The sequence below is a fragment of the Nocardia sp. NPDC019395 genome, assembly GCF_040632335.1.
In the GTDB taxonomy this organism is placed as follows: domain Bacteria; phylum Actinomycetota; class Actinomycetes; order Mycobacteriales; family Mycobacteriaceae; genus Nocardia.
Window position 1 is genome coordinate 57,458 of sequence record NZ_JBEYBT010000002.1, and the last position, 56,803, is coordinate 114,260.

The window sequence follows — 56,803 nt, forward strand, 5'->3', positions numbered from 1 at the left end:
TTGCGCAGATCCTGAGAGGGTTCGCAATCGGTTCGGCCGGTACCGGCGCCGACCGGGAATGGATGAGAAGGGTATTCATGCGTAACAACGTGGCAAGGCTGCTGGCGGCTGCGGCGGTGATCGTCGCACCGATCGGATTCAGCGTCGGGGCCGCTACCCCGGCCTCGGCCGATGACGCTCACGAGGGGAGTGCGGGATGTGTCAACTACAAGTACTTCAACGGCAACTTCTCCGACACGGTCTACTACAACGCGCACTGCGAGGTATCGCAGAGCCTGATCATCCTGCGTGATGACAGCAGCAGGGAGGGCTGTCGCGAGAAGATCGAAGTAGTTATCGGCGCGAGTGAGAAGGGCAGCAAGGAAGTCGATTGCGGGACGGTCACCGGCGTCCGGCTGAACAACTGATCGCGAACCGCGATCGCGGCTTCCGATCGGGAGCCCTCGACCCGGCGGGATTCGCCGGGTCGAGGGTCGCGGGGTTCAGCCCGCGCCGGTGATGATCGGCGGAATTCCGGGTCCCGATCGCGGTGATTCGAGCGGTGCTTCGCGAAGCTGGCTCGGGGTCGCGTCGAAGCGGCGGCGAAAGGCCTTGTTGAAGCTGCTGGCGGAGCCGAAACCGAGGTCCGAGGCGATATCGGCGATGCTGGATCGCTGGTAGGCGGGGCTGCGGAGGCGGTCGCGGGCCAGTTGGAGGCGTTCTTCGCGGATGATTTCGCTCGGGGTGGTTCCTGTTGCACGCAACGCCAGTTGGATTTGACGCAGTGACCAGCCGAGGGCCGCGGCTACGCGGGTGCCGGTGAGGTCAGGGTCGGCGGCATGGTTCTGGATGTAACGGCGTGCGGCCGTCGCGATGGCGGTGAGCTGGGTGGGGGAGGTCGGCGGTTCGCCGAGAATCTGCATGCACAGCAGATCCACCAGCCGCTCCGAGACGCTGTCGAACTGGCGGTCGGTGAGTTCGGCGGATTCGGTATACATACCGCCGATCAGCCCGGCCGTCACGCGCCCGAGCCCCTTCGTGAGATCGAGCGGGCCGGTGGGTGGCGCGGCTCGGTTGAGACGATGCCGCAGCTCCGCCCGCGGAATGGTGATGATCACCCCGCGCGAGCTGTCCGACATCGAAACCGAGAACGGCTGGTCGATGGCCATCAGGCACATCGTGCCGGTGAGCAACTCGCCTCGAGCTTCCTCGGAGCCGAACGTCAGCCGCCCGGCGAACGGGACGATCAGCCGATAGTCGTCGTCGGGGTCGGCGCGGATGAGCTTCTGGTCGCGCAGGTAGGTTACGGCGTCCGATTCCCAGCTGACCAGCTGGTATGCGTTCGTCCGTCGTAGTCGTGTGTGCCCGCGGAAATCGGTGCGATCGGCGAACCGGTAGCCCAGCCGGCAGTGGTACATGTTGATCAGATGGGTCCAGTAGTCGGCGCGCTCGCGTGGAGCCACCGCGTTTGTCGTGGCCGAATCGGCAGCAGCTGGTTGGTCCATGAATACCGTCTCCCGGCTCGGCGATCTTCGGTGGCCTGGGGCACCATCTCGAGTTCAGCAGTCTACGGCGCGAACGCCGCCGATCACACCCCGTTGCGCACCGCGGCCTCGCGAGTTCTGCGCGCTCGGACAAGGCTCGTGCGTTTCGAGACAAGTGAGTGCGCGAGCACGGTGGTTACAGTCCGAACATCGGGTGCCCGGATCGGCGAGTTGCGGTCGGTGCCGACCCGAATTGGCTGGTTGTGGACGTAATGAGGAGTCACATGCGCAGAATCGTGGTCGGCGACGACGGGAACGGACATGGGCGGGTACTGGCGGAGGAGGACATAGAGCCGCTCACCATGGCGTTGCTGCCCGGTGCCGAGATGCATCGGGTGTGGGAGCTCGATGCGTTACCCGATCTGCCGGTCGACAAGATGCCGCCACGAACCGATACGAGCTATTTCCCCGGACCCGGCGGGGTGCGTTTCGGATTCATCTCCGTACCTCCCGGGTTGACCTACGAGCCCGACGGTGATCTGAGCGAGGAAGAGATGGCCGTCGTCGCCGAGGAAGCGGAGGCGAAGCTGCCCGGGATGATGGCGGCGTTCGACCCCGCGGCCCCCGGCATGCACCGCACCGACAGCGTCGATTTCGTCTTCGTGGTCAGCGGTCGAGGCCGAATGCGCCTCGGTGACGGGGTCGATGTCGCGCTGCGGGCGGGCGATTGTGTGATCCAGAACGGCACACCCCACGCGTGGTTCAACGACGGTTCGGAGGAGCCGTTCGTCTTCGGGTACACCCTCTGCGGCGTCGCCGCCCGCGACGCGTCGGCGAAACAATGATTCGACCCCGGTAGCGGAGGTACCTGGATGAGGCTCACCGGAAGTTGTTGGCCCTGCTTCGAATACATGCTGGTGTCCCCCGGCCCGTGCGCCGTTGTTGACGAACCCGTGGCCGTGGGGACGTGGTCGACGTTCGTCGATTGCATGGTGTTGCGGATGGTCGTCGAGCCGGGCGACCAGCCGTTGACCGACGAAGCCGTGCACGCGATCCGGTACCTGCGTGTGGCGAGTGATGCGGCCGATATCGTTCTCGTCGGCACCCCGCACTTCCTCACCCCGGGTGTGCGGGACACGCCGGCCCCCGATGAGCTGGACATCCTCACCCACGTCGCGGACACCCTCGACGTGCTGTCGAATTTCGCCGAGCGACTGGAGGAATACGGGGAACGCGTCCACCTGATTCCGTTCGGCTGGAATGTCGCCATATCCGCGATCGGTGAACCGCACCGCACGCCGTATTCGCCGTTGCCCGGCCTCCGTTCGGCCGGCGTGACGCTCGCGGAGTCGGTTCACGAGCAGGAGGCAATACCGGTGGCGTCCGGTCTGGCCGGACGCTAGCTCGAGTTTTCACCTCTGAGCTGCTGTTTTGTGCCTCGGGTGTCATGGGTGAAGCCCTTGGTCGATCATGTCCTCTTGCACCGCCCGCCCGGCTCGGTCCTACCGGCTACCGCCTGCGCGTGACGCCCCGTTCTGGCCTCCCTCGAATTATTTGCGGGATTCTCAGCTGCTCGCCCGTAGCATGCGGCTGGCACGCAGTGCCTGGAGTGGTTCGCCCTCGAATTCCGCGGATCCGTCGAGATACCCGGTGATGAGGTCCGTGGCTGGAAGGTCCTCGATGTCGGTGAAGCCGAGTGCGCGCAACTGTGCGGCGATCTCGTCAGGAGTGAAGAAGCTGAACCAGGGTTCGCCGACAGCCGCCCCTCGGGTCGCGCGCGCCCGCAGCCGTGCACGATCCTCGTCGGTGTCACCCGTTTGCAGGTAGTCGAAGACCACCTCGACTGGCTCGGATTGGCCGGCGATGTATTCGAGGGTGTTGCGAACGGCGTCCTGAGTCAGGTAGAAGACGACACCGAGCCACACGAATACGGCCGGTTCGGACCGGTCGAATCCGGCGGCCGCCAAGCGTGTGGCCAGTGTGTCGGTTTCGAAGTCGACCGGCACGAAAGTCAATCGATCGGGCAGGTCGATACCGGATGCGGTGAGGCGTTGGTGTTTCCACGCTTGGGTCGCGGGATGGTCGACCTCGAATACACGCAGGTCAGGATATGGGTTGCGGTAGGCGAAAGTGTCCAGGCCGGCGCCGAGGATCACGACCTGGCGCACGCCGGCGGCGACGGCCTCGGCCACACGATCCTCGGCGAAACGGGCACGAGCGGCGAAGAACAGGCGGCGCGGCCGATCACCGACAGCCAGCCGCAGGATTCCCGGGCCGGCATCGCTACCGGGAGGATCCGCCGCGGGCCGGCCCAATTCGGCCAGCTCATCCGCTGTGACACCCAGTAGACGTGCCGCCAGCGGATCGGTGAGAATCCTCGGCCGATCGGCGATTTGATGATAGGCACGGGCGTAGGCAGTCGCGAGCGCTGTCCGGCTGGGCCCCTCATTGTCCATACCCGAGACGCTACTCATGAACGCGACGCGAGAACCGAGAGTTCGGACACATCAGCTGTGAGTACCGGGGCACCGAACCGGCGCTCGTCACCTGTCGTTCAACCCGGCTCGGTCACGATCGGTGGGCCTCGGGGCCGGTCGCAGTGATTCGAGGAACAGCACGATCATCGCGGCGACGGAGCGGTACGCCGCACCCCAGGGCGGCCCCGGCGATCACCTACACCTGGACCGGTTCCGGTGTCGTGATGAGCGAGCCGCTCCCGCCGGAGGTCACCCAGCAGCACCGCTAGTTCACATACCCGCGGCGGGACCGCCCTGCCCAGGTGGTCTACATCGGCGACCTACTGCTCACCGACCTGCGCGAGGACTCGGCGTGCCGCGACGGCGACCGCTTCGTCGAGCATCTGCCCATCCAGTTGGACAGCCCCGGTGCCGTGTGCGTGGGCCTCGGCGAGTGCGTCGAGGACCCGCCTGGCCTCTTGTACCGCGCTTTCGGTGGGAGTGAAGGCCTGCATCGTCATTTCGACCTGCCCGGGGTGGATCACCCATTTGCCGTCGAAGCCGAGCGTGGCCGTCCACTCACACGCCTGCCGGAACTGTTCGTCGGCGGCGATACCGAGATGCGGGCCGTCGATCGCGGCGATACCCGCCGCGCGGGCAGCGATGAGCACGCGGTCCTGGATTGCCAGCCAATGCTCCGGTCTCGCGGATCGTGACCGGCCCAGTGCCGCACCGAGGTCGGCGTAACCGATGATCACGGCCTCGAGCCGGGAAGCGGTGGCGATCTCGTCGAGATTCTGTATCCCGAGCGGAGTTTCGACGAGTGCCTGCACGCCGATTCCGGTTCCGGCCAGAGCGCGATCGACACGTATCAGGTCCTGGGCCGATTCGGTTTTGGGCAGCACGATGCTCGCGAGTGCGGGTAGCCCGGCGCAGGCGGCGAGGTCGTCACGCGCCCAGGGGGTGGTCAGCCCGTTGACGCGCACCGATACGAGACCGTTCGCCCGCGGCGTCTCGCGCAGCAGTCGCCGCACCAGATCTCGCGCCGGTTTCTTGTCCGCAGGGGTCACCGCGTCCTCGAGGTCGAGGATTACCTCGTCCGCGGCCGATGCCAGCGCCTTGCGTGCCTTCCGTTCATCGGAGCCGGGCGCGACGAGAACCGTGCGTCGCCGCCGGGGGGAGTGCTGGTGCACTGCGGATCTCCTTCGTTGTCAGCAGCTGTGGGGCACGAATTGTTCATCCGCCGTCCGGCCATACTTCGCGGGTGACCGAGTGGGTCAGCAGTCCGGACGAGATCAGCAGCAGACCGCTGGCATGGAAGATGGCGCCGACCCCGATCAAGCCGGAGAGGCTACCGGCGACCACCGGCACCGTGACCTGGCCGATCCGGTTGCCGGCCAGCCGGACGGCGAGCGCGGCGGCCCGGTTGCGGGAATCGGCGATCAGGGTCACCCAGGACATGGTGAGCGGCTGGCCGACACCCCAGAAGAACCCCATCAGCAGCATGGCGAGCATGAGCGGGACCACTGCCGAAGTGAACGGGACGAGCGCCATCGGCACCCCCGAGGCGAGGGTGGCGGATACGAGCAGCCACCGTCGCGGCACGCGCCGGAGCAGTATCGGCATGGTCGCGCGGGAGAGGACGGAGGTGACGGTCCGTGCGGTGAGCAGGGCGGTGACCGTGGCGACGCTGAGCCCCATTTCCTCACCCAGGACGGGCATATACGCCATCAGGAGATCCATGGCCGTGAGCACGGTCAGGCTGGAGTAGATCGCCGGTTTCATCCCCGGCGTGGCGAGCAGCCGGAAGGTGGACTGCTGCCCGCCGGCCGCGTCGGAGCGGCTGACCCGGGTGGAGTCGCCGGGCGCGAACAGAAACGCGAAGGGTACGGCCGCGAGGGCGATCGCGGCCATCACCAGCAGCGCGGGGCCGGTACTGACGGAACCCGAGTCGGGTGTGGTCAGGGTGGCCACCAGACCGGCGATCGGGAAGCCGAGGAGCTGCCCGACGGAGACGCTAAGGGTGAGATGGCCGAAGCGCGGGTCCATCTCCTCGGGTGCGGACCAGAGCGCCACCATGCTCTGGCAGGCCACGGTGTGCAGCATCTGGGCGAGTCCCAGCAGTGCACTGGCCACCCCGAGCATGAACACCTCGGAGCTCACGGCCGCGAGTGCGACAGCGGCCACGGTGAGGGTCAGGCCCAGTCGGAGAGCCGGTACTGCCAGGCCGCGGTCGACGGCGCGTCCGATCCGCAGCGCGACGAGCAGCGGCAGGAGGGCGAACGCCGCGGTGACGATGCCCACGGCGAGTCCGTCTCCGCCCAGTGCCAGGACCCGGTAGGAGATCAGCGTGCGGACGCCACTGAGGACGGTATGGGACAGGAGCGAGGCGGCCGTGACGGCAAGGAACCAGGTCGGGCGTAACAAGACAGGGTCAGCGTTCGGACTCGGTGGCCGCCGAAGCGCCTTCGGCTCCTTCGGCTCGGAGGTCCGTATCGGTCTGGCGCAGTTCCCAGGCGTGCAGGACGTGGTCGCGCATGGCGGAGCGGGCAGCGGGCCCGTCGCGTCGCTCGAGCGCCGCCAGGATCAGGTCGTGATCCTGGTCCAGCGCGTGGCAGAAGGATTTGACGCCCCACAGAGTGACCGACGGGGTGAACCGCTCCCACAGGTGCCGGACCGAATCGACCACCGCGGCCGAGGTGGAGGCGTAGATGGAGAAGTGCAGCTCGCGGTTGAGTATGGAGAGCCGGGCGGGATCCTCCCCGGCGGCCGTCGCGCTCACCAGGGCCTCGTTGGCTCGCAGGACCGCCTGAAAGCCTTCGTCGGTCATCCGTTCGGCGGCGATCTCGCAGGCGAGACCCTCGAGTTCGGCACGCATCCGGTAGAGATCCTGGGCCATCTGTGGTGTGAAATCGCGGACGGTGGCGCCCCGGTGGCTCGTGTAGTCGACGGCGCCGTCGGCGGCGAGGATCCGGAGCGCCTCACGTACGGGGGTGGGGCTCACGCCGTATCGCTTGGCGATGGCGGTCTGGCGGAGCTGATCGCCCGGGTTGATGACGCCTGAATCCATATCGGCCCGCAGGCGTTCCAGCACGTAGGCCGTGCGGCTCTGCGGCAGGGGTGCGTTGGTCTGGGTCAATGCGGTCGGCTCCTGATCGGACTCGGTCGTCTCGCGCCCAGCGCGCGGCGTATCGCCGGCCGGCTGGGGCCTCAGATTAGCACGAAATATTCGATAGATCAGAAAAAAGATTCTATAGAACATATTGACCAACATCCGTTCCTCTGTCAGGGTTATGACCTGGCTCACGTGACTGAGCTCACGTGACACAGATCGCAACGCTTCAGGAGGTACCGGTGGCCGAAGTCCGCAACCGGCGATGGACAGAGCTGGCCGAACGCGACCGCGAACAGCTTCGGCTGCTGCTCGTCGACGCTCTCGCACTCGCCGCGGCGGGTACGGCGTCGCGGGACGCCCGGCGCGTCCTCGCCGGCCTCCGCGCGGTGGGCGGTGGCGAGGTCCGGGTCCCGTGGACCGACCTGCGGCTTTCCGCCCCGACGGCTGTGGCGGCGACCTCCACACTCATCCACGCCTGGGATTTCGACGACACGCACGACGAAGCGGTGGTGCATACCGCGAGCGTCGTGGTGCCCACCGTGCTGGCGGCCGCGGCCACCGCCGGCGCGACCGGTGCGACCGTCGCGGACGGACTGGTCACCGGCGTCCACCTTCTCTCCCGGCTGGCCCGGGTGACCGGCCCCCGGCCCGGCGTGATCCGCACCGCGGGTCTCGGCTCCCTCGCGGCCGCGGCGGCCGCCGCCACCGTCTGGGGGCTTCCCGACGACCGGGTGGAGCACGCTGTCGCGCTCTCGCTGGGTGCGGCGCTGGCGCCCGGCACCCGTCAGGCCGTGGTCGACGGTTCGGTCGCCAAGCGGATCCAGCCCGGACTCTCGGCGCAGTTCGGTATCACCGCCGCCGCCCTGGCCGCCCAGGGCGTAGAGGGACCGGGCGGGTGGCTCTCGGGTGAGTACGGGATCGCACCGGGCTCCGGTGTGTGCTGGGACGACCTCTTCTCGGGCGACTTCGAAGGCCGCTGGGTCGCGCTGAAGCCCTACCCCGCGTGCCGCTACACCCATGCCGCACTCGCCGCCGCGGAGAACCTGCGTGAGCGGCATCCGCGCTGGAACGAGGTGGAGCAGGTGCGGGTGCATGTACCGGAAGGGCCGGCGTATTCGCTGGTCGCCCGGCCTTACCGGGACCGCGGCACACCACTGGTGGACGCGCAATTCTCCATCCCGTGGCAGCTCGCGGCGCTCTGGGTCACCGGACGCTACGACCTGACCACCCTGCACGGCGACGACCTCGGTAGCCCCGATATCGCTGCCGCGACCGCCCGGATCACCGTCGAACAGGACCTACCGGAGAGCTCGGTGATGTCCGGCGCGCGCGTCGAGCTCCGGACGACCGACGGCTCCCTCGCCGTCGCCGAGGCGCCGATGCCCGGCGCCGAAGGCACGACCTGGCAGGTAGTCGCGCGCAAGGCCGACTCCTGCCTGCGGGTCGCCTCGCACGACGACCCCGCCCGCGCGGCCGCCGAGATCCGGCAGCTGGCCGACCGGTTGCCCGAACTCGACACCACTTCTCTGGCGGCCGCCCTCGACCGCTGCACTGCCGCACTCCGACCGTAACGAGAGAGACGATAGGAACCCCCTAGATGGATTTCAGCCTCACCCCCGAACAGAACGCCCTCGTGGAGTCGGTGACCAAACTCGCCCAGCGCGAGTTCGGCGAACGCGCTTTCACCCGCACCGAGTTCGCCTGGGACAGCCTCGAAGTACTGGCCGAGAACGATCTCACCGGCCTCACGCTGCCCGTCGAACTCGGGGGACAGGGTGCGTCACTGCTGGATGCCGTCCTTGTGATGATGGCGATCACCAAGGTCTGCCCGCACAGCGCCGACGCGCTGCAGGCGAGCAATTTCGGTGCCATCCGCCAGGTGGCCAATTTCGGGTCCGACTACGTGAAGGCCGAGGTGCTCCCACAATTCCTCGCCGGGAAAGCACTGGTGACGGCTGGGATGAGCGAACCGGAGGCCGGGAGCGCGCTGACCGATCTGCGTACCAGCGCGCGGTTCGAGGGCGACCACGTCGTGCTCAACGGCCAGAAATGCTGGAACTCGCACGGGCCGGATGCCACGCATTCGGTGGTCTGGTGCCGCTTCGGCCCGAGCTCCCGGGATATCGGGGCGGTGCTGGTCCCGTTCGATTCGCCGGGGTTCAGCCGGGGCAAGCGGGAGTACCACATGTCGGGGGAATCGCACTGCCAGCTGTTCTTCGACGAGTGCAAGGTGCCCAAGGAATACGTCCTGGCCGACAGCGGGGCGCTGAAGAAGATGCTCTCCGTCTTCGGGGTGGAGCGGATGGGTAACGCGTCGCGGGCGCTCGCACTCGCCGAGAAGGCGTACGACATGGCGGTCGAGCACGCGTCGGTACGTACCCAGTTCGGGAAGAACCTCTGCGAGTTCCAGGGTCTGCAGTGGAAATTCGCCGATATGAAGGTCGAGCTGGACGCCGCGAAGATGCTGCTGATGCGCGCCGTGGCCAATGCCGACGCCGGTACCCCGGATTCGACCGAGGCGGCGATCGCGAAACTGCACGCCAACCGCACCGCCTTCGCCGTCGCCAATGACGCCGTGCAGGTTTTCGGTGCGAGCGGCTACTCCCAGGAGTTCCCGCTGGAGTACATCGTCCGGCGTACGCGCGGCTGGATGATCGCGGGCGGCTCGGTCGAGGTCCTGAAGAACACCATCGCCCAGTCGATCTTCGGGCGTCGCTTCGATCAGCGCGCCGGTGCGGCGGTGGCCCGATGAGCACAACCGAACGGGCACGGACAGTGACCCCCTTGGACGGGGCCACCGATGCCCTCGTCGCCTGGGTGGTAGATTCCGCCACCGCCGAACTGCCCGCGGCTGTCGAACATCATGTCCGGCGCCTGCTGGTCGACTATATGGCGGCCGTGGTGCCCGGATCGGCCACCGGCGTCGCGCGCGCGGTCGCCGGTCACGTCGCGGCGACCTACGGCGGGGACCGGGCCACCGCGGTCGGACTGGGCCGGGTCTCCGCGCCGGGCGCCGCACTGCTCAACGGGACCAGCTGCCACAGCCTCGAGGTGGACGACGGCTACACACCGGGTTCCGTACACCCCAGCAGCGTCGGTTTCCCGGCGGTGCTCGCGGCGGCGCAGGCGCTGGGCAGCGATACCGCGACCACCACGCGGGCCCTGGCAGTGGCGCTCGAGGCGATATCGCGACTCGCCGCCGCCGGCCATCCGACGACCTGGCGCAACCATTTCCACAACACGCCGCTGGCGGGTGTCATCGGAGCCACCTGCGGGGTCGCCGTGCTGCACGGGCTGGACGCCGGCCGCGTCCACGACGCCCTCGGTATCGCCGCCTCGCACGCCGGCGGCCTCTTCGCCTTCCTCGGCAAATCGGCCGAGGTGAAGCGGGTGCACCCGGGAAAGGCCGCCCGTGACGCCATCGCCTCGGTAGAGCTCGCGGCGGCCGGGGTCACCGGTCCGCGCTCCATCCTGGAGACGCCGCACGGTTATGTGGACGCGTTCGCCGCCGGTGGTTTCGACGCCGGCGTCCTGCTCGACGGGCTGGGTCGCGACTGGGTGGTCCTGAATTCCTACGTCAAGCCCTACCCGTCGTGCCGGCACCTGCACGGTCCGCTCGACGCGGTGCTGGCGTTGCGCACCGAGCACGGGATCGGCCTCGACGACGTCGCCGGAGCGACCGTGCGGACCTATACGGTCGCTTCCCACCACGCGGCGACCGTCGTGGACTCCCTCCTCGACGCCCAGATGAGCATCCCGTTCGCGCTCGCCACCGCGCTGGCCCACGACGAGGTCGGCCTCACCGAGTTCGGCGACCAGGCACGCCGGGATCCCCGGATTCGCGATTTCGCCACCCGCGTCGAGGTGCTGGCCGACGAGCAGTCGGACCGGGAGTACCCGCGGTTGCGTCCGGCCTCGGTGGAGCTGCGGCTGAACGACGGACGGGTCGTATCGCACCGGGTGGATCTGCCCTACGGCGAACCCGGCAACCCGGTGACCGACGACGAGATGACGGCCAAATTCGTCCGCCTCGCCGCGCCCGTGCTCGGGGCCGAGGCCGCCGAGGAGCTGGCCGCCGACCTGTGGGCGTTCGAGTCCCTCGATGTCATCGCCCGTGTCGACCAGTACGTGAGGAAGCAGTCATGACTCAGCTGACCGACCAGCCGGTCGCGGCGCGATTGCCGGAGGGGGCGGACCTCGGCCGGGCCATGCTGGCCCCGCGCTCCGTGGCGATCATCGGCGCGTCCGACGACATCCGCAAAACCACCGCACGACCCCTGCGGTTCCTGCGCCGGCAGGGCTTCACCGGCAACGTCTACCCGGTCAACCCGCGCCGGGAGACAGTGCTCGGCGAGCGGGCCTGGGCCGATATCGCCTCCCTCCCGGAGGTGCCCGACCACGTTTTCATCGTGGCCGACACCCGGCTGGTCGTGCCGGCGGTCCGGGACTGTGGCCGGGCGGGCGTCCCGCTCGTCACCGTGCTGTCCGGCGGCTTCGGCGAATCCGCCGAGGGCGCCGAGCGACTGCGTGAACTGCTGGCGGTGGCCGCGGAATACGGCGTGCGCGTGATCGGTCCCAACAGCATCGGCGTGGTCAACCCGCGCAACGGGTTGATGCTCACGGCCAACGCGGCCTTCGCCGAGGAAGGTATTCCGGCCGGGTCGTCTTTCGTGGCCTCCCAGTCCGGCAGTGTCATCGGCGCGCTGATGACCCGGGCAAAGGCCCGCGGCCTGGGTTTCTCCGGGTTCGTCTCCACCGGTTCCGAGGTCGACCTGACGCTCGGGGAGATCTGTGCGGCGACCCTCGACGATCCCGAGGTCGGCTCGTACACCCTCTTCATGGAGTCGCTGGAGAACGCGGCGGCCCTCGGCGCCTTCGCGGTCGAGGCCGCAGCCCGCCGGAAACCCGTCACCGTCTACAAACTCGGGCGCAGCGACGCCGCCGCCGCACTCGCGGTCTCCCATACGGGTGCTCTCTCCGGCGAGGACGACGAGGCCGACGCGTTCTTCCGGGCCTGCGGGTTCGCCCGGGTCGACAACTTCGAGGCGCTGTTCGAGACCGAGGCGCTCCAGCGTCGGGTGGGCCCGCCCACCGCGGCGGACGGGCACCGCGTCGCCGTCATCACCTCCACCGGGGGTGGCGCGGCGATCCTGGTGGACCAGCTGGAGACCCTGGGCGTCACGGTCACCCGGCCGAGTCGCACGGTTTTCGACCGGCTCGCCGAACTGGGACTCGACGTGGCCGAGAACCTGATCGTCGACCTCACACTCGCCGGCACCCGGCACGATCTGGTCGACGGATCGCTGCAGGTGCTGCGGGCCAGTGGCGAGTTCGACCTCGTGCTCTTCGTCATCGGCTCCTCGGCGCGGCTCAACCCCGAGCTCGCGGTGAGCGCGATCGCCGAACACGCCGAGGGCCCGGTCCCGGTCGCGGCCTGGGCTCTTCCGGACGCGCTGGAATCGGTCCGGCGTCTGCACGAGGCGGGTGTTCCGGCGTTCCGTACCGCGGAGGCGTGCGCGCAGGCCGTGGCTGCGACCCTGGGCCGCCGACCGGTGGACCCGGCGATCCTTCGTGGCCGGCGGACCGAACTCCCGGCGGGTGGTCGTGCCCTCGACGAGGCATCCTCGGCCGAGGTCCTCGCATCCCTCGGTGTGCGTTTCCCGATGACGACTACGTGCGGTACGGACGGTGTACCCGAGACCGAACCGCGATTCCCGGTGGTGGTCAAGGCGCTCTCCGAGCGGTTGCCGCACAAGTCCGAGGCCGGGGCGGTGGTTCTGGGGGTCCGGGATCGGGCGGGGTTGCGGGACGCGATTTCGGCCATTGTGGCCGGTGTCGAGGCCTACGACGCTACGGTGACCCTCGACCGGTTCCTCGTGCAGGAGATGGTCGAGGAGACGGTGTTCGAAGCGCTGGTCGGCTACCGGGTGAGTCCGGCCGTCGGACCTCTGGTCCTGCTGGCCGCGGGCGGCGTCTACACCGAGATCTACGAGGATTCGTCGCTGCGATTGGCGCCGGTCACCGTGGAGCAGGCGCGCGAGATGGTCGAGGAGGTCAAGGCGACGGCGATCGCTCGTGGTTTCCGTGGCGGCCCCGAAGGCGATCTCGACGCCCTGGTGGAGGCCGTGGTGCGCGTTTCCCAGTTGGCGCGGGAACGACCCGATGTGGTCGAGGCGGAGATCAACCCCGTCGCGGTGCAGCCGCGCGGCCGGGGCGTGGTCGCCCTCGACGCGCTCGTCCGTCTGTCCCAGGAGAAGTGAGACCGATCGTGCTCGAACCCAGCTTCCGCCCCCGGCCCGCCGCCGGCCGGCGATTCTGCCCCAGATTCCATCCCCGCAGGAGCCAGTGATCACCATGGACGTGCGCATCGACGACCTCTCGCTCACCTTCGGCGAGTTCACCGCCGTCAGTCATCTCGACCTACACATCCAGGACGGTGAGTCCCTGGTGCTGCTCGGGCAGTCCGGGTGCGGCAAAACCAGCACCATGCGCTGCGTCGCGGGCCTGGAAGATCCCAGCGGCGGCACGATCACCATCGGCGGCACGAAGGTCTTCGACGCCGGGCGCAAGGTCAATCTCGCCCCGAACAAGCGCAATGTCGGCCTGGTTTTCCAGTCCTACGCCGTATGGCCCCATATGACCGTGCTCGACAATGTGGCCTTCCCACTCGAGATGAAGAAGCGTCCGAAGGCCGAACGGCGGGCCAAGGCACTGGAGACCCTCGAGCTGGTCGGACTGGCGCATCTCGCCGAGCGCGGCGCGAGCATGCTGTCCGGCGGGCAGATGCAGCGGGTCGCGCTGGCCCGCAGTCTCGCGATGGAGCCGGCGGTGATGCTGCTCGACGAACCCCTCTCCAACCTGGACGCCCGGTTGCGTGAGGACCTGCGGGTCGAACTGCGCCGGCTCCAGCTGGAACTCGGCCTCACCTGTATCTATGTCACCCATGACCAGGGTGAGGCGCTGGCGCTGGCGGATCGGATCGCGATCATGCAGGACGGCCGGATCTCCCAGCTGGCCGACCCGTGGGACACCTACCGGGCGCCCGCGTCGGCTTCCATCGCCGCATTTCTCGGTGTCTCCAATATCTTCCCGGTCCGGCCGCCTGCGCAGCGGTCCGACCGGCTCCGGCTCCGGGAGCACGATCTGGAGATCGCCTTCGGTACCGAGCTACCGGACGATACCGGCGACCTGAGCGTGTGCCTGCGCCCCGAGCATGTGCGCCTCGACTCGGCCGACGGCCGGGAGCCGGGGCAGCGGCCGAACACCTGGCTCGGGAAGGTCGAGATCAGCGTCTTCCAGGGGTCGTTCGCCCGGTGCTCGGTCCGGCTCGACGCCGGTCCGGTGATCGAGGTACAGAGCCATGAGGAGGCGGCCGGTCTGCTCCGCAAGGACGACCGCGTCATGGTCGAGGTCGATCCCAAACATGTCCGGGTGCTGCCCGGTGAGGTGCGCACTCCCGGAGAGGAATCCTGATATGGCCCTCATGACCTCCGCGCCCGAGGCGCCGGTGCCTCCGGCGCGCAAGCCTTCGCCTTCCGGCCGCTCGACCCTGCCGTGGCGGAAGCGGTGGCTGCCCTCGGGCACGCTGCTGGTGGTGCTCGCGGTACTGATTCTGCTGCCCGCCGCGCTGGTCCTGCTCGCCGCTCTGAGTACGAGTGTGCCGCGGCCGGGGAACATCAGCTTCGACCTGACGCTGGACAATTTCGGTATCTTCTCCGCACCGCAGGTGCAGGAGGCCTTCGTCAACTCGATCGTCCTGGCGGTGAGTGCCACCGTGCTCGCCTGCCTGATCGGGGGCGGCCTGGCCTTCCTCGCGGCCCGCTCGGATATTCCGATGCCGAAGTTCGTTTATCTGATCGGCCTGATGCCGCTGTTCCTGCCGTCCTATGTGGGTGCCCTGGCCTGGTCGATTCTGGGGAGCCCGGTCGCCGGTCTCCTCAATATCACCCAGCGCGATATCGGATGGTCGGTGCCGTTCGATATCTACTCGCTGCCCGGGATGATCTTCGTCTTCGCCATGTACTACTCGCCGTACACCTTCCTGCTGGTCCACGGCGCGATGTCGATGATGAGCCCGGACCTCGAGGAGGCCGCCCGTATCCACGGCGCGACACCACGCCGGATGCTGAGCCGGGTCTCCTTCCCGCTCGCGCTGCCGGCGCTGATCGGTTCGGCGATCCTCACCTTCACGCTGATCTTCGAGAATTTCCCGGTCGCCCAGGTGCTGGGGACGCCCGGCGGGGTCGACACCTTGCCCACCTTCATCTTCCGGCTGCTCAACGCGACTCCGTCACGGGGTAACGAGAGTGCCGCGATCGCGGTGGTGCTGGTAACGATCGTCGTCCTGGTGACCTGGCTGCAGAACCGGGCGCTGCGCAAACGCTCCTTCACCACCGTCACCGGTAAAGGTGTGCGGCAGAAGAAGTTCGCTCTGGGCCGGGCACGTATCCCGCTGTTCCTGCTGACCCTCGGTTTCTTCGGTCTCTCGATCGTCCTGCCGATCCTGGCGCTGCTGGTCGCCGCCGGCCAGACCTCGCCCTATCTGACATCCATGAGCCAGCTGACCGCGTCCGGCGGGCTGGATTTCAGCTCCTTCGGTGAGGTCCTGGGATCGTCCGGGTTCCGGTCGGCGGCGTTCAACAGCGCGGTCGTCAGTGTTTTCGCCGCTGTCGCGGGCACGGTCCTGGCATTCCTCTGCGGCTACGTGGTCTATCGGTCGAAGGCGTCCGGGCGGACCCTGGTCGAGACGGTTTCGATGATGCCGCTGGCCATTCCCGCGGTGGTTCTCGGCATGGGGCTGCTGTGGACCTGGCTGGTGCTGCCGGTACCGCTCTACGGGACACTCGCGGTGCTGGTCGTGGCGTTCCTGGCGGTCCAGGCGCCGCAGGGCTTCCGCGGTGTGGCGTCATCCATCATGGCCACCGATCGCGACCTCGAGGACAGCGCGGTCATGCTCGGTGCGGGCCGTGCCCGGGCGGTCACCCGGATCACGGTGCCGCTGATGAAAGTGGGCCTGCTGTCCACATTCCTGTTGCTCCTGATGCTCAGCATGCGAGAGCTCACCGTGCCGCTGTTCCTCTACACCAGCCAGACCGAGATCCTCTCGATCGCCATCTACGACGCGTTCGAAAACGGTGGTGCCCTGCGGCAGGCAGCCGCGATGAGCGTGATCTACACGGCCTTCATGTTCGTCCTGTCCTATATTCCCCGCCGCCTGGCCCGTCAGTGACGAACCGGCGACATCGTTTCGAGAAGGAACCAGAACAATGAAGTTCACCCGATGGGGCGCCGCGGCAATCACTGTGCTCCTCAGTGCCTCGCTCGCCGCCTGCGGCGGTGGCGCGGGCCGGCCCGACGATGTGGCCGTCGCCGCGGCGATGCTGCCGATGCCTCAGATCGACGACCGCGACGGGCTCGTCATCCACGGCGAGAAGATCGCCGACGCCGAACTCCTGGCGGCGGCCCGCGGACAGTCGCTCAACTGGTATACGGCGTCGGGGGCGGAGAGTGCCGGGCTCACCGCGGCCCGGTTCGAGGCCGAGACCGGAGTGCATGTGAACATGACGCGGCTGCCGTCGGGCAAGCTCAACGAGCGGGTACTCAGCGAACACGGCGCCGGCCGCCTGTCGGCCGGGGTGGTCACCATCACCGATCCAATTCTCGCCGAAGGCTTCTCCGCGGCGGGCGTCTTCGCTCCCTACCGGACTCCCACCTACGACAAGCTGCTCGATATGGGCGACGTGGTCTGGAACCAGGGCCAGTACTACACCGTCTACTACTCGGCCTACGCGTTCGCCTACAACGACCTGGCGGTCGACGCGGCCGACGCCCCCGCCCGCTGGGAGGACCTGCTCGACTCGAAATGGGAGGGCAAGCTGGGTGTGGTGAACGCCGGTGCCGGTGGCACCGTGCAGGGCCTCGCGGATTTCCAGGAGCGTGTTCTGGGCGCTGACTACTGGGACGGTTTGGCAAGTCAGGAGCCGCGGGTCTTCGATACCACCTCGGTCCAGCTCGAGGCGCTGGCCCGGGGCGAGATCGAGGTGGCCACGGTCGGTTTCAACAGCACCTACGGTGCCGAGGAGGCAGGAGCCCCCATCGAGCTGGTGGTTCCGGAGAAGGGGGTCTCGGGCACCTTCAACATGCAGGGACTGACTCGGGCGGGTGCGGACAACCCGGCGGCGCGGCTCTTCATGAACTGGACCATGTCCCGCTCCGGCCAGGAGTTCGCGGCGGCACAGGGTTTCGTGGACGCCCGCACCGATATCGATCAGGTTCCGACCGGTCACTACCAGCTGCCGAAGGCCGACGACCCGGGCTTCGTGGTCTACACCCCGGAGGACGCCCGGAGCCGTGGCCGCGACATCGTGGCCCGGTGGAACGAGAAGTTCGCCTTCAGCGGCTGAGATCGGCGCCCGGCAGGACGAAAGCCGACCCGCCGCCGCACACGGTCGCCGCAACCTCGATGAGGGAGGTTACGGCGACCGTGTCTCGTTCCGGGTCGTGGAGCGGTTCGGCGTTTGTCGTGGCCGGACGTCCCGGGGGTCACGTGAGCAGGACCAGCGACATCTTGCGGGCCACGCAGGCCGGTCGCTCGCTTCCGGCCAGGTCCACGGTGAAATCGATGGGCACCAGGAGGGCGTCCTTCCGGGGGATCACCTCGGCGATGGTGCAGCGCAACCGCACCCGGCTGCCGACCGGGACGGGCGCGGGAAAGCACACTTTGTCCAGGCCGTAATTGAGACGTGCCGTCCCGAGCCGGAATTCGTACAGGTCCGGGGCGAGGCCGGAGATGAGGGAGAGCGTCAGATAGCCGTGCGCGATCGTCCGGCCGTACGGGCCCCGGGCGGCACACTCGGTGTCGACGTGGATCCACTGGTGATCACCCGTTGCGCGGGCGAAGAGGTCGATGCGCTCCTGGTCGACGGTCAGCCACGGCCCCGGGCCGAGCTCGACGCCCACGAGCGCCTCCAGCTCCACCCGGGTCCGCGCGACGGCGGGGCCGGCAGCGCTCAACTCCCGACCCGCTCGACCACCGCCGCCAGTCCCTGCCCGCCGCCGATGCACAGGGTGGCCAGGCCGTACCGTCCGTCGATCCGGGTGAGCTGACGTGCCAGGGTGCCGACCAGCCGGGCGCCGGTGGCGCCCACCGGATGGCCGAGGGAGATACCGGAGCCGTGCGCGTTCACGCGTTCGAGGTCGCTGCCGCTCAGCTTCCATTCCTGCAGTACCGCGAGGGCCTGGGCCGCGAAGGCTTCGTTGAGCTCGATCAGATCCATATCGGCGAGCGTGAGCCCGGCCCGTTCCAGCGCGGCGGCAGTGGCCGGCACCGGACCCATGCCCATGGTCCGCGGGGGGACACCCGCCACGGCCCAGGACACGAGCCGGACCAACGGCCGCAGACCCAGTTCGGCCGCCCGCTCCGGTGTGGTGACCACGCACATCGCCGCGGCATCGTTCTGCCCGCTGGCATTACCGGCGGTGACGGTCGCGTCGTCGAGGGTTCGTCCCATGATGGGCCGGAGGGCCGCCAGCGATTCGAGGCTGGTGTCCGCGCGCGGGTGCTCATCGGTATCGACGACCGTCTCACCGCGCCGCGCGGGCACCGTCACGGGCACGATCTCCTCCGCGAACGCCCCGGACGCCTGAGCGGCCACGGCACGGCGGTGCGATTCCAGTGCCAGCGTGTCCTGTGCCTCGCGGGTGATGCCGTGGTCGCGGCGGACGTTCTCCGCCGTCTCGATCATCCCGCCGGGCACCGGGTAGCCAGGCCCGCCGGCCGTGGTGCGGGCCCGGGCCAGCCCGTCGTGCATCGTCATACCGGTGCGGGCCGCGCCCCAGCGGGCGTCGGTGGTGTAGAACGGCACATTGCTCATACTCTCGGTACCGCCCGCGACCACTACCCGGGCCGCTCCCGTCTGCACCGCCATCGCCGCGTTGAGAATCGCTTGCAGGCCGGAACCGCACCGGCGGTCGATCTGCTGGCCCGGTACCTCCACCGGGAGGCCGGCGGTGAGGGAGACCACCCGGCCGATCGCCGGTGCCTCGCTGTTCGGGTTGCAATTCCCCAGGATCACATCGTCGACGGCGTCGGCGGGCAGCCCGCGTGCGAGCAACTCACGCAGCACCGTGACCCCGAGGTCCACCGCTGTCAACGGCCGGAAGACGCCGCCGTATCCGCCGATCGGTGTGCGCAGGGGTTCGCAGATGACAGCCTCGTTCATGATTCTCCCTCGGTGCAGTTCTCATGTGGTTCGGGGAGGCCGTAGCGAAGGGGAGGTATCGCATCATGACTCTCCTCGGTTGCCGCTCGGCCGGATCGTTGCTCAGTCTGTTCGGTGTTGCCGGGTGCCGCCGCGCGGCGCGGGGTCGAACTCGACGCGGGCGTGGACGCGCGGCTCGTCGGCTTCGGTGCCGTGGGATACGACCTCGAGCACCGTGGACTCGCCCGCCCGCGCCACCAGCTCCGCCGGCTCCCCGCAGAACAGCGGGGCCAGACCGCGATGCCGGAGTGTCCGGGGCGGGGATGCGCCGGCCCGGCGGGCCGCCTCGGTCAGCGCGATCGCCATGAGCGGGCCGTGGACGACCAGGCCCGGGTAGCCTTCGACGCCGGTCGCATAGGGCCAGTCGGTATGGATCCGGTGGGAGTTGGCGGTGAGCGCGCTGAACCGTGCCAGGCGCACCGGGTCGGTGCGCAGATCCGACCGCGTCTCGCCCTCCGCACCGTCGCGCGCCGAGCCGATCAGCTCCTCGGCCAGTGGCGCGGGGGCGGGCTCGACCCGCACCGACTCGGTGCGCGCGCTCGTATAGACGAGGTTCTGGACATCCTCCAGGAGCAGGGTTCCGGTCCGGTCGTGCACCGCCACGGTCAGATCGACCAGGATCAGCGGTCCGGTGCGGCCCACCCGTTCCCGTGGCTCCGACGCGCGTGAGGTGACGGTGACCTCGTCGCCCACCGGTATCGGCGCATGGAAGGTGAGGCTGCCGCCACCGAACATCCGCCGTGGCAGGGCGACCTCCGGCATGATGCCGGTTCCCCGGCGAGGATGCCCGTCCGGCCCCAGCGTGCGGGGGTCGGGCCAGCGGGCGAGCGCGGCCCAGTGCCACAGGGGTGGCAGCGGGGCGCCGGCCCGCAGATCCAGGTCCGTGGCTCCGAGCAAACCGGCCAGGCCCGCCACCGCGACCGGGTCGACGACCCGTTCGACGACGCTTTCCCGCAACGTGCTCACATGAATCGCCCGCCGGTCACCTCGGCCACGGTGCCGGTCATATAGGAGGACAGCGCCGAGGCGTAGAACAGCGCGACACCGGCGACCTCGTCCGGCTCACCCGGCCGCTGCATCGGGATCTCCGCCATCTTCCCGTCCCAAGCCTTCTGCGGCATCGCCTCGGTCATCGCGGACCGGATCAGGCCGGGCTGGATCGCGTTGACGCGCACCCCGTGGTGGGCCATCTCCTTGGCCGCCGCCTTGGTGAGCCCGACGATCCCGGCCTTGGCGGCCGAATAGTTGGTCTGGCCGACCATGCCGACCTTCCCGGACAGCGACGAGATGTTCACGATCGCTCCCGACTTCTGCTCCCGCATCCGGGCCGCCGCCAGCCGGGTGCCGTTCCAGGTGCCCTTCAGATGGACCTGCACGACGAGGTCGAAATCGTCCTCGGTCATCGTGCGCATGGTCGCGTCCCGGGTGATACCGGCGTTGTTGACGAAGACGTCGAGGGAGCCGAATGCGTCCACGGCCGTATCGACCAGGGTCTGCACTTGCGCGGCATCGACGACATCACACCGCACGGCGCGGGCCCGGTCGCTGCCGAGTTCCGTTACGGCCGCCTGCGCGGCGGCTTCGTCGAGGTCGCCGATGACGATCCGGGCGCCGTGCTCGAGGTAGAGCCTGGCGATGGCCAGGCCGATGCCCTGGGCGCCGCCGGTGACGACAGCGGTTTTGCCGGTGAGGAGTGCGGTCATGAGAACTCTTCCTGTCGATGCTTTCGGGTGGGAGGTGGGGGAGGAGCGGCGGGCCCGCTCGACGATCGGCGACTACCTCATCGGCCGGCGGCGTCCGCCGGGTCGGATGCCACCACCCGCTGGTCGTGCAGCCGGCCGATCTCGTGGGCGGTCAGTCCCAGCGTCTGCGCCAGCACCTCGTCGGTATCGGCGCCGAAACGCGGGGCGGGCACGGGAGCCGAGCTGTGGTCTTCCCAGCGGAGCGGATACCCGGTGGCCAGCATCTCGCCGATACCGGGCTGGTGGACCGGCCGCGCCACCGAATCCGGATCCGCGCGGGCCAGCGCGGCGGCCTCACTCATCGACCGGTAGGGACCCCACAGCACCCGGGCCCGGGTCAGCAGGTCGGTCAGCTCGTCGAGAGAACGCGCCGCGAACCAGGGCCGCAGGATCGAGGCGATGGTCTCCCGCAGCTCGTAGCGCGCGGACTCCTCCCGCAGGTCGGTGCCGAGCGCCGATTCGAGCGCCGAGAAGACCGGCGCGGTCCCGGTGGCCTCGCAGAGTGCCCGCCACTGCCCCTCGGTCAGGGCGACGACCATGACGCGGCGGCCGTCGGCGGTGGCGAAATCCGTGCCGAAACTGCCGAAGAGGTGGTTGCCGTGCGGCGCCCGGTCCCCGTGCTGTTCGGCCTCGGCCAGCCAGCCCATCGATCCCACCGCCGACAGGGCCACATCGGCCAGCGCGATATCCAGCCGCGACCCCGCACCCGTCTGCTCACGCCGGCTCACCGCGGCCAGTACGCCGAGCGCGGCGGAAGCACCCGCGAGTAGATCCCAGGCCGGCAGCACATGGTTGACCGGTTCCGCGGCGCCGCCCGTCCCCGTCATATCCGGGATCCCGACTCCGGCGTTCACTGTGTAGTCGACCGCGGGACGCCCGTCGGGGAAGCCGAGTACGTGCACCGAGATCGCATCGGGGCGACGTGCGGTGAGGTCGTCGTGGGTCACCCGATGCCGCCCGACCATATTGTCGACGAAGATGCCCGCTCCGGGCCCCGGCCCGGTGCACAGCGCCAGCAGCAGCTCGCGACCCTCCGGCGTGCGGTAATCCAGTGCGACCGAACGCTTTCCCTTGTTGAGGTTCGCCCAGTAGAGGCTGGCGCCGGTGTGGGCGAGCGGCCAGCGCTGCCGGTCGCTGCCGCCGCCGGGGAGGTCGACCCGGATGACCTCGGCACCCAGCTGGGTGAGGCTCATACCGCAGGAGGGGCCGGCGACGAAGGTGGCGCATTCGACCACCTGGAGATGGGCCAGGGGGGTGGCGTTCATGAGAAGCGGGGCTCCCGTCGTTCGAGGAAGGCGTCGCGGCCTTCGCGTGCATTCGGCCCGTGGCCCGCCAGGGCCATCGCGGTGCGCTCGTTGGCCAGGAACTGGGCCAGGTCCGCACGGTCCTGGGCGAGTAGTGATTTGGTGATGGCGTTCGATTGGGTCGGGCCGGCCGCCAGCGTGGTGGCGAGTTCGACGGCCCGTGCGGTCGCTTGTCCGGGGGCCGCGGTCTCGGTGATCAGGCCGGCGGCCCGTGCCTCCCGGGCCGTGAGGGGTTCGCCGAGGAACAGGTGGGCCGCGGCGCGCTGCAGTCCCAGCCGGCGCGGGAGGTGGTAGGCCGTACCGGCGTCGGCCGTCAGTCCCCGGGCGGCGAAGGGCGCCTTGAAATAGGCGTCCTCCCCGGCGACGACCAGGTCGCAGGCGAGGACGATGCCCCAGGCCGCGCCGAGCGCGTACCGCTCGACGGCGGCGATGATCACCTGGTCGGCACGCACCATGGACGTCACCAGATCGTGGATCAGGGTCAACCGCGCCGCGGGGGCGAGGACGCCGGCGTCGGGTCCGGGCATCGATGCCACATCACCCCCGGACGAGAAGAAGTCGTTGCCCCCGGTGATGACCACTGCGGCATCCTCGCGGCGGGCGGCGGCGGCGAGGCCGGTCCCGAGCAGTTCCAGGGTCTGCGTGTCGAGGGCGTTGCGGCGTTGCGGACGGTCGAGTCTCAGGACGGTGACCCCGGGGCTCGGGTTCTCCTGATGGACGGGTTCCTGAGCTATCTCCGACGTCATAATCTATAGAAAATATAGTATGACTCCGCAATCTGTCGAGGGATGAGATGCCATTCGGTGCGGGACGAATGCGACCGTGACCGGTGGCGACGGCAGCCGCGCCGCGGCTCGTCCGGCGGTACGGGCCGGCCGGGTCTACAGCCGGTACTCCTCGAGCAGAGCGCGGCCGATGATCATCTTCTGGATATCGGAGGTGCCCTCGCCGATCAGCATGAACGCGGCCTCGCGGTAGAGGCGTTCGATCTCGTACTCCTTGGAATAGCCGTAACCGCCGTGGATGCGGAAGGAGTCCTGGACGACCTCGTTGCAGTACTCCGCCGCGAGCATCTTCGCCATACCGGCGCCGACGTCGTTGCGTCCGCCGGTGTCCTTGGCCCGCGCGGCCTTGACCATCATCGCGTGGCTCGCCTCGACCTTGGTGGCCATCTCCGCGAGGCGGAACAGGATCGCCTGGTGGCCGGCGATCTGCTTACCGAAGGTTTCGCGCTGCTGGGCGTAGGCGATCGCCAGTTCGAAGGCCCGCAGGGCGATACCGCAGGCGCGGGCGGCGACATTGACGCGGCCGACCTCGACACCGTCCATCATCTGGTAGAAGCCCTTACCCGGCGTTCCACCGAGAATCCGGTCGGCCGGAACCCGGTGGCCCGTGAAGACGGCCTCGGTGGTGTCCACGCCCTTGTAGCCCATTTTGTCGATCTTGCCGGGGATGGTCAGGCCCGGGGCGGTCTCGCCGAAGCCGGCCTCCTTCTCGATCAAGAACGTGGTCAGGTTCTTGTAGACGCTGTCGGCGCCTTCGTCGGTTTTGACCAGCACCGCGATGAGGTTCGACGTGCCGCCGTTGGTCAGCCACATCTTCTGGCCGTCGATCGTGTACCGGCCGTCCGCATCCTTGACGGCCTTGGTCTTGATGGCTGCCACGTCCGAGCCCAGGCCCGGTTCCGACATCGAGAACGATCCGCGCACCTCGCCGGTGGCCATCTTCGGCAGGTATTTCCGCTTCTGCTCCTCGGTACCGTGCCGCATGAGCATGTAGGCCACGATGAAGTGGGTGTTGATCACGCCCGAAACGCTCATCCAGCCGCGCGCGATCTCTTCGACACATAACGCGTAGGTCAGCAGCGATTCACCCAGTCCGCCGTACTCCTCGGGGATCATCAACCCGAAGATGCCCAGTTCCTTCAGTCCGTCGACGATTTCGTACGGGTACTCGTCGGCGTGCTCCAGTTCGGTCGCCACCGGCAGGATTTTCTTCTCCACGTAGGCGCGGACCGTTTCGAGGATCTGGGTCTGCTCCTCGGTCAGTCCGTCGGTGCTGCACAGCCGGCTCATACCGCGTTCTCCTTGTTCCGTGACCGCGCCTCGCGCACGATCTCGATCATGTGCCGCCGACCGCCGGGCAGCTTATGCCTGGGTCGAATCGGGCACCATAAATACGGCTATTTGTATCATATGTACGTACAAATAGAAGGTGAATGAATACATATGACGTGGCTGATCGAGACCGATTACGGGGACAGCCCGGCGACGCCCCGGGCGACGATGGGCCCTGCGCGAGACGACTGTCAGCGGTTACTGCGGCGCAGCGTCACCCGATAGGTGTAGTGCTCGGGCAGGAAGTAGCTGACCGACAGATCGACGGCCCGGCCGGTGGTGTCCGAGTAGAGCCGGTCGACCCGGAGCATGGGATGCCCCTGTTCGCAGCCGAGTCCGGCCGCGACTTCGGTATCGGCGCCGGATACCGTGATCGACTGCGCCGCCTCGGCGATCGGGCTGTCGAGGAGCGGTTCGAGCAACCCGATCACGGTATGGGAACTGGCCCCGCCGGGGCCCACCTCGGCGCGGCCGGCGATACACCTGCCGATCTGCTCGGGTAGATGCACGGTGGTCAGTACGAACGGAACACCCTCGTGGATCCGGCGGAAGGCGACCGTGTAGACGATATCGGTGTCGAGCCGCAGTCTGCTGGCCGCATCGATATCCACGCGGCGGTGCAGCGGGGTGAGAACCTCCATGGTCGTATCGGAGGACAGGCTCATCAGATCCTCGATCGAGCCGTGGTGTCGCAGGTAGTGGCCCTCGGATTCCGTGACGAAGGTGCCGCGGCCGGGGACGCGGTAGACCGTCCCGTCGGCGACGAGATCCTGGAAGGCGCGGCGCACCGTCTGCCGGCTCACCCGATACCGCTGGGCGAGCTCCGCTTCGGTCGGCAGTTTGCCGCCGTCGCGATAGTCACCTGCCGCGATACCCTCGCGCAGTTCCCGGGACACCACCTGATGTGCTGGTTCCGTGGCCCGTTCCCGGTCTGCCTTCATGCTCTCCTGCCCTCCGGATCCGGAAGATGCTCCCATCGCGGACATTTTCCACCCTCGTCCCGTCCAGAGGTCGGTGGCCGTGACCTTTGTACGTCACCCCCTGACGAATCGAAGCCGCGACCTCCGGACTTGTGCCCGCCTCATGGCATAGGGTGTGGCCTCGGCGACACGAAGTGCATATGTGCCTTGTTCTGTGCTCGACGAGAGATACTCGCAGTATTCGATCTCGATCTATTGAATCGAACGTCGCGGTTCCCGCTCACGATCCGCTGACCAGGAGTGTTGTCCGCGTTTCCGTGGCACCCGCGCCATTCGGTTCAGTAGCTGCCCTGGATGGACCACATCGCATTGAAGGATCGATATGAAGAGCGGAAAACGCGCCTGGGTCGCAGCATTGACAGGAACTCTCATCGCCGTCGGGAGTGGGGCGATCGCCGCGCCACCCATATCGGCCCAGCCGCAGCGGTCGCAAGGAGCGGGGGGCGAGATTCTCCGTACCGAAGTGTCGCAATTGGCAATATCGGCCCCCGGGCTGCCCGGGACGGTACCGGCGAGATCCACCCGTATCACCTACGCCAGCAGCGATACCCATGATGCGCCGACCACGGTCGTGGGCACGTATCTCGAGCCGACCGCGCCGTGGACCGGCCCGGGTGAACGTCCGCTGGTGGCGTATGCGGGTGGCACACAGGGGCAAGGCGCCGAATGCGCACCCTCGGCGATGCTGTCGCAGGTGATCCGGTATCAGCCCCCGGCCGATATGGTTTTCGAATACGACCTCATCGCGATCCAACAACTGCTGGCCCGCGGTATGTCGGTGGTGATGACCGACTATCACGACCTCGGCGCACCCGGCATCCGCAATTTCCTCAACCGCAAAACACAGGGCTACGCGGTGCTGGACTCCGCACGCGCGGCGTTGCGTTTGCCCGGCACCGGCCTTCATCCCGGATCGCCGGTCGTACTCTACGGCTACTCCCAGGGCGGGATGGCTTCCGCGGCCGCGGCCGAACTGCAACCGGAGTACGCCCCCGAGCTGAACGTGCGCGGCGCCCACGTGGGCGGACCCCCGATCGGCCCCCAGGACTATCTCGCGCGGAGTGACGGCCGCCCCGGTGTCGCCCCGGCCATCGCCTGGATCCTCAACGGCATCGCCGCCGATTATCCCGAGACCCGTCCGGTGCTCGATGCCGAACTGAACAACACGGGTAAGGCGATCATGAACGACTCGATAGGTAAATGCGGCGGCGGTCTCTCCAAGATCGGCGTGCAGCCGCAGAACACGTCCCAGTGGACCACCAGCGGACAACCCATCACGGCCGTGATCGACCGCTCCCCGGAGCTGAAGAAGGCATTCGACGAGCAGCGCCTCGGCGGGGCCGCCCCCTCGGTGCCGGTACGTATCTACGCGGCCAGGAACGACGACGGAGTCGCTCCGTACCCGGTTGTTCGCGATCTGGCCGCCCGCTGGTGCGGCGGTGGGGCCCCGGTGCAACTGGACGCGGACGCCGCGCTGCCCCCGATGTCCGGGGTCCTGGGCACCCACGATGTGGCCTTTTTCCCGTCGGTGACGACCTCGCAGCAGTGGGTGACCGACCGTCTCGCCGACGTGCCGGCCCCCGTGAACTGCGCGGCCCTGCCTTAGTTCCGCGGATTCACGCCCGCGTCCAGCTCTGATCGGTGCGCGGGTTTCCCGTCACGGCCGACGGGACTCGGCTTCGGACAGCCGGTCCGGCACCCGTGCCGGACCGGCGCTGTCGCCGCCGAGATGCCGGGCGAAATGCTGTTCGATCGCGCGGTACAGCATGAACCGGTTCTCCGGGTTCTCGAAGCCGTGGCCCTCGTCCTCGGCAACCAGGTATTCGACCGGGATACCGCGCTCGCGCAGGGAGCCGACGATATTGTCGGATTCGGCCTGGACGACGCGTACGTCGTTGGCACCCTGGGCGACGAGCAGCGGGGTGCGGATCCGGTCGGCCATGGTGATCGGGGAGCGGGCGAGCATATCGGCCTCCTGCTCAGGGTTCTCGGGGTCGCCGACGTAGCGGTACCAGTTGTTGACGTTGTAGGCCCGGGTGAACGGCGGCAGGGTGCGCAGGAAGTTGGCGAGATCGGAGATCCCGACGTAGTCGACGGCGGCGGCGAAGCGGTCCGGGGTGACGGTGATACCGACGAGTGCGGCGTATCCGCCGTACGAGCCGCCGTAGATACCGACGCGGCCGGGATCGGCGTAGCCCCGGTCCACGGCCCAGTCGACGGCGTCGATCAGATCGTCGTGCATCGCCCGGGCGAATTCGCCGATCGCGGCGGTCACGTGGCGCCTCCCATATCCCAGCGAACCGCGGAAATTCACCTGCAGCACCGCGTAGCCCCGGTTGGCGAGGAACTGCGCGTCGCCGCTGTAGCCCCATGAGTCGTAGAACCAGGGCCCGCCGTGCACCACCAGCACCAGCGGGAGGTTCCGCGGCTCGACGCCGACGGGCAGAGTGAGGAAGGCGTGCAGGGGCAGCCCGTCGCGGGCGGGGAAATCGACGGGTTCCATGGGGGCCATGGTGTCCGGGTCGCGGTCCGGGTGGGCGCGGAACAGCAACCGGGCCGCACCGGTGGTGTGGTCGTAGAGCCAGGTGACACCGGGGTCGCGGTCGTGGACGAAAGTGGCGATCCAGCGCTGCCCGGAATCGTCGCAGGACAGGGTGCCCAGCACGCCGTCGGAGAGTTTCTCGAGCTGGGTGTGGATTTCGGCGAAACGCGGGTCGAGGACCTCGATATGCGGGCGGTCGGCGACGAAGCGGGCGGCGAGGATCTCGCCCGTGCGACGGTGGCGATAGACCGCGGGCGGGAGCACACCGGGCAGCATCGCCCCGCTGATATCGAGGTCGTGACCGGCGACGGCGGCGACGACGGTCTCCTCGCCTGTCTCGTGGTCGACCCGGATCAGCCGCAGGTCGTCGCCGTCCTGGAAGGACCCCACGAGCAGGCCTTTCCCGTCGGCGGTGACCTCCTGGGGCTGGACACCCATCGGATGTTCGGCTCCGCCGAGGCGGCGCAGCAGCCGGGTGCGCCCGGTGGCGGCGTCGATCGCGGAGATCTCGAGGTTGCCGTCCGGGGCGAGCGCGGTCCGAAAGGCGGGCTCCCCCCGGCGGTCGAGCAGGACGGCAGCTGTCGGGTCGTCCTGTTCGCGGTGCAGGGTCGTCTCACCGGTGGCGACATCGATCCGGAATATGTCGAAGAAGGTCGGGCGCGGGTTCATCGTGACCAGCACGCTGCCGGGGAGCGACAGCAGCGGTTCCGCACCGATCACGCGCGACCCCGGTTCCAGCGGGGTGAGGTCGACAGCGGGTGCGTCCGGGGCGTCGAGGTCGACGCGGTACAGGTGCCAGTCCTCGTTGCCGTCGGTGTCCTGGAGGTAGAGCAGCCAGCGGGGGTCGTCGGTCCAGTAATAGGTGGTGATTCCGCGACGGGTGTCGTGGGTGACGGGGACGGCATCCTCATGGCTCCGATCGATATCGCGGACCCAGATATTGCGCCGGCCCCGGTGTGGGGCGAGGTAGGCGATGCGGGTGCCGTCGGGGGAGATCGACGGGTTCGCGAATTGCGGGTCGGCGAAGAACGCCTCGATATCGATCAGGGCCGGTCGTCGGTCGGTCGATCGTCCGGTCATGGTCACGCTGTACTCCGTTCGGGTCCGGCACACGATTTCGCCTCTGATCCGACACCATGCCGCTGCGGCATACTCAAGTGTGCCGCTCGGCACTCCTCAGAAACCGCCGCCGTCGAATCCACCCCAGTCGCCGCCGGAGTCACCGCCCCAGCCGCCCTGATCCCCGGCCTCGCCTCCGGACCCGTCGTAACCTTGTTCGCCGCCGGTGAGGCCGTCCTGGTATCCCTCGCCGTAGCCCTGCTCGAATCCTTGCGCTCCGTAGCCGACGCCGGCCATCCCGGAGAACAGTGAGGTGAACAGGAGAGCCGAGCCCACGCCCCAGACACCGGCGATCATGGCGGGTTTCCACCAGGGTTCGGAGTACCAGCCCGCCGGCACCGGCCGGCCGGCGACGCGCCCACCCGGGTAGTAGTTCGGTGTCGCGGGTGAGGGGTCGGGGGAGGCGGCGATCCGCCGGTCCTCGAAATCGATCACACGGTCTTCGCTGACCTTGCCCGCGGTGGCCTGACCGTCGAGCTCCGGGACGGCCGGCCCCGGATCCATCCCCATCGCTGTCCGCGCGCCGCGGATGTAATAGAGGCCCTCGACCGCGGTGTGCTTCGCCAGCCGTGCCTGGACTGGAGTTCTGGCCTGGTCGAGCTGGGAACCGGCCGCCGTATGCCGCTCCGCGGCGTCGGCGAGTGCCTGCTGCGCGGCCTCGTTGCTGCCGGTCAGGCTGTAGACCTGGCCCCCGAGGCGCTCGTTGACCTGCCGGGCGTCGGCCAAGCCGTCGGCCAACTCGATCGCGGCGCGTTCCGAATTCTTCCGAGACCGCCACACCAGGTAGAACGCGACCAGGACCACTGCGGCGGCGATCAGCAGCCACTCCATAGGTCGCACTCCTCGTATCGGTGGAGCACTCTGCCGGCGAATTCACGCGACTGCCGCGCGGACGCCGTCCGTCGTTCGGCGGCGTAAAACCGTGGGCCGCGAGCTCTCCGATCGGCGGCAGGGGTCGGATCGTGAGAGGTACACACAGAACAGTCCCCGGTAGTCTGCGCCGAGTCCGTGAATCTTCAGTCGTCGCTGATGACTCAGGTACTCGACTGGCTTGCCGGGGGCCTGGCCGGATCTCTGACGAATGCGTCCACCGTTCTACGGACGTCTCCTTCGAAGGTGTCACACTCCTCGGTGTTCCGGTGTACCTCCAGTGTCCTCTTGTTCAGCAATCAGTCAAGGCCTCTGAACCCCCAGGTTGCGGCGGGGTCGGGTGCCTCGACGCCCAGGTATTCCCGGCCGGTCGCGCCGAACCGCCGATGGCCGGGATCGGCGAGGGGCTATACGATCACGTCCGTGATGACTCATTCTGAGCAAAGATTGGGGGTCCTCTTCGTGCACGGTGAGTGCTGATGAGCGCTCCGATCACGAATAGGGACGATTCCCGCCTTTCCTTCTGGCAGCGCGTGCGTGAGTACGCCGTGCCGCCCTCCATGATCGAGGCCGCGACCGCCCGGCGTCATATCGGCGATTGGGCGGGGGCATGTGCCGCAGCGGGTTTCGATGTCGATATCGATTTGCGATCGCTGGCACGTAGTCACGGCCGGGAGGTCGCGGCCCGGATCCGGGCCGATCTGCGCCATCTGGCCCCCGACCTTCTGCGCTGGCATCTGCCGAGGATCGCACCCGACGGGTTGCTACGGCCGGGCCTGACCATCGCACTCGCTCGATACGACCCGGCTGATTCCCGAAAGCGCTGTGACAGAAATAGTTCCGTATACCTCGTCGTGCGGACCGCGCCGGCCCGGGTGGATGCCGGCCAGCGGATCGTCCTCGCGGTATGGGATGGATCCCGTACCGGCCCACATCCGCATCCCCGCCCGAACCGGCGTTTCCGGCTCGATCTCCACCGTCACCTGTGGGATGCGCGCAGGATCGGCGAGCTTCCGATGCGTTCCGGAGCCGAGCAACGCGTTGCAGGCGATTTCGACCCCGGATTGCTGGAACTGGTGCCCGGATCCTGTGCCGTCGACCGATGGGCGGCCGAAGCGGGGATTCTCCTGCGTGCCGAGGGACGGGGGACCGGTCCGCTGCGGGTGCGTTTCGGGGCACGGCGGGAGGTGGTCGTGGATCTGGCCTCGGACGGCGACAACCCGCCCGTATTGCGGATCGCGGAGGCATACCCGCGCGGCAGGGTATCCGCGCTGCCGGTGCTGCCCGACGCCGCGACCTGGGTGTTGCCCGACCTGGAACTGATCCGCGCCGGCGCGATAACTCCGGACCGGTTGCATCCGCTGGTCGCCTCGGTGCTGGTGCCGGATTGTCCACCGGCCGATTCGTCCCGGATCGAGGACCGGGCTGGCCGGGCACGCCTGGTGCAGTGCCGGGGTGAGCAGCACCGAATCGAGCTGGTCGACGGTGTGCTGGCGGCGCTCGATCACGATCCGGCCGAGATCCGCCGGGAGGAACTACTGGTCGCCCTGACCGGTACTCCGCTGCCGTGCCTGCAGGCCATCGATCGAGCCCATCGGCATCCGGACTGCCTGGCCGGTGTCCGGGAACGCCTGGTCCACGGCGATACCGCCGGTGCCCTGGCCGTTGTCGAGGATCTGCTCGGCCCCGGCGCCGTGCTGCGCGACGGTGCGTTACGGGACGAGTTGGCAGCGTCCGCGCGGCGTCGGATCACCTACGGACTGTTCAGAGCAGGGCTGGCCGGCTACGGGCCTCCCCGTATCCGGTCGGATCGGCGTAGCGATCACCGCGGGCACCCGCGCAACGCGACCTTCCGCTGACCTCCCCTCCGCGTCCATTCGGCGCGACCTCACCCTCACTCAATTCTCTTCGACCCAAAGGTGATTCACATATGCCTCCTTGCAGCGCATGCGCTCCCGCTTCGGATCGCGCCCATTTCTCCGAGCTCGACGTCGCGGGTGAACTGCTGACCCTGCTGGGCGAGGTGACCACCGAACCCCGCCCCGACACTCAACTGGAAGCCCTCACGCTGGCGGTGGCCGCCGATCTCCCGGTGCTCCTGTGGGGTGAGCCGGGGATCGGTAAGACCTCGGCGCTGACCCAGCTCGCCGAATCCCTGGATCTTCCGCTGACCACGGTGATCGCGAGTGTGCACGAGCCGTCGGACTTTTCCGGCCTGCCCATCATCGGCGACGACCCCGCCGAACACGGTGTCCCGATGGCTCCACCGGACTGGGCCGTACGACTCGTCCGGGCCGGCCGGGGGGTGTTGTTCCTGGACGAGCTGTCGACGGCACCGCCGGCCGTACAGGCCGCCCTGCTCCGCCTCGTCCTGGAACGGCGGATCGGCGCACTCCAGCTGCCACCCGGTGTCCGCATCGTGGCCGCCGCCAATCCGCGCTCCTCCGCGGCCGACGGCTGGGAGCTGAGCCCACCGCTGGCCAACCGATTCGTGCACCTGCAATGGACCCATGACAACGACGTGGTGGTCCGCGGCCTCGGCGGGACCTGGCCGCGTGCCACACTGCCACGGCTCGATCCGGAAAAGTTCTCGGAGGCAGTTGTTTTCGCCCGTCGAGCTGTGTGCGGTCTGCTCACTGCCCGCCCAAATCTCGTCCATCAGCTACCCAGCAGTGAAACCCGGCGGGGCGGTGCCTGGCCTTCGCCACGCAGCTGGGATATGACGCTGCGGCTGATCGCCTTCGCGACCGCTGCCGGCTCGTCCAAGGACGTGCTCTCCCTGCTGGTCCGGGGCACCGTGGGAGACGGCCCCGGCTTCGAACTGCTGACCAGCATCGATCGAATGGACCTCCCCGACCCCGAGGCACTGCTCGCCGACCCGGCCGCCGCCGAGCTACCCGAGCGCGGCGATCTGCGCCAAGCCGTGCTCGACGCAGTGGTGGCGGCAGTCCGCCGGCGTCCGGCGGAATCCCGGTGGGACGCGGCCTGGGTACTACTCGTCAAAGCGGTGGAAACCGGTGCGCCGGACCTCGTGGTCGTCCCCGCGACCACCCTCGCCACGCTGCGACAGGACGACTGGGAGGTGCCGGCGTCGATCGAACAGCTCGCCGGAATGGTGTCGGTATCCCAGGGGGCGGATCGCGCCGCGGCCCGCGTCGCCGCACGGGTGGGCCGATGACACGCGATATCCCTGAGCCGTTCTCCGACAAGCTCTTCGCCGCCCGCCTGCAGGCCGCACGGGCCCGGCCCTATCTGGCGACCGCGCTGTACGCGCTGCATATCGTCGAGTCGCGACAAGTACCGACGATGGGCGTGGACCGGTACTGGCGGTGCTATGTTTCGCCCGCCTTCGTGGATTACGCACCGGTGGAGGAACTGGCTTCGATACTGGTGCACGAGGTATCGCATCTACTGCGCGACCATCACGGCCGCAGCGACCGATTCGCCCGCCGGCACGAGCTGACCGGTCCGGCGGAGCGGCTGCGGATGAATATCGCCGCGGACGCGGAGATCAACGACGACGCGTTCGGTGACGGGTTGGTCCAGCCCGAGGGAGCTGTTGTACCCGCGAAATTGGGTCTGCCCAACGGCGGACTCATGGAGGACTATCTGCGGCAATTCCGGCTCGGGAGGCTCACCGAGGAGATGGCCTGGCTCGACTGCGGAAGCGGAGCCGACGGACTGGATCGTGAATGGGAGTTGGGGCCGGACGGTGCGGATGGCCTCAGTGAACAGGAACGTGACGCGGTCCGGTTCCGCGTGGCGCAGGGCATCGTCGGCCGTCCGGGAAACGCGCCACAGGGGTGGCGGCGCTGGGCCGACGAGGCATTGCACCCGCCACAGCCGTGGCGGGATCTGCTGGGAGCGGCCATCCGCTCGGCGGCCTCCGCCCCCGGCGCCGGCGCGGATTACACATACGGCCGCCCGGCCCGGCGCTCGGCCGGTCTGCCCGGCATCGTGTTGCCGAGCCTGCGGCGGACACCGCCTCGGGTCAGCGTGATCATCGATACCTCGGGGTCGGTCAGCGACGCCGAACTGGGCAGCGCGCTGCTCGAAGTGGCCGCTATCTCCCGGGCCGTCGGCGGTCGCCGCGACTTGGTCACCGTGTTGTCGTGCGATGCCGCGGCCCGGATCGCGCAACCGCTGTGCCGTGCCGAGGGAATACCCTTGGTGGGTGGCGGGGGAACGGATCTGCGCACGGGTTTCGCGAAGGCGCTTCGGGCCCGGCCGCACCCCGATGTGATCGTTGTGCTCACCGACGGTCAGACACCGTGGCCGAGCAGCCGGCCGGCGTGCCGGACGGTGGTCGGGCTTTTCCGACGGGAGAGCTCATGGAGTGAAGACGATCCCGACTATTTTCCGGAAAAGCCCCCGCAATGGGCGCGAGCCGTCTATATCGGTACCTCGGTCTGAGATGGCGGCAGAGGCCGCCGGCCGGGAACGGCGCGGGAGCACCTTTAAGCCCCGCCGGCATGCGGTGGCGTCGAGGGCTACAGGAACGCGCGCCCCTGTTCCCGATCGAGTGCCGACTCGCTCTTGTTCTTCAGCCCGAAGATGTACACCAGCAGCGAGATGAAGATGAGGGCGGTCACGTACACGATGAACCAGCCCACGTAGTCCCCGTTCTTCGCGGCCTGGTAGATCATCGGTGCGGTACCGCCGAACGCGGAGTTGGCCAGCGCGTACCCGACACCGACACCCAGAGCCCGGATATGCGAGGGGAACAGTTCGGCCTTGACGATGGCGTTGATGGACGTGTAGCCGGTGAGCAGGACATAACCGATACACGTCACCAGCAGGGTGCCCACCACCGATGTCGCGTCCTGGAGGAAAGTGATCAGGAACCACGTGTAGGCGACGCCGCCGACCCCGAAGAACACCAGGACGGGTTTGCGGCCCACCTTGTCGCTGATCATTCCGCCGACCGGCTGCAGCAGCATGAGGAAGATCAATCCGGCGAGGTTGATCCAGGTGGCCGTCATGCCCCGGCCCTCGAACGCCGTCTTGATCATGGCCGGGGCGTTCACGCTGTAGGTGTAGAAGGCCAGGGTGCCGCCCATGGTGATGAGGAAACACAGCAGCAGCGGGCGCCAGTAGTTGGACAGCAGTTCACGCAGTGAGCCCGATTCGGTGTCCTCACCGCGCCGGACGGCGGCGAGCTGTTCCTCGGTGAGCGATTCGTCCATACTGCGGCGCAACCAGAACACGACCACCGCGGCGACACCGCCGATGAAGAAGGCTATGCGCCAGCCGTAGTCGGAGATCTCCTGTTTATCCATGAACGTCTGCAACACCAGCAGGGTGAGCTGGGCCAGCACATGGCCACCGACCAGGGTGACGTATTGGAACGACGAGAAGAAGCCGCGGCGTTCACGCGTGGCAGCCTCGGACATGTAGGTGGCCGACGCGCCGTATTCGCCGCCGGTCGCGAACCCCTGCACCAGTCGGCACAGGATCAGGATCACGGCGGCGCCCACACCTATGGTCTCGCGCCCGGGCACGATCGCGATCACCAGCGAACACGCCGCCATGAGCGAAACGCTGAACGTGAGGGCCGCGCGCCGACCGTGGCGGTCGGCGTAGCGGCCGAAGAACCACGAGCCGACCGGGCGCATGAGGAACGTGACGGCGAAGATCGCGTACACGTACACGGTGGAGTTCTTGTCCGCCGAATCGAAGAAATGGCTTTCGAAGTACGAGGCGAACACCGTGTAGACGTAGACGTCGTACCACTCGACGAGATTGCCGGACGATCCGCGCAGCGTGTTCCAGATCGCGCGCCGCGTCGCGGCCGGTGATGACGCCGGTGTGTGGCCGTCGGGGACGGCCCGGCCCGGGGTGGTGGTCTCCGACATTCGCAATCCCTCTCGCTCACCGGTGCACGGAGCGCGCGGTGCCCGGGGGCCCGCGCGGTTCCGCACTCAGTGTGCAGGTAGGAATAACGATTCGCAGCCCGGTTCGGGTTTTCCGGGACAGTCGGCGCCGCTCAATCCGACATTCGGGTCGCCGCGAGGTAGCGGGGCCGGTCCCATTCCTGTTCGAGTTCGTCCGGCAGATCGGGGAGGGTCACGCCGTAGGCGGCTGCCAGATCGGTCGAGCTCGCGACCCGCACCGGCCAGCCGTGCGCGGGCAGCCACTGTTCCGGATCGGATCTGGCGTCGCGGTAGAACAGGTCGGTCGGGTCGATGGCGCCGAAGGGGTTCTTATCGAAATATTTCGATTCGAGCGTGGCGAAACAGCTCGACGCCGCCCCGGTGGGGGCGCTCTCCACCGCGAGGTGGCTGCCCGGTGCCGAGAGTCCGTCGATGGAGCCGAACAGGGCGTCCTGCGCGGCGCCGGGGAGATAGGGCAGCAGCCCTTCGGCCGACCACGCGGTGGGGGCGGCGGGGTCCATACCGGCCGCGGTCAGTGCGGCGGGCCAATCGTCACGGAGGTCGACGGCCACGGTCCGGCGATCGGCCCGTGGGACCGCGGCATTATCGCGCAGTACCCGGTCCTTGAATTCGAGTATCTCGGGCCGGTCGATTTCGAAGACGACCGTGCCGGCGGGCCAGTCCAGCCGGTGTGCACGCGCGTCCAATCCGGCGGCCAGTATCACTGCCTGCCGCGCACCGTCCGATGCGGCGGAGAGGAAGAAATCGTCGAAGAATTTCGTCCGCAGGCCCATGAACCCGGGAACCAGCGGTATATCGTCCAGTTTCGGCGGGTTCGTCAGCATATCGATAAAATGTCCTTCGCCCGCGGCGCGGACGAAAAGCTCGGCGTAGTCGTCGTGAATCAGGGGTTCGGTATGGGCGGATTCGATCGCCCGGAAAGTCGCGACACCCAGCGCGGTGAGCCCCACGCCGGTGACGATATCCCATACATCTCCATCTGCGCGCACCGCACGGAACCTCGCAATCGAATCGGCCGGAATATGATTCGGCAACAGGGAATAAATACGTAATTACTCGCCGCCGCGGCGAAACTGTGCGACGGGACGACAGCTCTGTCGATTCTACGACCGTACGAAGCGCTCCGGCTCGGGTCGATATTGCGGCACCGCACCATTCCGCTTCGAATAAATCACTTCGGTAACGAATCCGTCGAAAAACGAGTCCTCCGCTCACCGGTAATTCGAAAAGACTCCGGTATTTCGTCACGGCGGCCTTGACCCTGCCCCGAGGGCACGGTGTGGAGTGATCGGCAAGACCAACCTGTGAGATCACGTCGGGGAGTGGGAACTTATGTATCGAAAACGGAGTGCCGGCCGAGGGCTGACTCGGCTGGCCGTGCTCGCACTCACCGGGGCGCTGATCGGGGTGCCCCCTGTCGCGGCCGAACCGGGCGGCGATCCCGCCGCGCAGGTGCAATGGGGTGCGTGCCCCGCGGACGTCCCCGCCGACCCACCTCAGTTGCAGTGCGCCACCGTGCCGGTGCCCCTCGACTACAGCCGACCGGACGGCACCCAGATCGAGATCATGATCTCCCGGCTGGCGAGCAAGAACCCGGACAAGCGGCGTGGTGTGCTGTTGCTGAACCCGGGTGGTCCCGGCGGATCCGGCCTGGGGTTGTCCAAGCTCCTGGTCACCCAGGGCCTGCCGGCCTCGGTCCTGGACAGCTACGACCTGATCGGTATGGATACTCGCGGGGTCGGGCATTCGGCCCCCGTGAGCTGCGGTTTCACCGACGATCAGGCGTACTTCGGCAATATCCCGCCGTACGCGGCCGACGATGCCGCGGTCGCCGAGCAGGCGACGATCGCCCGGGGAGTCGCCGAACAGTGCGCCGCGAACGACCACGATGGGCGGTTGCGGCAGCTGTCGACAGCGAACACAGCCCGCGACCTCGACCGGATCCGGGCCGCGCTCGGCGAGGAAAAAGCCAGTTTCCTCGGGTTCTCCTACGGCACCGCGCTGGGCGCCGCGTATGCCTCCATGTTCCCCGAGCGCGCCGACCGGATCGTGCTCGACAGCAATATCGGTGACACCTTCCTCGACCACGACGGTATGCGCAGATATGCCCGGGGGATGGAGGAGACCTTCCCGGACTTCGCGAAATGGGCCGCCGCGCGGCACGACAGCTACGGTCTGGGCCGCACGCCCGAGGAGGTGCGCCGGACCTACTTCACCCTCGCCGAGCGACTCGACAAGACCCCGGTGGACGGTATGGACGGCGGACTCTTCCGGTTCAGCAATTTCGTCACGCTGTACAGCGAATCGTCCTACGCCGCGGCGGCGCAGAGCTGGCAATCGCTGCTCGAATCCGGGAATGCGGGCCCCGCGGGCGGCCGGCCGCCCGGTACCGGGGCACCTTCGCCGAACGATAACGGCTGGTCCGTTTTCCTCGCCGTGACCTGCAATGACATCGAATGGCCCGAGGACGTCGGGACCTACCGGCGCGCCGTCGCCGAGGACCGCGAGAAGTACCCGCTCTACGGCGCGGCCGCCGCGAACATCATGCCCTGCGCCTACTGGCAGCTGGGGCCGTCCGAGCCACCGGTGCCGGTCGCCGCCGACGGCCCGGCCGGTGTGCTGGTCGTGCAGAACCGGCGCGACCCGGTCACCCCGCTGCGCGGCGGTGAGTCGATCGACGAGAAGTTCGGGGAGCGGTCCCGGCTGGTGAGCGTCGACGGAAGCGGCCACGGGGCGTATGTCCTCGGCACCAACCCCTGTGCGTCGAACACCGTCACCGGTTACCTGGTCGACGGCACGATGCCTGAGCGGGACGTGACCTGCGCGGCGGCATCCGGCTGAGCACTCGCGTCGCGGCAGTGCCGTTACGAGGGTGTCTCGTCGTCCGCCTGTTCGAGGAGGGTGTTCAGGCGTTGGAGGACGCGTAGCTGGGCGGGGTTGTAGAACTCCACCAGCGCGTGTCCCACCGTATTCGCGGCCAGCCGCGCTCCGTGCGGCGAATTCGCCGTCGCATCCTTCGACCATGGATGTTCCACCTGGAGCCGGCGGACCACCGGCACCATACGTTCGGCGAGGCGATCGATCGTGGCCTCGTCGGCGTCCGGAGGCAGGGCATCGAAATCGGCTTCGGTATCGTCGGGCGCACTGATCATCTGAAGGAATTCCCCCATGTGCTCCTCGCTGAGAATCGCCGAGTAGACCATCAGTAAGGACTGATGCGCGTCGGAGAGGTCCCGGGAGATCGGAGCGAACTCGGGCGGCATATGCATCGGTGCCCGATGACGCAAGATGAGCGCCAGCTCCGCGCGTACCCGGTTGATCTGTTCGACCCTCGCCGCCAGTTCGGCATCGAGCCGGCGTATCGCCTCGTCCGGATCCTCGTCGGCCTGTCCCGTCGCGGGGATCTCCGAGAGCGGCACCCCCAGCTCGCTCAACCGCTTGATCTGCATCAACCGGATCAGATGCGAGATCTTGTACTGCTTGTACCCGTTGGGCTTTCGCTCGGGCATATCCAGCAACCCGATTTCGTGGTAGTAGCGAATGGCCTTCACCGTGGTGCCCGCGAAGTCGGCGAGCTGCCGAGTGCTCAATGCCATTCTCTGACTCCCTCGTCGCGTCCGGGCTGCCCGTCACGCGGCCCTTGTTCAGTGCACACCATGCCCATGGGACACAGTAGAGCGCCGCCGGCGTATCGCCCGGCGCCGCGTGCGGGCATCCGAATATCACTCCGCAGTGGGATTCCGTGCCATACCAGGGGATTACCCGGAACGAGGATCCGGCCGATAGCTTCGGTGTATCGACATCGCCACCCCGTTTCCGCATACGGGGCAGGCCCGCTGGATCAGATCTCCGATCGGTATCGACAGCGGGCGGAGGTGGATCCGCCCCGACTCTCAGGAAGATCTATGACGATATCGGCCTTGGCCCCATCTCCACAGTCATCACGGCGCCGTGGCGCCGACGGTGATTATGCCCGTCTGTTACGCCGGATCTCCGATGCGGGACTGATGAACCGGCGCCCCGTCTACTACGCCGTCCGGACCGGCCTCGTCGGGTTCGCGTACGTGGCCGGCTGGGCGGCATTCGTTCTCGCCGGCGACTCGTGGTGGACGCTGCTGATCGCGGCGTTCCTGTCCGTGACGTGCGCGCAGGTCGCACTCGTCATGCACGATATCGCGCACCGCCAGGTCTTCCGGCTGCGGCGGCCGACGGAGATCGTGGGCCGGCTCGCCGGGAATGCCGGTATAGGCCTGGGTTACGGCTGGTGGCAGGACAAGCACACCCGGCACCACGCCAATCCGAACCATGAGGAACTCGACCCCGATATCGTCCCCGACGTCCTGGTCTGGTCGCAACGGCAGGCTCGGGCCAGTCGTGGCCTGACCCGTCTCATCGGGAGGGCACAGGCATTCCTGTTCTTCCCTCTGCTGATGCTGGAGGGCCTCAACCTGCACGTGGCGGGCATACGTGCGCTCGGCAATCGATCGATCAAACACCGCGCCTTGGAGGGCTCGCTGCTCTTCGGCCACTTCGCTGTTTATCTGGCCGCGCTGTTCGTGGTTCTGCCCGCCGACAAAGCCTTCGCGTTCCTCGTGGTTCATCAAGCGCTGTTCGGCCTGTACATGGGTTGTATCTTCGCCCCGAACCACAAGGGCATGCCGACCCTGACCGGCGACGACCGCCCCGATTACCTCCGCCGGCAGGTACTGACCTCCCGCAACGTGCGGGGTGGCGCGCTCACCGACCTCGCCCTGGGCGGACTCAACTATCAGATCGAACACCATTTGTTCCCGAGCATGCCGACGCCGAATCTGCGTCACGCCCAGGTGATCGTCCGCGACTACTGCGCCGAGATCGGCGTGCCGTACCACGAGACCGGGCTCATCTCCTCCTACCGCGAGGCGCTGCGGCACCTGCACCACGTCGGCGCGCCCCTGCGCACCGCCGGATGACGTCTGGGGTCCCACCCCAGGCGACTGTGCCGATGCGCTTCCGAGGGTGCCGTAATACCCGACGTCACAGTCGATCCGGGCGCTCACGCACGGTTCGAATCGGATCCCAGGGGCCTCAGGTGGCGGCGAAGGTGGTCTCGGACAGCCGCTCGGAGATCTCCCAGATGCGTGCGGCGTCCTCGGCACGGCGCAGCGGTGAGTAGAGCCGTTGTTCGGCGGGCGGGCCGCCGAGATGGCCGGGGCCGCTCGGCCCGTAGAGGCGGCCGCCGGTGGAGTCGGGGCCGGTCGCGGCCATGAGAGCGGGCAGGGTCGCGGTGTCGACGGTGCCCAGCAGGATGCCGCGGGCCGAGAGCGCCCGGATCAGGCGCACCTGGAGGGTGTCGCGGGTGCGGCCGAGCTCGGGGCGGGCGGCCAAGAGGCTGGTGGGAGCTACACCGGGGTGGGAGAGGTTGCTGGTGATGGTCCAGCCGTGGGCCTTGCTGCGGCGATCCAGTTCGAGACCGAACAGCCCGAACGCGATCTTCGACTGGCTGTAGGCGCGCTGCCCGTCGTAGCGGCGCTCCCAGTTCAGGTCGTCCCAGTTGATGGCGCCCCGCCGCGCGGCGATGCTGACCTGCGAGGTCACCCGGGCGTGGCCGGCGCGCAGCAAGGGCAGGAGATGGCCGACGAGGGCGAAATGGCCGAGGTAGTTGGTGCCGAACTGGAGTTCGAAACCGTCGGCCGTGGTCTGCCGGTCCGGCGGGGTCATCACGCCGGCGTTGTTGATGAGGATGTGGATCGGCTGACCTTCCGCACGGAGGGTATTGCCGAGGGCTTCGACCGACGCCAGCGAAGACAGGTCGAGACTGCGCAGCGAGAGGTTCGCGTTCGGGTGGAGTTCCCGGATCCGCGCGACGGCGTGTTCGCCCTTACCGGCGTTCCGGACGGGCATGATCACCTCGGCGCCGGCCGCCGCCAGTCGTGCGGCGATACCGAGCCCCATCCCGTCGCTGGCTCCGGTGACGACCGCGCGTTTCCCGGACAGGCCCGCAACGGTGATATCGATAGGTCGACGTGGCATTTCCTGCTCCTCGTATCGGCATGGGTTGTGGCGCCCTTACCCGGCGCGGGGTGTTCGCCGGCTTCCGCGCCGGGTTCATGTCATCGAGAGTGGACCCGGGGACGGGGGATATCCAGGACCTCCCGATCACAGGCTCGCTACATCACCTCTCGAGGTGACGGGGGGATCGGTGATCCGTGGATATCGCTGCTCGCGGGCGGTAGAAACGAGGCAGGACCCGAGCAGAAGGAGCGCCGTGATCGATCGCACCGGGCTGGCGGAGTTTCTCCGCAATCGGCGTGCGGCACTGCAACCCGAAGATGTCGGCCTCCCGCGCGGCCCGCGTCGCCGGACCGACGGTTTGCGGCGCGAGGAAGTCGCGGCACTGTGTCATATGTCGGCCGACTACTACTCCCGGCTCGAGCGTGAGCGCGGGCCGCAGCCGTCGCCGCAGATGCTCGTATCGATCGCCCAGGGGCTGCACCTGTCGCTCGACGAGCGCGATCACCTGTTCCGTCTCGCCGGGCACAATCCACCGGCACGCGGTGTGCTCGGCGAGCACATCAGCCCCGGCCTGTTGCGCGTGCTCGATCGCCTGGACGACACACCCGCCGAGATAGTCACCGAACTCGGCGAGACGCTGCGGCAGTCACCGCTGGGTATCGCGCTGACCGGTGACCTGACCCGCTACACCGGACCCGATCGGAGCATCGGATACCGATGGTTCACCGATCCCGCCGCCCGGCAGTTCTACACACCGGAAGACCATGCGTTTCTCACCCGGATGTACGCGGCGGGGCTGCGCGAGATCGTCACTCTCCGTGGCCCCGATTCCCGGGCGGCGGAACTCGCCGACCTGCTCCTCGCCCACAGCGAGGAGTTCCGGCGGACCTGGGAGAACCACGAGATCGGGATACGTCCCCGCGACGTGAAGCACTTCGTCCACCCCGAGGTCGGTGCTCTGGAGTTGACCTGCCAACGGCTCGTCGACCCGGGCCGGGCGCACGCGCTGCTGGTCTACACCGCTGTTCCCGGCAGTGAGAGCTATGACAAACTTCAGATGCTGTCTGTTATCGGGGCGCAGGCACTGCGCTGACCCCTGCCGCGAGCGCCCCGGCCGAGATGTGCTGGTGCTCGAATCCTCTTTTCTTTCAAGGGATTCGGCCCGGAATCGCCGATTTCGTATCCGGCATTCGGATACTATCCCCCGCATGCTGCCCGGCCTGTCCTGGGTCGAAAGAAGCGGCGGTGCAACCCATTCGAGCTCCGCCGCTCTATCGGCAGCTGAGGAAGGAAGATTGCCATGGATCTCGAACTGGCCGGCAGAACAGCGGTCGTCACCGGAGCCGGTCGCGGTATCGGATTAGCCGTCGCCGAGGCATTGACCGCCGAAGGCGTACAGGTCGTCGGAGGTGCGCGAACGATTACCCCAGAACTCGAAAAGGCGAGTATCGCAGCGGTTTCCGCCGATTTGAGCACTCAGGAGGGGGTGATACGGCTGATCGACGGCGCACTCGCCGAGCTCGGCGGCATCGATATCCTGGTCAACAATGTGGGTGCCGGTGACGCGGACCTGCTGGGGTTGGGTGGTTTTCTCGACGTCACCGATGACCAGTGGCGAAAGTTGTTCGACCTCAATCTGTTCAGTGCGGTATGGACCACCCGCGCGGCCCTGCCGAGTCTGCTGCAAAGGCGTGGGTCGATCGTGAACATCTCCTCGATCTTCGCCCGCACCCCCACTCCGGGTCCGATCGGTTACAGCGAGGCCAAGGCCGCGCTGTCCGCCCTCGGCAAACGGCTCAGCGACGAGTTCGGCCCGCGCGGTGTGCGCGTCAACACCGTATCCCCGGGTGTGGTGGGGAGCCCGCTGTGGCGCGGTCCGGAGAGTTTCGGCGCCAATGTCGCTGCCGCACAGGGGATGTCTCATGACGAACTACTGGAGAACCTCGGTGATATCTTCAATATCGCCTCCGGCCGGATCTCCGAGCCGGAAGAGATCGCGGCACTGATCACCTTCCTCGTCTCCGATAAGTCCGCAAATATCGTGGGCGCGGATTTCGTCATCGACGGCGGCACCATCAAAACTGTCTGACATCTCGACGAGCCGCCGCCGGCCCGGTGCGGAGCCGCCGGGCCGGCGGCGGGAGATCAGCCCTCGGCTATCCGCACGATCTGCTCGCCGGTGATCACATCCGCAAGATCACCGCCGGTGATCCGACGATCGATACCCGTCGCTGATCCCGGCTATCACCCGCTGCCGGACCGGAGTGGCCTCCCACGCCCACGCGCTCCCTGGGCGCATTCCGCGTTCGAGGAAATCGATGAGCGCGGTCCGACCGGGCAAACCAGGACTTATTAGGCTTGCCTCGCCTTATTTTGTTACGGTGCTGATCCGGCCAGATGAGGAGACGGGTGATGACAGCAACGGGCGTGCGGTTGGACGCGCGCGGTGTCGATGCCGGTCACGCCGGTCGCACTGTGCTGCGCGGTATCGATCTCACATTGAAGCCCGGGACGGTAACCGTGCTGGTCGGGCCGAACGGTTGTGGTAAATCCACCCTGCTGCGCACAGTGGCCGGGCTGCTACCGCCGTTGGCGGGCTCGGTGCATATCGACGGCGTCCCGCTGCGGTCGCTGTCGCGGCGCGCACTTTCCCAGCAGCTCGCATTCCTGCCCCAGGCGCCCCTGGTTCCGGCCGGGGTGACAGTGCGTGATCTGGTTCGGCACGGCCGCTACGCGCATCGGGGGGCGTTCGGCAGGCATACCGACGCGGATCGGGAAGCGGTCGAATGGGCCCTCGAGGTGAGCGACGCGGCTCCGCTGAGCGAATCGCGGCTCGACGAGCTCTCCGGCGGTGAACGCCAGCGGGCGTGGCTGGCGACGGTGCTGGCACAGCGCGCCGGGCTCGTGCTCCTGGACGAGCCGACGACCTACCTGGACCTCCGGCATCAGTTCGAGGTGCTCGATGTCGTCCGGCGGCTGGCCCGCGAATACGGGATCGCCTGCGGTGTGGTGTTGCACGATCTGATGCACGCGGCCGCTTACGGCGACGAAGTCGTCGTACTGGCCGACGGCGGCGTCGTCGCGGCCGGTACGCCCGCCGATGTGCTCACCGCGGAAACCATCGGCCGCGCGTTCGGTATCGACGTCACGGTTGTCCACGACCCCGATACCGGGCACCTCGCGTGCTTCCCGAGGCGGTCCGAGCCTGCCGCCTCATCGTGATTGTGATCGGCTCATGGTTGGAGTGAAGATGCCGAAATTCCTGCGCTTCTGCGCCGCCGCGGTACTCCTGTCGGCCCTCGTGGGCTGCGGATCCGGCACAGTGAGCAACCCGGGCGGGCCCGGCGCACCGGGCGCCGAGGGCTCGATCACGGTCGACACCGCGCGGGGTCCGGTCACCCTGCCGGGACCGGCCACCAAGGTCGTCTCACTCGAATGGAGCCTGACCGAGGAACTGCGCGCGCTCGGCGTCACTCCGGTCGGCAATGCCGAGAGCGGTATCTACAACTCCTGGGTCACCGCACCCGGTGCGCGGCTGCCCGCGGAGGTGCGGGATGTCGGCACGCGAGCCGAGCCGAGTATCGAGCAGATCGCGGCGCTGAAACCGGATCTCATCGTGGCCAGCGGGGATCGCGTCGCGGCCAATTACGACCGGCTCGCGGCGATCGCCCCGGTACTGGTATTCGACTACACCGCTCCGCCGCAGTTGGAGACGATGAAGAAAACCTTCACCGCGCTGGCCACCGCGGTCGGTGAACCGGATAAGGCCACCGAGGTTCTCGGCCGGATGGACGACGCGGTCGCGGATCTGGCCGGCCGGTTGGACCGGGCCGGTAAGTCCGGCACGGAATACGCGCTGGCGCAGGCCTACACGGCCGACGCTGTCCCGACCATTCGCATGATGACCGACGAGGCGTTCTCCGCGCAGGTTCTCGGGCTCGCGGGTTTGCGCAACGGATGGCGCGGCCGGCCCGACGACTGGGGGATGACCACCGTGGGAGTCGAGTCACTGACCCAGGTACCGGGGTCGGCCACATTCCTGTCGGTCGCCGCGGACGATGACAACCCGTTCACCGGGGCGCTGGCCGGCAACCCGGTATGGCGGGAACTGGACTTCGTCGAGCAGGGTCGCGCGGTACCGCTCGATTCGGGCACATGGCTCTTCGGCGGCCCACTGTCGGCGATCCAACTGCTCGACGAGACCGGGAAAGCCCTCGGCGTGTGATTTCCTCTCGGATACTGCGAGGGTGGCTGGTCGGTGGCGCGCTCACCCTGGCACTCGTCGCGATAGCCATAGCGCATATCGGAATCGGCGCCGCCGGTGTCGGGCCGGGCGCGTTGTTCGACCTGGTCACCGGCCACGCGACCCCGGAAGTACGGGCGGTACTGGTCGGCAGCAGATTCGCGCGTACGCTCGCGGGCTTGGCCGCGGGGGTCGCGCTCGGCGTCGCCGGCTGCCTGATCCAGGGTGCGACCCGGAATCCGTTGGCCGCCCCCGACACACTGGGCGTCAATGCCGGCGCCTATCTAGCTGTGGGAGTCCTGGCCTACGTCGGAGCCGATGTCGGCATCATCGGTTCCGGGATTGCCGCGTTCGCCGGCGGGCTGCTCGCCGTCGGACTGGTCTACCTGCTGAACGGGCGCGGCGTGCTGACCCCGGGACGGGTGCTGCTGACCGGGGCGGTGATCACGCTGACCGGGATGGCGGGGGCGGAGTTCCTGCAATTGCTGGACGAGGAAGCGACCCGCGGGCTGTTCTTCTGGGGTAACGGCTCGCTGGTGCAGAACGGGCTGGATCGACCGCTCGTACTCGGTGCGGTGATCGCCGCGGCGGCGCTGCTGGCGCCGCTGCTGGCACGTCCGCTGAACTTGCTGGCACTGGGCGACGAAGCGGCCGCGGCAATGGGTGTGCGCGTCGACCGGGCGCGCCCCGTCGCGTGGCTGCTCGCGATCGTGCTCGCCGCGGCCGCGGTCACCCTGGCCGGACCGATCGGTTTCGTCGGTTTCGTCGCGCCTGTCGCGGTGCGGCTGCTCGGCGTCCGGCAGCATGCGGCCCTGATCCCACTGGCGGGGCTGGCCGGGGCAACCCTCGTGCTCGCCGCCGATACCGCCGCGCGAGTGCTGTTCCCGCCCTCGGCCGGCTACGGCGAGCTGCCGGTCGGGGTGGTGACGGCATTGGTCGGCGGGCCGGTGTTCGTGCTGCTGGCCCGCCGGGCGACAACCGGCGACGCCGATACCGGTGCCGCGGTGAGTGTCGCCCGCCCGGCGCGGGCCCGCGGCTACGTCTCCATGCTCATCGTGGGGCTGCTCGCGCTGCTCGTGGTATCCGTGGTGGGGCTGCGCGTCGGCGACGTCGACCTCAGCTGGGGCCAGATCGCGGCCGCCATCGCCGGCACCGGTGACGATCTGACCGATACCGTGCTGTCGCTGCGTCTACCCCGAATCCTGGTCGCCGCCGTTGCCGGAGCCTGTCTCGCGGTGGCGGGTGTGGCGGTGCAGTCCGTGGTCCGCAATCCACTCGCCGAGCCGGGCCTGCTCGGCATCACGGCCGGTGCGTCGGCCGGCGCGGTGCTGATGATCAGTGTGCTGCCCGCCGCCCCGGCCGTGTTCCTGCCCTTGGCGGCGGGGATCGGTGGTGTCGCGGCATTGGCTCTGGTGATCGGCGTCGCGCGCGATCGCACCGGCCTCGACCCCACCCGGGTCGTCCTGGTCGGACTCGGTGTGGCCGCGACCGCGGGAGCCGCGGTCAATGCCATGGTGGTCAGCTCGCAGATGGATATTTCGGCCGCTCTCACCTGGTTGTCCGGCAGCACCTACGCACGCGATCTGAACGCACTCGGCTGGCTCGCCGTCCCGGGGCTCGTCGCCGTGCTGATCGCCTGCGCGGCACGTCCGGTGAACATGCTCGCGCTGGGCGAAGATCTACCGCGTGCCCTCGGGCTCGCTCTCGGACGGGCTCGAATCCTCGTACTCGGCGCCGCGGCCGTGCTGGCCGCCGGAACGGCCGCCGCGGTCGGCACCGTCGGTTTCGTCGGTCTCGTCGCACCGCATCTCGCCCGCAGACTCGTCGGCGGTGGCACGGCCCGGCTGGTCCCGGTCGCCGCCCTCCTGGGCGCCACCCTCGTGGTCGCCGCGGACGCGGTGGGGCGCACCCTGCTCGCGCCGATGGAAATCCCCGTCGGTATCGTCACCGCGCTCCTCGGCGCGCCCTATCTGGTGTTCTTGCTGCGCCGTACGCCTGCCGGATGACGATCCGGATATCGCGCCGGCCGCCCGGTCAGGTGACGAGTTTCCAGCCGAATATCGCCAGCCATATGACCCCCACCGCGATACCGGATATGGCGTAGCCCTTATCGTCTCGCTCGGTATCCATTGTCAGCGCCACCACACCGACCACCACCGCAGGTATCGAAGTTATTCCACAGAGGAATCCGAAGACCCCGAGTACGAACGCGGCGAAACCCAATCCGCGTTGCTGCCAGGGGGTCGGTGCGGCGTGCCTCCCATAACCCGATGATGTGTACGCCATCGCCGGGTTATCGGCCCGCGTCCACGGCAATCCGGCCATCGCGCGATCGAGATCGCCGGCCGTACGCGAACTCAGCACATGTCCGATCCGGTCCGACAATTCGTCCGCGGTGAGCCGCCCGGCCTGAAAACTCTGTTTGAGCGCCGCGACCGCCTGCTCCCGATCGGCATCGCTCATGAGCAGGTACCCGCCCGCCCGCTGTGGTTCCATCCCATTGCCTCCCTGTCGAACCCGAGCCCGTCGACGTCCGGCTCGAAGTGTTCCCTGACCCGTCACCGCGCCCGGTTCGCAACAGGACTCACAGTGATTGCCCGCAATCGTCCGTACGCGTAGGTGGTATAGGCGAACGACGAGCCGTTGTGAACAAGGCGACAAGGGCAAAGAGGCATCGAAACCGCCTCCTGCCGGTGGCGGCATATAGTTCTCCACGGCCCTGACCGGGCGGTGCCCGCCGTCTCGAAAACCTGTTGGCGGACCGCGGCGACCACTGCTACTTTCCCGGAGGCCGTGTGAGAGAACGAGGAGGTGATACCCGTGAACGCTGTATCGACATGGGTGCTCCCCTCAGGGGTCACGGTCGGGCGATAGGTCGTCCGGGAGCGCCGTACCAGAGCACTCCCGAAAGGCACGACCATGCAATTCACTTCCGAACGGCGCCTCGACGACGGCGTCCTCGAACGAGAGTTCACCCTCGGTGAGATCCCGGGCATCCTGTGGACGCCCGCATCCGCACCGGCGCCGCTGATCCTGTGCGGCCACCCCGGCGGACTGCACATGATGTATCCCCGGCTGGTGGCCCGGGCTCGGCACGCCGCAGCCGAGGGCTTCGCCGCGGCCACAATAGAGCTCCCCGGGAGCGGTGACCGGCCCCGCTCCGCCGACCTCGAGCAGGCCCGCGCCGACCTGCGCCGGGCACTGGCGGCCGGCGAGCCGGTCGATGACGAAATCGTCGACAGGCTCGTCCTCCCGCTGGTCGACAAAGCGGTCCCGGAGTGGCAGGGCGTGCTCGACGCCCTCCTGTCGCTGCCCGACATCGACGGCCCGGTCGGGTACTCGGGAGGGGTGATCGCCATCGGCGTCCGGCTGGCGGTGGTCGAGCCGTGTATCTCGGCCGCTGTCCTGTTCGCGGGGAGCTTTGTGCCCCGCATCATGTTCGAGGAGGCTCGGCAGGTCACCATTCCGCTGCATGTCCTGCTGCAATGGGACGACGAAGGAAACGACCGGCAAATGGCGCTGGATCTGTTCGACGCGTTCGGCTCCGCGGAGAAGACGCTGCACGCCGATATGGGCGGGCATGCCGGCGTCCCGCAGCATGCGGGGGACGAGGCGAACCGGTTCTTCACCCGGCACCTGAGGTGAGGCCTGGCCGTCGGGCCCGCAGCAGACGATAGGAGTTGTCGGTCACCAGCGCCGGGCCGGACCGGAGTTGGTGGCCGACCGATCGCAACACCGATGTGGCCCGGTCCGCACCAGGCTCAGGAGCCGCAGCCGGTGCGGGCCGGTGGCACCGGTACGAAGTCCGTAGGGCGGCCGGCGACGACCACGACCTGGATCAGCCTCCAGTCGGAGCCGGCGGCCGGGCCGCCACGCCCGAACGGTAGCCACGTATGGTCGCAACCACGGGCCTGTGAACCGCTGCTCTGCCGGTTATCCGTCGAACGGTAGCTGCTTCCACCAATAGTCGATCAGCTGGTTCACGGTGTGACCCTGCCAGCGGGCGACCGCAATGTAGCGGTACTGGTCCCTCTCGGGGAAGAGTGCAAACACATAAATTCGGTGGTCGGTGCTGTCGACGTCGCGAGCGGGATCCAATCCTGCGCAGCCGGCGACAGGAAGGGTCGAGCCGGACGGGCGTTTCATGTACCGGACCTGGGTTTTGCAGCCGAAGAGCATTGCGTTGAACAGTTCATCCGGCGGTAGTGCGGCATTGGCGGTGCCCGAGCGGTCGATGATGTCGAAAAACAATCCTCCATCTGCCGGCACCGTGCACGAGATCCGGGCGTTGTTCCGGTAACTGATTTCCTCGGCCGTGCCCGGATCGTTCTCCGTGCAGGTCGCGCCGTTCCAGCCGTTGTTCGCGTCCTTGTCGCCGATGACGTTCGGGAAGGCTTCGGCGATAGGACGGTGGCGATCGCTCCACCCAGGGGTGGAATTCGCGGGAGGGGTCGAAGAAGCCCCGAAAGGGGTGAAGCCGGTGATCGCCCAGCAGACCAAGGCGACTACCAGCAGTGCAGCCGCGTCGGCGAGCAACAAGGGGTTGCGGTGCGGCGAACGGTCGACCGGTAGTGCGGGAACCGACGATGTCCGTGTCGCCGCGACGGCTGCGAATGCCGCCTGTGCCGCGGAGGTGAACTCGGCGCAGGAACTGTAGCGGTCGGCCGGTTGTTTGGCCAGTGCGCGGGTGAATACCAAATCCAGTGCCGCGAGCGCAGGATCCAGGTCACCCGGCAGTACGGGCGGTGTGTGCACATGGGCGTGCATGAGGGCCAGCGAATCAGCTTCAGGGCAACCGGTCGCGGTAGTCGCGGATCCCGCGCCAGATAGACGGTGCCCCAGCCGCCTGTACCGATCCGGCGTTCGATCGTGTAACCGGCGAAGACCGCGCCCGGTCCGAGTGTGAACATCTTCCCCTCGATCGGTCCTCTGCAGCGGAATCGGTCGCTGCCTGTCGACAATTCGATGCCAGGATAGTTCTCCGTTGCCGGTGTGGACCCGATGCCTGTAGTGGCCTATTAGTGACTGTGGGACTGCGGGTTTCGTTTCGAACCCGAGTGGATTTACCTGCCTGGCGGTCGATCGTATTCACGGAACCGCGACGATCATCCCGCGCAATTCGTAGCCGCCGATAGCGTCCTTGAAGGAAACGGTCGGCGGTGTCAGCATGTGCACGCCAGGCATGGCGAACAGCTTGCTGAGGAAGATATCGGATTCCAGTATGGCGATGGTCGCACCCGGGCATTTGTGCGCGCCGTCGCCGAAGGAAAGTACCGGGGGAGTGGCGTTGGTGAGTGGGCGGGCCGGGCATATCGCGAATGGCTGCTCTCCGACGGCTCGCTCATCGGTATTGGTGGCAGTGACCTGGATATCGATCAGGTCGCCGGCCGGTATGGTGACCGATTCGCCCTCGGCGGCCGGCAGTTCGACGGGTGCGGTGGTGCGACGCTCGAGGCGTGCGATAACAGGTTCCAGGCGCAGCAGTTCGTGCAGGATCGCGATCCGCTCGGGCTCGTCGACGGTGCGATAGCGTTGGCGTAGAGCGTCATCGGTGAAAAGATGCCATGCGGCGATATTGACGAACTCACGTGTGGTGACCATGCCCGCGGCGGCGAATGTGATGCAATCGCCGAGGATCTCGACGGCCGAGCACCCCTCGTCGAGCAGGTGCGAGATCAGGTCGTCGCGCCGTTGCTTCCGCCGCACCTCGACTGCCGGGCGCACGTCGTCGAGGAAGATGCTCGACCAGTTCTTGACTTGCCGCCACACCCAGTACAAGCCGTTGATGCTGGTGAAACCCGGCGTGCCGAACTCCGCCGGGAAGAAGCGTTCCAGTCGTCTCGACAGTCCGGGACGGCTCTCGGTCAGCCCGATCACCGCGCACGCCACACCGATGGCGAGTTCGAAGCTGAGCTCCGACAAGTGGACTCGGCCATCGGAGCGTAATTTTTCCAGCTGCTCGTCGGCGATCCGGTTCATCAAGTCCCGATAGGCCTCGTCGATCCGGCGCGGGGTGAAGTACTTGGCAGTCTGGCGTCGGTGCTCGCGGTGCTCCGGGCCGTCGCGGAACAGCACGGGGCGCCGGATCTTCGCGGGCATCTTCTCTACGGTCTCGACCCCGAGCCCGGCCTGGACGGTGTCGGTGCTGCGCAGCGCGGCACGCGCGGCCGCATATCCCTGGACCAGCCAAGTCCCGTCGGTGCGCCGGCTGACCGGACAGCCGCCGGGCTCCTCTCCCCGGGTGACCTTGCGTGCGTCCGTTGTGTCGATCGACATGAGTGGACCGGCCCTTCTCCTCAGGAGCATCGGATCAAGGGTCGATTCGCTGCCCCGCAACGATTCTCGGTCAGCCGGCTGTCCGGCATCCGCAGGATCATTGTCCAGGAAGAGCGAGACCGGCCGACCCGATTCGTCCAGATCCCACTTTTCGGCACCCGGCCGCGGGTGCGGACGAGAAGGGCCGCGTCCTACGTCAACGTTCTCTGGTGTTCCTGTCGGTAGGCGATGTGCTCGTCACTTCGGCCTTCCCGTAGCTTCCGGACCCACTCCGGGTCGGCGAGCAGGGCGCGGCCGAGCGCGACGAGATCGAATTCGCCGCCCGCGTGCTGCTTCAGCAGCCGCTCGATACCGGTGACGTTCGAATCTCCCCGGCCGGTGAAGGATGTCGTGAATACCTCGTCCAGACCGACGGAGCCGACGGTGATGGTAGGCAGTCCGGTGATCTTCTTGGTCCAACCGGCCAGACCCAATTCGCCGTCTATGCCGGATAATTCGGGGAATGCCGGTTCCCAGTGCCTGCGCGTGGACGGGTGCAGAACGTCGACACCTGCTCGGACGAGCGGGGTGAGCACGCGCGCGAGTTCGTCGGGTGTGGCCGCGATACGCGCGTTGTAGTCGCTGGATTTCCACTGCGAGTAGCGATACACGATCGCCAGGTCGGGACCGACGGCTTCGCGGATCGCCGCGACGACCTCGGCGGGAAAGCGGACGCGGGCCTCGAGCGTGCCGCCGTAATCGTCGGAGCGGAGATTGGTTTTTTCCCAGAGGAATTGATCGAGTAGATAGCCGTGCGCGCCGTGCAGTTCGATACCGTCGAATCCGGTGGCCTTCGCGTTGACGGCGGCGCTGACCCAGGAGTCACGCAATGCGTCGAGGTCGGACGCGGTCAGCTCCCGGCCGTTCGCGGTGCCGTCGAGACCGAGTCCGGACGGGCTGACGGATTCCACCTCGGGATTCAGTTCCGGCTTGTCGCCGCGACTGACCCCGAGATGCCACAGCTGTGGGATGATCTGCCCACCTTCGCCGTGTACGGCGTCGACCACCGCTTTCCAGCCGGTGAGGCTCTGCTCGCCGTAGTGGCGCGGCACCGCGGTATCGGGTCCGGCGGCCGGGTCGGGGATGTATGTGCCCTCGGTGATGATCAGTCCGACACCGCCCGCGGCGCGGCGCCGGTAGTACTCGGCGACATCCGCGGTGGGGATTCCGTCCGGCGAGAACATCCGGGTCATCGGCGCCATCGCGAATCGATTGCGCAGGCGCAGCGATTTCACCTCGAAGGGTTCGAACAGGGCATCCACGGGCTGCGATGTATCGGTCACAAGCCGGTCCAACGCCGCCCGGTTCGACAGCTATTCCGTGGTGTGACGCAGTCGCGCCTGCGTCGAGTGACCTGCGACACACTGCCGTCCAACGATATTGACCTCAATATTTGTTCAGGTTTCAAGATGATCTCATTCGAACTTCACAACTTCAGGAGATCACCATGAGCACCGCGACCACCACAGCCGCCGCCCGCATCCCCGCACTGAATCGTCCCGTCGCCCTGTTCGGCGCGATCGGCGCCGCGCTCCTGGCCAATCTCGTCGTCTGGCTGATCGGTGCGGCCGCCGGTGGCACATTCGAAATGACCGACGCCGGCCAAGTACAGAGTGTCGCCCCCGGTGGAATCATCATGATGACCGTGGTTCCGATGTTCATCGGCCTCGGTGCGGCCGTACTGCTGTCCTACAAGTGGATCGGTGTGCTGCGGCTCGCCGCTGTGATCGGCTCGGTACTCGCCGTCGCCACCATCGCCATGACCGTGAGTGCCGGCTTCGACACCGCGTCCACTATCGCGCTGTCGATCACGCACCTGACGCTGGTCCCCGCGCTCGTCCTCGCGACCGAGGGCCTGCGCCGCAAGTTGATCGAAGGGTGACACGCACAGACGAGAAGGGCCTGCATCCCCTGGGATGCAGGCCCTTCTCGCGGAGGTGTCTTCGCCCGGTCCTCGCGGCGGCGCACCCCGCTGCCCGGTCCGGGCCGGTTTCAGGCGACGGTGGCGTCGACTGTGACGGGGATGTTGCCGCGGGTGGCGTTGGAGTAGGGGCATACCGCGTGAGCGGCCGCGACGAGTGAGTCGGCGCCGGCCTGGTCGATGTTGCCGAATTCCACGTGCAGTGCGGCGGCGAGGCTGAAACCGCCCTGCTCGGTGGGGTGCACGCTGACCTCGGCGACGACGGCCGAATCCGTCAGAGTGATTTTCTGGGCGGCGGCTACAGCCTTCAATGCCGAGTGGAAGCAGGATGCCCAGCCGGCGGCGAAGAGTTGCTCGGGGTTCGTCGCGCCACCCGGCCCGCCCATTTCGCGCGGTATGGCAAGAGTGACGTCGATCAGGCCGTCGTCGCTGGCTGCGCGTCCTCCGGCGCGCCCGTCCCCGGTCGAGGTCGCGATGGCGGTGTAGACGGAATCGGACATGATGATTTTCTCCTTTGTTGTGGTCGGTTTCTGATGAGCGCCGGTCATCTCATTGCGCTTCGAGCGCACGGCGGTGTAGACGGATCGCCGAGATCAGGAAGAAGATGCCGCCCAGTACCGCGTACCCGCCGACGCTGGTGAGGGACGCATTGGCCCCACCGGCCTGCAGAATGAAACCGGTGCCGGCCAAGGCGGAGATTCCGCCGCTGAGGATCATCGCCCACTGGCCACCGAGCCGGTAGCGGGAGATCGCGACGATCAACTGCACAACACCCGCGGTGACAGCCCAGAGGCCCCACACTCGGAGAACATCGGGAACGCCGGAGGTGACGGCGCCGGCCAATCCGAGCGCGGTGAGCAGACTCAGCGCCATATTGATGTACAGCAGCACCCGCTGACGTGCGGTGCCCGAGGTGCGGAAGTCGACTATGGCCGCGGCCACGTCGAACAACGGATAGATCAGCAGCAGGGCAATGGTGACCGGGGTCAGTGCCGAAGCTGTCAGCAGCATCAGGCCTGCCCAGATGACGGCGAATCCGAAGCGGGCGTAGTACAGGTTCCGCAGCCCTGCGGTGCCGCCTGTGGTTTCGGTGACGGTACCGGCCACGCCTGTGTCGATTGAACTGGACATCAGATCTCTCTTTCGATGATCGAGACGGTGGAGTCGCGAGTGTCCGAGGTAGATAGAACGATCGGTATACCTGAAGTGTCATGGGTGGCGCTCAGCTTGTCAAGACCGATCGTTCTTTCTGCTAACCTCGAATCCGAAGGCCTGAGGGATCGGAGGAAGTCGGATGTCGGAAGCGCGGGCACGACTGCTCGGCACGGCGAGTGGGCTCTTCTATTCGGAAGGGCTCCGTGCGGTGGGCATCGATCGCATCATCGCCGCCGCCGGGGTGACGCGCGCGACCCTGTACCGGCATTTCCCCGGCAAGGACGACCTTGTCGTCGCCTACCTGGAACAGATCGACGAGGCGATCCGCGCGCAGGTCGCGGCGACACGCAGCGAGAACTCGTCTGCCGTCGACGTCGTTCGAGCCGTGGGGCGCTCCATCGCCGACAGTATCCGGGCGCCCGGGTTCCGTGGATGCGCGTTCCTCAATGCGGTGGCCGAGTACCCCGACCCCGGCCATCCGGTCCATAAAGCCGTTCTCGCGCACCGGCAGTGGTTCTCGGCCACGATCACCGAGATCCTCGCCGATCTCGACGAAACCGACCCCGGGCCTGCCGCGCGGCAATTCGTGATGTTGCGCGACGGTGCGATGGCGGCCGGTTGCCTGACCGACCCGGACCCCGTCTGTGAGACGTTCCTGCTCGGAATCGAAGGACTTCTCGATATCCACCGACGTGCTCGTCGGGAACCAGGCGAATAGCCTCTCCACAGACCCGTCGAAGCCTTTTGGTGGTGTGAAGGTGGCCGACTCGAGCTCGTGCGCTACGTGGTTCGGTTCGCTGATCTTCAGGGCCACGAGATCGTCGCCGCGATCACCGGTAGTGGTGGTCGGATACCCGGCCGTATCCGGGGGCTACCGAGGATCAGTTGGGGGCGGCGGAGCAAAGGCTGATCCGGGCGCCCAGCTGAACCTGGTGGGTGGTACCCCGGACCGGATGGAGCCGTATGCTGTGTGACCTGCAACACGCTGCGGTTCAATGGGATTGACCTCAATATTCGTTGAGGCTTCAAGATGATCTCACGCGAACTTCACAACTTCAGGAGAACATCATGAGCACCGCGACCGTTACAACTGCCCGCATCCCCGCACTGAATCGTTCCGTCGCCCTCTTCGGTGCGATCGGCGCCGCTCTCCTGGCCAATATCGTCGTCTGGCTGATCGGGGCGGCCGCCGGTGGCACGTTCGAGGCGACCAACGCGGGCCAGGTGCAAAGTGTTGCCCCCGGCGGAATCATCATACTGACCGTGGTCCCGATGCTGATCGGTCTCGGTGCGGCCGTGCTGCTGTCCTATAA

General features: G+C 67.8%; 50 protein-coding genes (1 of these 50 only partly in view). 25 read left to right on the plus strand and 25 right to left on the minus strand.

What is annotated here, in order from left to right:
• The first annotated feature begins 77 nt into the window (after positions 1 to 77).
• The gene (locus ABZ827_RS08905; protein WP_357234750.1) at positions 78 to 407 is read left to right on the plus strand and encodes a hypothetical protein; all 330 of its coding nucleotides are present in this window, start codon (positions 78 to 80) and stop codon (positions 405 to 407) included.
• Between the two features lie 75 nt (positions 408 to 482).
• On the opposite strand, the gene ABZ827_RS08910 is transcribed toward ABZ827_RS08905, so the two are convergent.
• Entirely contained in the window at positions 483 to 1,484 is a 1,002-nt protein-coding gene (locus ABZ827_RS08910; RefSeq protein ID WP_357234752.1) for an AraC family transcriptional regulator, read from the minus strand.
• A gap of 263 nt (positions 1,485 to 1,747) precedes the next feature.
• Between ABZ827_RS08910 and ABZ827_RS08915 the strand changes: the two genes are divergently transcribed.
• Complete coding sequence (locus ABZ827_RS08915; RefSeq protein WP_357234754.1) at positions 1,748 to 2,308, plus strand: cupin domain-containing protein; 561 nt, start codon at positions 1,748 to 1,750, stop codon at positions 2,306 to 2,308.
• Positions 2,309 to 2,416: 108 nt separating this feature from the next.
• Positions 2,417 to 2,866: a hypothetical protein gene (locus ABZ827_RS08920; protein ID WP_357234756.1), complete on the plus strand. Its 450-nt coding sequence runs from the start codon at positions 2,417 to 2,419 to the stop codon at positions 2,864 to 2,866.
• A gap of 162 nt (positions 2,867 to 3,028) precedes the next feature.
• On the opposite strand, the gene ABZ827_RS08925 is transcribed toward ABZ827_RS08920, so the two are convergent.
• From ABZ827_RS08925 to ABZ827_RS08940, 4 genes are all read right to left on the minus strand, one after another.
• Complete coding sequence (locus ABZ827_RS08925) at positions 3,029 to 3,919, minus strand: class I SAM-dependent methyltransferase (RefSeq protein ID WP_357235889.1); 891 nt, start codon at positions 3,917 to 3,919, stop codon at positions 3,029 to 3,031.
• 341 nt (positions 3,920 to 4,260) lie between these two features.
• Positions 4,261 to 5,112, minus strand: a complete 852-nt coding sequence (locus tag ABZ827_RS08930; protein WP_357234759.1) for a CoA ester lyase — start codon at positions 5,110 to 5,112, stop codon at positions 4,261 to 4,263.
• A 43-nt stretch (positions 5,113 to 5,155) separates the two neighbouring features.
• The gene (locus tag ABZ827_RS08935; RefSeq protein ID WP_357234761.1) at positions 5,156 to 6,346 is read right to left on the minus strand and encodes an MFS transporter; all 1,191 of its coding nucleotides are present in this window, start codon (positions 6,344 to 6,346) and stop codon (positions 5,156 to 5,158) included.
• Between the two features lie 7 nt (positions 6,347 to 6,353).
• Complete coding sequence (locus ABZ827_RS08940; protein WP_357234764.1) at positions 6,354 to 7,058, minus strand: GntR family transcriptional regulator; 705 nt, start codon at positions 7,056 to 7,058, stop codon at positions 6,354 to 6,356.
• A gap of 182 nt (positions 7,059 to 7,240) precedes the next feature.
• Here ABZ827_RS08940 and ABZ827_RS08945 point away from each other — a divergent pair, with 182 nt between their 5' ends.
• The 7 genes from ABZ827_RS08945 to ABZ827_RS08975 all read left to right on the plus strand — a co-directional run bounded on the left by ABZ827_RS08945 (position 7,241) and on the right by ABZ827_RS08975 (position 17,437).
• On the plus strand, positions 7,241 to 8,605 hold the full coding sequence (locus ABZ827_RS08945; RefSeq protein ID WP_357234767.1) for an MmgE/PrpD family protein: 1,365 nt from the start codon (positions 7,241 to 7,243) through the stop codon (positions 8,603 to 8,605).
• A 26-nt stretch (positions 8,606 to 8,631) separates the two neighbouring features.
• Positions 8,632 to 9,786 carry an acyl-CoA dehydrogenase family protein gene (locus tag ABZ827_RS08950; RefSeq protein ID WP_357234770.1) on the plus strand — a complete coding sequence of 385 codons (1,155 nt, stop codon included), beginning with the start codon at positions 8,632 to 8,634 and terminating at the stop codon, positions 9,784 to 9,786.
• A complete protein-coding gene (locus ABZ827_RS08955; RefSeq protein WP_357234773.1) occupies positions 9,783 to 11,180 on the plus strand; it encodes an MmgE/PrpD family protein in 1,398 nt (465 codons plus the stop codon). Before ABZ827_RS08950 ends, ABZ827_RS08955 begins: the two co-directional genes overlap by 4 nt.
• Positions 11,177 to 13,294, plus strand: coding sequence for an acetate--CoA ligase family protein (locus ABZ827_RS08960; RefSeq protein ID WP_357234776.1), 2,118 nt, complete (start codon positions 11,177 to 11,179; stop codon positions 13,292 to 13,294). Before ABZ827_RS08955 ends, ABZ827_RS08960 begins: the two co-directional genes overlap by 4 nt.
• A 94-nt stretch (positions 13,295 to 13,388) precedes the next feature.
• Positions 13,389 to 14,507: an ABC transporter ATP-binding protein gene (locus ABZ827_RS08965; protein WP_357235891.1), complete on the plus strand. Its 1,119-nt coding sequence runs from the start codon at positions 13,389 to 13,391 to the stop codon at positions 14,505 to 14,507.
• 1 nt (position 14,508) lies between these two features.
• Positions 14,509 to 16,263 carry an iron ABC transporter permease gene (locus tag ABZ827_RS08970; protein WP_357234779.1) on the plus strand — a complete coding sequence of 585 codons (1,755 nt, stop codon included), beginning with the start codon at positions 14,509 to 14,511 and terminating at the stop codon, positions 16,261 to 16,263.
• 37 nt (positions 16,264 to 16,300) lie between these two features.
• A complete protein-coding gene (locus ABZ827_RS08975) occupies positions 16,301 to 17,437 on the plus strand; it encodes an extracellular solute-binding protein (protein WP_357234781.1) in 1,137 nt (378 codons plus the stop codon).
• Positions 17,438 to 17,576: 139 nt separating this feature from the next.
• Here the strand turns inward: ABZ827_RS08975 and ABZ827_RS08980 are convergent, their stop codons facing one another.
• The 8 genes from ABZ827_RS08980 to ABZ827_RS09015 all read right to left on the minus strand — a co-directional run bounded on the left by ABZ827_RS08980 (position 17,577) and on the right by ABZ827_RS09015 (position 25,434).
• Positions 17,577 to 18,047 (minus strand): MaoC family dehydratase, encoded by a 471-nt coding sequence (locus ABZ827_RS08980; RefSeq protein ID WP_357234783.1) that lies wholly within the window; start codon positions 18,045 to 18,047, stop codon positions 17,577 to 17,579.
• Positions 18,044 to 19,255, minus strand: coding sequence for an acetyl-CoA C-acetyltransferase (locus tag ABZ827_RS08985; protein ID WP_357234786.1), 1,212 nt, complete (start codon positions 19,253 to 19,255; stop codon positions 18,044 to 18,046). Before ABZ827_RS08985 ends, ABZ827_RS08980 begins: the two co-directional genes overlap by 4 nt.
• A 102-nt stretch (positions 19,256 to 19,357) precedes the next feature.
• On the minus strand, positions 19,358 to 20,260 hold the full coding sequence (locus ABZ827_RS08990; RefSeq protein WP_357234789.1) for a MaoC family dehydratase N-terminal domain-containing protein: 903 nt from the start codon (positions 20,258 to 20,260) through the stop codon (positions 19,358 to 19,360).
• A complete protein-coding gene (gene fabG, locus ABZ827_RS08995) occupies positions 20,257 to 20,997 on the minus strand; it encodes a 3-oxoacyl-ACP reductase FabG (RefSeq protein WP_357234792.1) in 741 nt (246 codons plus the stop codon). Before fabG ends, ABZ827_RS08990 begins: the two co-directional genes overlap by 4 nt.
• 77 nt (positions 20,998 to 21,074) lie before the next feature.
• Entirely contained in the window at positions 21,075 to 22,301 is a 1,227-nt protein-coding gene (locus ABZ827_RS09000; RefSeq protein WP_357234795.1) for a CoA transferase, read from the minus strand.
• Positions 22,298 to 23,086 carry an enoyl-CoA hydratase/isomerase family protein gene (locus ABZ827_RS09005; RefSeq protein WP_357234798.1) on the minus strand — a complete coding sequence of 263 codons (789 nt, stop codon included), beginning with the start codon at positions 23,084 to 23,086 and terminating at the stop codon, positions 22,298 to 22,300. Before ABZ827_RS09005 ends, ABZ827_RS09000 begins: the two co-directional genes overlap by 4 nt.
• Positions 23,087 to 23,221: 135 nt before the next feature.
• On the minus strand, positions 23,222 to 24,415 hold the full coding sequence (locus ABZ827_RS09010) for an acyl-CoA dehydrogenase family protein (RefSeq protein ID WP_357234801.1): 1,194 nt from the start codon (positions 24,413 to 24,415) through the stop codon (positions 23,222 to 23,224).
• Between the two features lie 233 nt (positions 24,416 to 24,648).
• Positions 24,649 to 25,434 carry a GntR family transcriptional regulator gene (locus ABZ827_RS09015; RefSeq protein WP_357234802.1) on the minus strand — a complete coding sequence of 262 codons (786 nt, stop codon included), beginning with the start codon at positions 25,432 to 25,434 and terminating at the stop codon, positions 24,649 to 24,651.
• A gap of 325 nt (positions 25,435 to 25,759) precedes the next feature.
• Here ABZ827_RS09015 and ABZ827_RS09020 point away from each other — a divergent pair, with 325 nt between their 5' ends.
• A complete protein-coding gene (locus tag ABZ827_RS09020; RefSeq protein WP_357234805.1) occupies positions 25,760 to 27,043 on the plus strand; it encodes a lipase family protein in 1,284 nt (427 codons plus the stop codon).
• 51 nt (positions 27,044 to 27,094) lie between these two features.
• Here ABZ827_RS09020 and ABZ827_RS09025 read toward each other — a convergent pair whose 3' ends face one another.
• Entirely contained in the window at positions 27,095 to 29,059 is a 1,965-nt protein-coding gene (locus tag ABZ827_RS09025) for an alpha/beta fold hydrolase (protein ID WP_357234807.1), read from the minus strand.
• A gap of 96 nt (positions 29,060 to 29,155) precedes the next feature.
• Entirely contained in the window at positions 29,156 to 29,929 is a 774-nt protein-coding gene (locus ABZ827_RS09030) for a DUF1542 domain-containing protein (RefSeq protein ID WP_357234810.1), read from the minus strand.
• Positions 29,930 to 30,447: 518 nt separating this feature from the next.
• On the opposite strand from ABZ827_RS09030, the gene ABZ827_RS09035 reads away from it, so the two are divergent.
• The 3 genes from ABZ827_RS09035 to ABZ827_RS09045 all read left to right on the plus strand — a co-directional run bounded on the left by ABZ827_RS09035 (position 30,448) and on the right by ABZ827_RS09045 (position 34,381).
• On the plus strand, positions 30,448 to 31,827 hold the full coding sequence (locus ABZ827_RS09035) for a hypothetical protein (protein WP_357234814.1): 1,380 nt from the start codon (positions 30,448 to 30,450) through the stop codon (positions 31,825 to 31,827).
• 71 nt (positions 31,828 to 31,898) lie between these two features.
• Positions 31,899 to 33,146: a MoxR family ATPase gene (locus tag ABZ827_RS09040; RefSeq protein ID WP_357234817.1), complete on the plus strand. Its 1,248-nt coding sequence runs from the start codon at positions 31,899 to 31,901 to the stop codon at positions 33,144 to 33,146.
• Positions 33,143 to 34,381 (plus strand): VWA-like domain-containing protein, encoded by a 1,239-nt coding sequence (locus tag ABZ827_RS09045; RefSeq protein WP_357234820.1) that lies wholly within the window; start codon positions 33,143 to 33,145, stop codon positions 34,379 to 34,381. The genes ABZ827_RS09040 and ABZ827_RS09045 overlap by 4 nt, the downstream gene beginning before the upstream one ends.
• 77 nt (positions 34,382 to 34,458) lie before the next feature.
• Here the strand turns inward: ABZ827_RS09045 and ABZ827_RS09050 are convergent, their stop codons facing one another.
• Together ABZ827_RS09050 and ABZ827_RS09055 are read right to left on the minus strand one after the other, a co-directional pair.
• Entirely contained in the window at positions 34,459 to 35,823 is a 1,365-nt protein-coding gene (locus tag ABZ827_RS09050) for an MFS transporter (protein ID WP_357234823.1), read from the minus strand.
• Between the two features lie 131 nt (positions 35,824 to 35,954).
• Positions 35,955 to 36,851 carry a class I SAM-dependent methyltransferase gene (locus ABZ827_RS09055; protein WP_357234826.1) on the minus strand — a complete coding sequence of 299 codons (897 nt, stop codon included), beginning with the start codon at positions 36,849 to 36,851 and terminating at the stop codon, positions 35,955 to 35,957.
• A gap of 343 nt (positions 36,852 to 37,194) precedes the next feature.
• Between ABZ827_RS09055 and ABZ827_RS09060 the strand changes: the two genes are divergently transcribed.
• A complete protein-coding gene (locus ABZ827_RS09060; RefSeq protein WP_357234829.1) occupies positions 37,195 to 38,703 on the plus strand; it encodes an alpha/beta hydrolase in 1,509 nt (502 codons plus the stop codon).
• A 23-nt stretch (positions 38,704 to 38,726) separates the two neighbouring features.
• Here ABZ827_RS09060 and ABZ827_RS09065 read toward each other — a convergent pair whose 3' ends face one another.
• Positions 38,727 to 39,458: a MerR family transcriptional regulator gene (locus ABZ827_RS09065; RefSeq protein ID WP_357234831.1), complete on the minus strand. Its 732-nt coding sequence runs from the start codon at positions 39,456 to 39,458 to the stop codon at positions 38,727 to 38,729.
• Between the two features lie 309 nt (positions 39,459 to 39,767).
• Between ABZ827_RS09065 and ABZ827_RS09070 the strand changes: the two genes are divergently transcribed.
• On the plus strand, positions 39,768 to 40,814 hold the full coding sequence (locus ABZ827_RS09070) for an acyl-CoA desaturase (RefSeq protein ID WP_357234834.1): 1,047 nt from the start codon (positions 39,768 to 39,770) through the stop codon (positions 40,812 to 40,814).
• A 115-nt stretch (positions 40,815 to 40,929) separates the two neighbouring features.
• On the opposite strand, the gene ABZ827_RS09075 is transcribed toward ABZ827_RS09070, so the two are convergent.
• Positions 40,930 to 41,874 (minus strand): SDR family oxidoreductase, encoded by a 945-nt coding sequence (locus ABZ827_RS09075; protein ID WP_357234837.1) that lies wholly within the window; start codon positions 41,872 to 41,874, stop codon positions 40,930 to 40,932.
• A 235-nt stretch (positions 41,875 to 42,109) separates the two neighbouring features.
• On the opposite strand from ABZ827_RS09075, the gene ABZ827_RS09080 reads away from it, so the two are divergent.
• The 5 genes from ABZ827_RS09080 (at position 42,110) to ABZ827_RS09100 (ending at position 48,105) form a co-directional block, all read left to right on the plus strand.
• Complete coding sequence (locus ABZ827_RS09080) at positions 42,110 to 42,949, plus strand: helix-turn-helix transcriptional regulator (protein WP_357234840.1); 840 nt, start codon at positions 42,110 to 42,112, stop codon at positions 42,947 to 42,949.
• Between the two features lie 207 nt (positions 42,950 to 43,156).
• On the plus strand, positions 43,157 to 43,945 hold the full coding sequence (locus ABZ827_RS09085) for an oxidoreductase (protein WP_357234842.1): 789 nt from the start codon (positions 43,157 to 43,159) through the stop codon (positions 43,943 to 43,945).
• A 323-nt stretch (positions 43,946 to 44,268) separates the two neighbouring features.
• On the plus strand, positions 44,269 to 45,078 hold the full coding sequence (locus tag ABZ827_RS09090; protein ID WP_357234845.1) for an ABC transporter ATP-binding protein: 810 nt from the start codon (positions 44,269 to 44,271) through the stop codon (positions 45,076 to 45,078).
• A 13-nt stretch (positions 45,079 to 45,091) separates the two neighbouring features.
• Complete coding sequence (locus ABZ827_RS09095; RefSeq protein ID WP_357234848.1) at positions 45,092 to 46,081, plus strand: iron-siderophore ABC transporter substrate-binding protein; 990 nt, start codon at positions 45,092 to 45,094, stop codon at positions 46,079 to 46,081.
• Complete coding sequence (locus tag ABZ827_RS09100) at positions 46,078 to 48,105, plus strand: iron ABC transporter permease (RefSeq protein WP_357234851.1); 2,028 nt, start codon at positions 46,078 to 46,080, stop codon at positions 48,103 to 48,105. The genes ABZ827_RS09095 and ABZ827_RS09100 overlap by 4 nt, the downstream gene beginning before the upstream one ends.
• 28 nt (positions 48,106 to 48,133) lie before the next feature.
• On the opposite strand, the gene ABZ827_RS09105 is transcribed toward ABZ827_RS09100, so the two are convergent.
• Entirely contained in the window at positions 48,134 to 48,595 is a 462-nt protein-coding gene (locus ABZ827_RS09105; protein WP_357234853.1) for a DUF1707 and DUF4190 domain-containing protein, read from the minus strand.
• A 423-nt stretch (positions 48,596 to 49,018) separates the two neighbouring features.
• On the opposite strand from ABZ827_RS09105, the gene ABZ827_RS09110 reads away from it, so the two are divergent.
• The gene (locus ABZ827_RS09110) at positions 49,019 to 49,744 is read left to right on the plus strand and encodes an alpha/beta hydrolase (protein ID WP_357234856.1); all 726 of its coding nucleotides are present in this window, start codon (positions 49,019 to 49,021) and stop codon (positions 49,742 to 49,744) included.
• Positions 49,745 to 50,032: 288 nt separating this feature from the next.
• On the opposite strand, the gene ABZ827_RS09115 is transcribed toward ABZ827_RS09110, so the two are convergent.
• From ABZ827_RS09115 to ABZ827_RS09125, 3 genes are all read right to left on the minus strand, one after another.
• Positions 50,033 to 50,638, minus strand: a complete 606-nt coding sequence (locus ABZ827_RS09115) for a hypothetical protein (RefSeq protein ID WP_357234859.1) — start codon at positions 50,636 to 50,638, stop codon at positions 50,033 to 50,035.
• A gap of 549 nt (positions 50,639 to 51,187) precedes the next feature.
• Entirely contained in the window at positions 51,188 to 52,375 is a 1,188-nt protein-coding gene (locus ABZ827_RS09120; protein WP_357234862.1) for a cytochrome P450, read from the minus strand.
• A gap of 191 nt (positions 52,376 to 52,566) precedes the next feature.
• Positions 52,567 to 53,697, minus strand: a complete 1,131-nt coding sequence (locus tag ABZ827_RS09125; RefSeq protein ID WP_357234864.1) for an NADH:flavin oxidoreductase — start codon at positions 53,695 to 53,697, stop codon at positions 52,567 to 52,569.
• Between the two features lie 164 nt (positions 53,698 to 53,861).
• Here ABZ827_RS09125 and ABZ827_RS09130 point away from each other — a divergent pair, with 164 nt between their 5' ends.
• A complete protein-coding gene (locus ABZ827_RS09130; protein WP_357234867.1) occupies positions 53,862 to 54,296 on the plus strand; it encodes a DUF6069 family protein in 435 nt (144 codons plus the stop codon).
• A gap of 110 nt (positions 54,297 to 54,406) precedes the next feature.
• On the opposite strand, the gene ABZ827_RS09135 is transcribed toward ABZ827_RS09130, so the two are convergent.
• Together ABZ827_RS09135 and ABZ827_RS09140 are read right to left on the minus strand one after the other, a co-directional pair.
• Positions 54,407 to 54,835, minus strand: coding sequence for an organic hydroperoxide resistance protein (locus tag ABZ827_RS09135; RefSeq protein WP_357234870.1), 429 nt, complete (start codon positions 54,833 to 54,835; stop codon positions 54,407 to 54,409).
• 49 nt (positions 54,836 to 54,884) lie between these two features.
• Complete coding sequence (locus ABZ827_RS09140; RefSeq protein WP_357234873.1) at positions 54,885 to 55,466, minus strand: hypothetical protein; 582 nt, start codon at positions 55,464 to 55,466, stop codon at positions 54,885 to 54,887.
• Positions 55,467 to 55,629: 163 nt separating this feature from the next.
• Here ABZ827_RS09140 and ABZ827_RS09145 point away from each other — a divergent pair, with 163 nt between their 5' ends.
• Positions 55,630 to 56,208: a TetR/AcrR family transcriptional regulator gene (locus ABZ827_RS09145; RefSeq protein ID WP_357234875.1), complete on the plus strand. Its 579-nt coding sequence runs from the start codon at positions 55,630 to 55,632 to the stop codon at positions 56,206 to 56,208.
• 350 nt (positions 56,209 to 56,558) lie between these two features.
• On the plus strand, positions 56,559 to 56,803 hold the 5' portion of the coding sequence (locus ABZ827_RS09150; protein ID WP_357234878.1) for a DUF6069 family protein. 187 nt of this gene lie beyond the right edge of the window; only the first 245 of its 432 coding nucleotides appear in the window; it begins with the start codon at positions 56,559 to 56,561; its stop codon lies off the right edge, out of view.

Coding starts and splice junctions, on each gene's coding strand:
- ABZ827_RS08905 (WP_357234750.1), top strand. CDS start 78: ATGCGTAACAACGTGGCAAGGCTGCTGGCGGCTGCGGCGGTGATCGTC.
- ABZ827_RS08910 (WP_357234752.1), bottom strand. CDS start 1,484: ATGGACCAACCAGCTGCTGCCGATTCGGCCACGACAAACGCGGTGGCT.
- ABZ827_RS08915 (WP_357234754.1), top strand. CDS start 1,748: ATGCGCAGAATCGTGGTCGGCGACGACGGGAACGGACATGGGCGGGTA.
- ABZ827_RS08925 (WP_357235889.1), bottom strand. CDS start 3,919: ATGGACAATGAGGGGCCCAGCCGGACAGCGCTCGCGACTGCCTACGCC.
- ABZ827_RS08950 (WP_357234770.1), top strand. CDS start 8,632: ATGGATTTCAGCCTCACCCCCGAACAGAACGCCCTCGTGGAGTCGGTG.
- ABZ827_RS08955 (WP_357234773.1), top strand. CDS start 9,783: ATGAGCACAACCGAACGGGCACGGACAGTGACCCCCTTGGACGGGGCC.
- ABZ827_RS08960 (WP_357234776.1), top strand. CDS start 11,177: ATGACTCAGCTGACCGACCAGCCGGTCGCGGCGCGATTGCCGGAGGGG.
- ABZ827_RS08965 (WP_357235891.1), top strand. CDS start 13,389: ATGGACGTGCGCATCGACGACCTCTCGCTCACCTTCGGCGAGTTCACC.
- ABZ827_RS08970 (WP_357234779.1), top strand. CDS start 14,509: ATGGCCCTCATGACCTCCGCGCCCGAGGCGCCGGTGCCTCCGGCGCGC.
- ABZ827_RS08975 (WP_357234781.1), top strand. CDS start 16,301: ATGAAGTTCACCCGATGGGGCGCCGCGGCAATCACTGTGCTCCTCAGT.
- ABZ827_RS08985 (WP_357234786.1), bottom strand. CDS start 19,255: ATGAACGAGGCTGTCATCTGCGAACCCCTGCGCACACCGATCGGCGGA.
- fabG (WP_357234792.1), bottom strand. CDS start 20,997: ATGACCGCACTCCTCACCGGCAAAACCGCTGTCGTCACCGGCGGCGCC.
- ABZ827_RS09000 (WP_357234795.1), bottom strand. CDS start 22,301: ATGAACGCCACCCCCCTGGCCCATCTCCAGGTGGTCGAATGCGCCACC.
- ABZ827_RS09005 (WP_357234798.1), bottom strand. CDS start 23,086: ATGACGTCGGAGATAGCTCAGGAACCCGTCCATCAGGAGAACCCGAGC.
- ABZ827_RS09010 (WP_357234801.1), bottom strand. CDS start 24,415: ATGAGCCGGCTGTGCAGCACCGACGGACTGACCGAGGAGCAGACCCAG.
- ABZ827_RS09015 (WP_357234802.1), bottom strand. CDS start 25,434: ATGGGAGCATCTTCCGGATCCGGAGGGCAGGAGAGCATGAAGGCAGAC.
- ABZ827_RS09020 (WP_357234805.1), top strand. CDS start 25,760: ATGAAGAGCGGAAAACGCGCCTGGGTCGCAGCATTGACAGGAACTCTC.
- ABZ827_RS09025 (WP_357234807.1), bottom strand. CDS start 29,059: ATGACCGGACGATCGACCGACCGACGACCGGCCCTGATCGATATCGAG.
- ABZ827_RS09030 (WP_357234810.1), bottom strand. CDS start 29,929: ATGGAGTGGCTGCTGATCGCCGCCGCAGTGGTCCTGGTCGCGTTCTAC.
- ABZ827_RS09035 (WP_357234814.1), top strand. CDS start 30,448: ATGAGCGCTCCGATCACGAATAGGGACGATTCCCGCCTTTCCTTCTGG.
- ABZ827_RS09040 (WP_357234817.1), top strand. CDS start 31,899: ATGCCTCCTTGCAGCGCATGCGCTCCCGCTTCGGATCGCGCCCATTTC.
- ABZ827_RS09045 (WP_357234820.1), top strand. CDS start 33,143: ATGACACGCGATATCCCTGAGCCGTTCTCCGACAAGCTCTTCGCCGCC.
- ABZ827_RS09050 (WP_357234823.1), bottom strand. CDS start 35,823: ATGTCGGAGACCACCACCCCGGGCCGGGCCGTCCCCGACGGCCACACA.
- ABZ827_RS09060 (WP_357234829.1), top strand. CDS start 37,195: ATGTATCGAAAACGGAGTGCCGGCCGAGGGCTGACTCGGCTGGCCGTG.
- ABZ827_RS09065 (WP_357234831.1), bottom strand. CDS start 39,458: ATGGCATTGAGCACTCGGCAGCTCGCCGACTTCGCGGGCACCACGGTG.
- ABZ827_RS09070 (WP_357234834.1), top strand. CDS start 39,768: ATGACGATATCGGCCTTGGCCCCATCTCCACAGTCATCACGGCGCCGT.
- ABZ827_RS09075 (WP_357234837.1), bottom strand. CDS start 41,874: ATGCCACGTCGACCTATCGATATCACCGTTGCGGGCCTGTCCGGGAAA.
- ABZ827_RS09085 (WP_357234842.1), top strand. CDS start 43,157: ATGGATCTCGAACTGGCCGGCAGAACAGCGGTCGTCACCGGAGCCGGT.
- ABZ827_RS09090 (WP_357234845.1), top strand. CDS start 44,269: ATGACAGCAACGGGCGTGCGGTTGGACGCGCGCGGTGTCGATGCCGGT.
- ABZ827_RS09095 (WP_357234848.1), top strand. CDS start 45,092: ATGGTTGGAGTGAAGATGCCGAAATTCCTGCGCTTCTGCGCCGCCGCG.
- ABZ827_RS09105 (WP_357234853.1), bottom strand. CDS start 48,595: ATGGAACCACAGCGGGCGGGCGGGTACCTGCTCATGAGCGATGCCGAT.
- ABZ827_RS09110 (WP_357234856.1), top strand. CDS start 49,019: ATGCAATTCACTTCCGAACGGCGCCTCGACGACGGCGTCCTCGAACGA.
- ABZ827_RS09120 (WP_357234862.1), bottom strand. CDS start 52,375: ATGTCGATCGACACAACGGACGCACGCAAGGTCACCCGGGGAGAGGAG.
- ABZ827_RS09130 (WP_357234867.1), top strand. CDS start 53,862: ATGAGCACCGCGACCACCACAGCCGCCGCCCGCATCCCCGCACTGAAT.
- ABZ827_RS09135 (WP_357234870.1), bottom strand. CDS start 54,835: ATGTCCGATTCCGTCTACACCGCCATCGCGACCTCGACCGGGGACGGG.
- ABZ827_RS09140 (WP_357234873.1), bottom strand. CDS start 55,466: ATGTCCAGTTCAATCGACACAGGCGTGGCCGGTACCGTCACCGAAACC.
- ABZ827_RS09145 (WP_357234875.1), top strand. CDS start 55,630: ATGTCGGAAGCGCGGGCACGACTGCTCGGCACGGCGAGTGGGCTCTTC.